The sequence below is a fragment of the Paraplanobispora takensis genome, assembly GCF_016863195.1.
Taxonomy (GTDB): Bacteria; Actinomycetota; Actinomycetes; order Streptosporangiales; family Streptosporangiaceae; genus Planobispora; species Planobispora takensis.
On the sequence record NZ_BOOK01000047.1, the window covers coordinates 57,672 to 101,640 of the forward strand.

Below are 43,969 nucleotides of genomic sequence, written 5' to 3' on the forward strand. Positions count from 1 at the left end.
GTCAGCCCGGCGGCCCGCTCCAGCTCGACCTCGATCGGCGGCACGGGCCGGGCCGCGGCGTGCGCGCGTTCGCGTGCCCGCTGCCATGGCAGGTCGCGGAAGGCCTCGTCCGGTCCGGAATCGCCCACGGCAGTATTGGAGATCATGCCGACACCGTGCCACCCGCCACCCGGTTTCGTCCACGAGCCGCCGCTCCCCGCGCGCCGCCTGGTATTTTCCCGATCATGACGGCTGGACCGATACCGGAGCGCCTGCTCTGGGCCGTGGAGACCCTGCAGGTGGGTCCCGCCGACCGGGTGCTGGAGATCGGGTGCGGTCGCGGCGTCGCGGCCGAGCTGGTCTGCGAGCGGCTGACCGACGGCACGATCATCGCCGTCGACCGCTCGGACAAGGCGATCGACGCCGCGCGGCGGCGCAACGCGGCGAACGTGGCCGCGGGCAGGGCGGTGTTCCGCGTCGCGGCCCTGGAGAGCAGCGACTTCGAGGACGACTCCTTCGAAAAGATCTTCGCCGTCAACGTCAACCTCTTCTGGACGCGCTCCCCGGCCGCGGAGATCGGACTCCTGAGGCGCTGGCTGGCGCCGGGAGGCGGGCTGTACCTGTTCTACGAGCCGCCGGACGCCGGACGGGCCGGGGAGATCGCGGCCAAGGTGGACTCCGCGGTCTCCGCGCACGGTCTGGCCACCACCGTGCTGACCCGCCGCACCTCGGCGCCGGCGCCTCTGGTGTGCGTCATGGCCACCCCATACTGAGGGGACCGGGCCGGATCACCGGCTGACCGCCCTGCCGTACAGCCGGACGGCCAGGGGCGCGAAGACGGCCAGCAGCAGGAGCGACCAGAGCAGCGCCGCCGGGACCGCGTGCTGCAGGGGCCAGGCGTCGGGAGCGGGCATGGCCGCCGAGGTGTTGCCGAAGAGCTCGCGGGCGGCCTGGATGACCACGGAGACCGGGTTCCACTCGGCGACGGTCTGCAACGGCTCCGGCAGGCGGGTGGTGTCGACGTAGGCGTTGGACAGGAAGACCAGCGGCATGGACAGGATGGTGACGATGTTGTTGAAGACCTCGGGCTTGCGCAGGGCCAGCGCGACCGTCGCGTTCACCCATGAGAACGCGTAGGCGAACAGCAGCAGGAGCAGGAAGCCCAGCACGGCCTCATGGGGCGCCGTGTGGATGCGCCAGCCGACGATCAGCCCCATCAGGGCCATCGTGACGATGCTGGTCACGTTCATGACGATGTCGCCGACGGTCTGGCCGACCAGCACCGCCGAGGGGGCCATGGGCAGCGTGCGGAACCGGTCGAAGATGCCTTTCTGCAGATCCTGGGTGAGGGTGTAACCGGTGATCTGCGCGCCCATCACGATCGACTGGACGAAGACCCCCGGGATCAGATACTCCGCGTACGACATGCCCGGCAGCTCGATCATGCTGCCGAAGACGTAGGCGAACAGCAGCACGAACACGATCGGCAGCGTGATCACACCGCCCAGCAGGTCCGGTGCCCGCCTGATCTTCAGTATGTTCCGCTTGGTGATCGTCGCGCCGTCGGCGAACGTCATCTGCAGGGCGTTCATCGGGCCTCCTCCTCGGCGGTGACGAGTTCACCGCTCCGGTGTCCGGTGAGGGTCAGGAACACCTCGTCCAGCGTCGGCCGGCGCAGCCCCGCGTCGCGTACGGTGACCCCCTCGGCGGCCAGGCGGCCCAGGGCCGCGGTGAGCGAGGCCGCGCCGTCGCCGACCGGGACCGTCAGCCGGAGCGCGGCGGCGTCGACGCGCATCTCCCCCGCGGCCAGGGGAGCCAGCGCGCGCCGTACGGCCTCCAGGCCGGCGGCGTCGGTCACGGCCACCTCGACGCGGTCGCCGCCGAGGTCGTCCTTGAGCTCGTCGGCGGTGCCGAGCGCGATCACGCGGCCGTGGTCGACGACCGCGATCGTGTCGGCGAGGCGGTCGGCCTCCTCCAGATACTGCGTGGTGAGCAGCACGGTGGTGCCGCCGGCGACGAGTCCGGCGATGACGTCCCACAGGCTCGCGCGGGCCCGGGGGTCGAGGCCGGTGGTGGGCTCGTCGAGGAACAGCACCGGCGGGTCGGCGACCAGCGCTCCGGCCAGGTCGAGGCGGCGTCGCATGCCGCCCGAGTAGCCCCGCACCGGGCGGTCGGCGGCCCCGGTCAGGTCGAAGCGCTCCAGCAGCTCGCGGGCGCGCCGCCTGCTGCTCCGGGTGCCGAGATGGTAGAGGCGGCCCACCATCTCCAGGTTCTCGGCGCCGGTGAGGTGGTCGTCGACGGCGGCGTACTGGCCGCAGGCGCCGATGTGGGCGCGCAGCCGGGGGGCCTCGGCGACGACGTCGAATCCGGCGACCGTGGCCCGGCCGGCGTCCGGCTTGAGCAGGGTGGTCAGGATCCGCGCGGTCGTGGTCTTGCCTGCTCCGTTGGGGCCGAGCAGGCCGAACACGGTGCCCTCGGGGACGGACAGGTCCATCCCGTCGAGGGCGACCACGTCGCCGTACCTCTTGACCAGCCCTTCGGCTGTGATGGCGGGGGGCATGCGTACCTCTTCTCGTTCTGTTCCCGGGCATGACGGGATGGCGGGCGGTCGCCTGCCGACCGTCCGGCGTGCTTTTCCGAGCAGATGGAGTTAGATGTCGAGGTCCTCGACGACGGGACGCGCGGCGAGATCGGCGATCAGGTCGTAGAGCTCGTCCGGGATCCTGCCGCGCAGTTCCTCGAAGGTCTCGACGACCTCAAGCGTGGCCTCGCCCTGGACGAAGCCCCAGGTGGAGTCGGCCAGGCCCAGATAGGTCCGCAGCGCCTCGCGGGAGAAGAGGTTCTCCAGCCAGTTGCCGGGTCCCGAGCTCACGCCGTCCGGCCAGTCGGGCGAGCGGTCCACGTGCAGGACGTACTTGCCCTTGCGGGAGCGGTACACCCGGAACATCTCCACCCGGCTGCCCACCGTGCGTCCCCACTCGCCGAGCAGCACCCCGGAGAAGCGCTGCTTGCGGACCGCGCTGCCCTGGCCGACCTTCACGACGATCTCGTCGTAACCCTCCTGACGGCCTTCCTCCATCTCGACGTAGCGCCGCAGCGCGATGCTGATCGCCGCCGACAACTTGCCCCCGGCCAGATCCTGGGCCCGCTGGAACAGCGGCAGGTCCTCGTCGGAGACGTAGATCGTTTTGTTGGGCATCCTTCACTCTCATCTCGTATACGTATAAAGGTACGTATACGAGAGAAGAAGTGCAATGCCCTGCCCGCGGGGTGAGCGGAACGACGCGGCCGCCCGGTCCGAGGTGGACCGGGCGGCCGCCGTACAGTGCGCGCGCTACGCCAGGGAGTACTCCCCCTCCTTGACGGCCGGAGCGTGCTTGGCCAGGCTCTCGCCCTCGATGTCGAGGTTGGGCAGGGCCCGGTCCAGCGGACGGGGCAGCCACCAGGCGGCGCGGCCGAGCAGGGACATGACCGCGGGCACCAGGGTCATGCGGACGATGAAGGCGTCGACGAACACGCCGACCGCCAGGGCGAACCCGATGGACTTGATGATGGGGTCGTCCATGAGCACGAACCCGCCGAAGACCGCGATCATGATCAGGGCGGCGGCCGTTACGACGCGGGCGTTGTGGCCCAGGCCGTTGACGGTGGCCTGCTGGGCGGTGTCGCCGTGGACGTAGTCCTCGCGCATGCGCGAGACCAGGAACACCTGGTAGTCCATGGCCAGGCCGAACAGGATGCCGATGAGCAGGACCGGCAGGAAGCTGATCAGCGGGCCGGGGGTGTCGATGCCGAACAGGTCGGCCAGGTGGCCCTGTTGGAAGACCGCGACGGTGATGCCGAAGGTGGCGCCGACGGTGAGCAGGAACCCGGCCGCGGCCTTGATGGGCACCAGGACGGAGCGGAAGACCAGCATGAGCAGCAGGACCGACAGGCCGACCACGAGCAGCAGATAGACCGGCAGCGCGTCGGCGAGCTTCTCGGAGATGTCGATGCCCATCGCGGTGACGCCGGTGAGGGCGACGTCGGCGCCGTCGACGGCGGCGACCTTGTCGCGGATGGCGTGGACGGCCTCCTCGGTGGCGGCGTCGGTGGGCCCGGCGGTGGGGATGATCGGCAGCAGCGCCACGGTGCCGTCCGCGTTCGGCTGCGGCGGGGCGACGGCGAGCACGCCCTCGGTTCCGGTGATCAGCTTGGCGGCCTCGGCGGCCGCGGCGGTGGTGGCCTCCTTGGTGTCGGCGGTGACGACGGCGATCAGGCGGCCGTTGAAGCCGGGGCCGAATCCCTCGCTGATCAGGTCGTAGGCCCGGCGGGCCGGGGAGTCCTCGGCCGCGGTGCCGGCGTCGGGCAGGGCCAGGCGCATGTCCTGCACGGGCAGTGCGAGCGCCCCCAGGCCCAGGATGCCGGCCAGCAGGATCGGCAGGCGCAGGCGGGTGACCAGGCGGCCCCACCGGAACCCGAAGGCCTCCCGCGGCGCGCGGCGGGACGACGCGGCCTGCCCGTCGCGGTGCTTGCGGGGCAGGATGCGCTCTCCGGCGAAGCCGAGGACGGCCGGCAGCAGGGTCAGCGCGACGGCCACGGCGACGGTGACGGTGGCCGCGGCGGCCAGGCCCATGGCGGTCAGGAACGGGATGCCCACCACCGACAGGCCGGCCAGGGCGATGACCACGGTGACGCCGGCGAACACCACGGCCGAGCCGGCGGTGCCGGTCGCGCGGCCGGCCGCCTCCCGGGCGTCCATGCCCTCGGCCAGGAACTGGCGGTAGCGGGAGGTGATGAACAGCGAGTAGTCGATGCCCACGGCCAGGCCGAGCATCAGCGCCAGGGTCGGGGCGGCGCTGTTGAGCTCCACCACGCCGGTCAGGGCGAACAGCCCGGCCATGCCCGCGCCCACGCCGACCAGCGCGTTCACCAGCGTCATACCGGCGGCGACCAGGGAGCCGAAGGTGACGACCAGAACCACCGCGGCCACCAGCACGCCCAGCGCCTCGGACGAGCCGACCTCCGGCCCGCCACCGGTGACCGCTTCGCCGCCGGGCTCGACGCGCAGGCCCGCCAGGCCGTCGCCGACCTTCGCGTACGCCTCGCGCTGGGCGTCGGTCAGATCGGTGACCTTGGCGGAGAACTGCACCTGGACCAGGGCGTAACGGCCGTCGGGGGAGACCGACCGGGCGGCGAACGGGTCGACGGCGGCCAGCACGCCGGGCACGGCGGCCGCCTGCTCCACCACGGGCTTGACCTGGTCGGGGGTCAGCCTCCCCTCACCGGCCGAGGCGATCACGATGGTGCCGGTCGCCCCGCCGGCCTGCGGGAACTGCTCCTGCAGAACGGTCATCGCCCGCTGGGACTCGGTCCCCGGCATCCTGAACTCACTGCTGGTGGAGCCGCTGAACATCGCGGCGGCACCGCCGAGCAGGGCCAGGAGCAGCAGCCAGACGGCCACCACCCGGCCGCGCCGGTGGAAGGAGAACCGGCCGAGCCGGTAGAGCAAAGTCGCCACTGGATACACCTTCAGGAGAAAACGGCAATGGGTCGTGCGAGTCCGTGCCCGGGGCGGGAGGGACGGCGGCGCGCCGTACGGATCCGTGTCCGGGCCGGGAGGAACGGCGATCGAGCCGTGCGGGTCCGGTGCCCGGGTCAGGGAACCGAGGGCGGGTGGCCCAGGGCGTCGTAGCCGACGTCGATGAGATGACCGGCCGCGTCGGCGGGCAGATGCTCGCCCAGCGCGGTGCGGGCCACCGCCAGTGCGCCGATCGCACCGGCGACCCGCACCACCCGGCCCAGGTCCGTGTCGGGATCGAGGCCGAACGTCTCGATGATGACCTCGGCCACCGGCTGGAGCGGGACGCTCTCGCCGCCCGCGGGGTCGCGCAGCAGCGTCGAGAGCAGCAGCGCGATGAAGCCCGGCCGGCGCAGCGCCAGGTGCGTCAGCCCGGTCAGCGCGGCGCGGTCGCGCCCCGGCCCGGGAGCCCGGCCGGCCGCCTCGCCGAGGGCGTCCCGCAACTCGGCCAGGCACCGGCCGACGACCTCGTCCTGCAGCGCCTCCTTGGACGGGAAGTGCCGCAGCAGGCCGCTCTTGGAGTAGCCCACCGCGTCGGCGACACGCTGGATCGAGGTCTCAGCGAAGCCGTGACGGGCGAACAACATGGCGGCGCAGTCGATGATCTCCTCATCGATCTGCTGCCGGGTCTGACGAGGCATAAGACCAGAATAGACGCTATGCGACCAAATCGGTCACAATGCGACCGTGATGGTTCCCACACCGTGAAATTCTCAGGTCAGCCGTTTCGGGAGGATCGCTCAGGCGCCGGCCGTCCAGTCCTGACGGGCCGCCCACTCGCGCAGGGCGGTGACGCCGACGGTGACGACCGACGGGTCGGGAGCCGGAGGCGGGGGCGTTCCCGGGGGCGGCGGCGTGTAGGCCCCGGCGATCCCCCGGGCGGCCTCCTCCCCCAGATGAGGGGCCAGCATCTCCCGGTAGGCGTCGGGCTCCACGGTGTTCCACCGCACCGGACGGCCCAGGGCCGCGGCGAGCTCGGCGGCGACCTCGTCTCCGGTCAGCGCCCGGGGACCGGAGACGATCCGCAGCGCGGGAGGAGCCGGCGAGGCGATCGCGGCGGCGACGGCGGCCCCCAGGTCGTCCAGTGCGACCCACGGCACCGGCAGGTCCGGCGGGAGCGGGTAGGCGACCCGCCCGGCGCGCACCAGCGGGGCGGACCAGGGGGCGATGAGGTTCTCCATGTACGTGCGCGCGGGTGCGACCACCGTGGCGGCCTCGACGCTGCCGGGCAGTTCGGCCGCCACCAGCACGCGGGCGTCGACGAACGGCACCCCGACGGGCGCCGGGGGCAGCCCGCCGCCGGGATTGAGGACCGCCCGCCCCACCCTCGCCTTCCGGAGCCCGGCCAGCACCGCCTCGGCCTGCCGCAGGGCCGGGCCGGCGGCGAAGACGAGCGGAAGCTGGACGACCACGACGTCGGCGCCTGCGTAGGCGGCGGCCAGCGAGCCGGGGTCGAGCAGGTCCGCCGGGACCGGCTCGGCGTCCGGATGCAGCCGGGAGAGGGAGGCGGGGCGGGCAGGGGTGACGGGGCGGACGACACCCCGCACACGGTGTCCCGCGGCGAGCAGGGCGCGGACGATCGCGGCACCCTGGGTGCCGGTCGCGCCGTGGACGACCACGGTCGATGAGCTGTTCATGGCGGCCACGTTAGTTTCAATAATGAAGCAGTACCTAGCACGTAATATTGTTTCACTATGGAAACCAATGGCAGCGAGCAGCTCGGACGTCTCAACTCGGCGTCGTCCCCGGGATGCGGCGTGGAGCGCACGCTGAAGGTCCTCGACGGGAAGTGGACGACGCTGATCGTCCGGGAGCTGCTGTCCGGCCCCAAGCGCTTCGGCGACCTGCGCGCCGCCATGGGCTCCCCCAGCGCCAAGACTCTCACCGACCGCCTGCGGGCCCTGGAGCACCAGCGGATCCTGACCCGCACCGTCTACGCCGAGGTGCCGCCCCGCGTCGTCTATCAGCTCACCGAGGAGGGCGAGAGCCTCAGCGACGTCCTGGACGCCATGCTCCGCTGGGGCGAGGCGCACCCCCTCACCGAGGATTGATCGCCGAGAACCGACCCCGCAGGACCGGTCGCCTCAGCCTCCGGACGGGCCCACCGGCCGGTACGGCAGCCGCCCCATGCCGGGCACGAACCGCCCGACGCGGGCGGCGTACTCCCCGTAGACGGCGCCGTGCACGGTGCGCAGATAGGGCTCCTCCACCGCGCGCACCTGCATCTGGATGGAGACCACCAGGACGGCCAGGCCGGCGAGGGCGACCGGGTTGGGCGCCATCAGCGTCAGCCCGAGGCTCGTAGTGATCATCGCGGTGAAGATCGGATTGCGGGCCACGGCGAACGGGCCGCCGGTGACCAGGTCGGTGCGCTCGCCGGCGTCCACACCGATCCGCCAGGAGGTGCCCATGGCCAGCTGCGCGGCCAGGGTGGTCACGGTGCCGAGGACAGCGACCAGCAGCCCGGCGGCCCGGACGAGCGGGTGATCGAGCGTGGACAGGGGCGCCAGGCCGGCCAGGCCGGCGATCGGCCCGGCCAGGCCGAGGACGAGGGCGGCGACGAAGGCGAGCTTGGCCCACCAGGCCGGTGAGCCGGCCGGGCCGGCGTCCAGACGCAGGCCGCTGTCACCGGTCCGGCGCCATTGGACGAGGGTGCGCCAGCCGAAGGCCAGCATCAGAGCGGTCAGGTACATCACGAGAGCGGCGACGGTCATGCATCCATAAAGTACAGAGAACCCTGAATTCAGGCAATCCTGAACTCAATGTCCTTGTGACGAACGGCCGGCGACGCCGTCACAGGTCGCGGACCACCCTGGCCGGGGTGCCCACGGCGACGACGTTCCCGGGGATGTCCTTGGTGACGACGGAACCGGCGCCGATGACGCTGTTGGCGCCGATGGTGACCCCGGCCAGCACGATGGCGCCGCCGCCGAGCCAGACGTTGTCCCCGATCACGATCGGCGCGGCGGCCTCCAGCTTGGCGCGCCGCTGCTCGGGATCGAGCGGGTGGGTGGGGGTGAGCAGCTGCACGTGCGGGCCGATCTGCACGTCGGCGCCGATGGTGATGGGGGCCACGTCCAGGGCGGTCAGCCCGTAGTTGGCGAACGTGCCCGGACCGACGGTGATGTAGGAGCCGTAGTCGACGTACAGCGGCGGCCGGATGTGGGCGTCGGGGGCGATCGAGCCCAGCAGGTCCTGCAGGACGAGCCGGGCGGCCGCGTAGTCGGCGGGGTACAGCTCGCCGTACCGGTGGGACAGCAGGGCGGCGCGTTCGAGGGCGGCCGCCAGCTCGGGATCGTCGGCGATGTACAGATCACCGGCCAGCATGCGCTCACGGTTGGTACGGGTGTCCCCGGCGAAGAAGTCGGTCACGGGGACGAGCCTAGGCGCGGGGCGGGCCGCCACCGGGAAGGCCGGGCCGTACCCCGGCCGGTGCCCGCCCCCGATGCGCGGCCTCGCCCATCCTCTCACGCGTCTCGCCGGTGCGGAACCGGGCCGGTCACGTATCCCTCCGGTGCGGCGCCGGGCCGATCACGCGTCCCGCCGGTTCAGCGCCCGGACGGCCAGGCCGAGAGCCGGCGCGGCGTATCCGCAGAGCACGGCCAGGCCGGCCCACGGCGCCAGCGGGTAGTAGCCGCTCGCCGGCGCGTAGTCCCCGAGCACCTGCGGGTACCGCGGGATGCTCTGCAGCGCCGAGAAGGCCGCGGCCGGGGTCAGCCGCAGCAGCCACTGCGCCGCGCCCGCGGGCAGGGCGGCGGTGGCCGCGAGGACGTAGGGGACGACGATCAGCACGACGGCGGCGGTCACGGCCGCGACGCCGCGCCGGAACAGCACGCCCAGGGCCAGGGCGAGGACGGCGGTGGCGGCGAACAGCGCCGCGCAGCCGGCGACGACGCGCAGTTCGGTGAGCGTGCTCACCGGCAGGACGGGCGTGCCGCCCCCGCGCAGGATCCGCGGGCCCAGCGGAACCAGGATCCCGGCGGCGGCGAGCCCGGCGGCGAAGGCGGCCGCACCGGCCACGACGGCCTTGGCCGCCGGCACCCGGCCGCGCCGCGGACTGGCCAGCAGGGTGGTGCGGATCATCCCCCGCCGGTACTCGGCGGTGGCGAACGTCGCCGCCACGACGATCACGATGATCAGCCCGATCACCGCGCCGGTGAGGGGGGTCTCGATCCTGGCGCCCTCGGTGAGGGGCGCGATGTCGCCCACCCCGGTCACGGTGAACGTGCCGCCGGACTCGACGAGCCCGCCCGGATGGTGGGGGGCGCCGTCGGGCCCGACGGTGACCCCGACGTCGTGACGGTTCCAGCCGCCGGTCACCGCACCCTCCAGGGCGACCCGGTCGAAGACGGCGGTGACCTCGGCGAAGCGCTCCGCCGAGGGGGAGCCGAACCCGTCCGACACCGTCAGGTGGCCCGGGGAGGCGGCGAACATCCCGATCCGCACCGTGTCCGGGAGCCGGGCCGGGCGGGCCGTGCCGACCGCCGTCCACTTCACGCCGTCGGCGGACTCGTAGCCGGTCAGCGTGTCACCGGTGCGGGTCAGCCGCAGCCAGCGGGGGGACTCCCGGGACACCCCGCCCGGGCGGCCGGCCGTGTCGTGGGTGAAGTCGTGCTGCATCCGCACCCCGTGCTCACCGGTGACCATCACCGCCGCGTACGGCGACCCCTGCTCGCCGCCCGCCTTGACGACGACCCCGGCCTTGGCCCACGGCACGACGCCCGGAACGACGTTCCGCACCCCGGGGGTCTCGTCGGGCAGCCGGATCTGCCCGGTCATGGAGGTCACCCGGACGGTGACGGAGCCGTCGCCGGTCAGCTGCCGGTACACGAAGTAGAACTTGTCGTCCACCGCCTCGCCGCCGGGACCCGTCGGGGGGACGGGGCAGGGGATCTCGGTCACGCCGTTGCCGCAGACGCTGCGGTTGCCCGACGCCAGGAGCAGACCGAGCAGTACGGTGACCAGCGCCGCGGCCCCCGTGCCGAGCACCCAGCCGCGGACGGTGCGGAACTTGGTCCACTCCGCGCGCAGCAGCCGCACGAAGCCGCCGCGGCCGGTCCGCAGGGGTGAACGGTACGGCGTGGCGGTGCCGGTGCTCATCGCGCCCCCTCCCGCCCCGCGGCGGCTCCCCCGGCCGCCTCCGCCGGGACCCCCGCACCGGATTCCGCGCCGCCGCCCGGCTCCGCGGTGTCCCTCGTGAGATCCATCCAGGCCTCCTCAAGCGTCGCCCGGTAAGCCCTCACCTCGGAGAACGGCACCGCGTCCGCGGTGAGGAGCGCCCTGACGCGCTCGGCCGTCATCCCGGACACGACGAGCGTGTCGCGGCCGGTGACGGCCACGGCGGCCCCGGCGCCGGCCAGCGCCGTCATCGCCTCCGGACGCGCCGTGGTGCGCACCGCGACCCGGCCGCCGGAGGCGGCCTCGATCAGCTCGGCCACGCCGATGTCGGCGACTACCCTGCCGCGGCCGGCCACCACGAGATGGTCGGCGGTGTCCTGCAGTCCGCCCATCAGGCGGCCGGAGACCAGGACGGCGCGGCCCTCGGCGGCCAGCGACCGCAGCAGGCCGCGCAGCCACCCGGCGCCCCCGGGGTCGAGACCGTCGAACGGCTCGTCGAACATGAGCACCGGCGGATCGCCGAGCAGCGCCGCGGCGACCCCGAGCCGCTGCCGCAGGTCGGGGGAGTATCCGCCCGCCCTGCGCCGGGCCGCCTCTCCCAATCCGGCCAGCTCCGCCACCTCGTCGACCCGCCCGGCGGTCAGACCGTGGGAGCGGGCCAGCCACAGCAGGTGGTCACGGCCGGTGCGGCCGGGCTGCAGCGCGCCGGCCTCCAGCGACGCCCCGACGTGCCCGAGGGGGTCGCGCAGGCTCCGGTACGGCCGGCCGCCCACCAGCGCGCTTCCCCCGTCGGCCGCGTCCAGGCCGAGGATCACCCGCATCGTGGTGGACTTGCCCGCGCCGCCGGGACCGACGAGGCCGGTGACCCGCCCCGGCGTCACGGTGAACGACATCCCGTCCAGGGCCACGACCCGGCCGAACCGCTTGCGCAGCCCGGCGACTTCGATGGTTGCTTCCATGCCACCGCACCCTAGGCAGCCGCCCAGGCCCCGGTCGTCACGGAACGGAGCGGTCTTCACCGTCGCCGGTGTGAGGGACGGCCCGTCCCTCACACGAGGGATGCCGGAATCCTCCGCCGCGGGAACAATGATCCCCGTGGAGCGAGCACATGACCGTCGGCGCGGATGGACCGCCTGGGCCGACCGTGGCCGGCGGATCGCCGCGACCCCGCACGCTCCCGTCGCGGCCGCCGCCCTGCTGGCGTCGCTGGCGGTGGCCGAGTCGATCGCGCACCTCACGGGCGCGCTCCCGGCCTATCCCCTGGTCGGTGAGACGGTGAGCGTGCCGGCGGGCGAAGCGGTCACAGGTCCCGGGCACGCGCCGGCGACCGAGGTGACCCCGCGTTTTGGGGATGCGTCAGGGGGCGAAGCGGGCATGGGTTCCGGGGACGTACCGGCGGATGAGGCGATCGCCCGCCTCGGCGGCCCGCCGCCCGTCCCGAACCCCGGCACCCCGTCCCTCCTGGTGGCGTCCGGTCTGCTCGGTCTGGCCACCACGCTGCCCGTCGCGATCGTGCGGGCGCAGCCGGCCGTGGCCGCCGTCGCCGTCTCCGCGGCGGGCCTGCTGTCCCTGTCGGCCTTCCACACGCTGACCGCGGCGGGCGTGGCCGCGCAGCTGATCTGCTGCTACCGGCTGGGCCGTACCGGCTCGCAGCCGCTGGCCGTCCTGCTGACGGTGCCGTTCGTCCTGGTGGCCGTGGCCGGTACGGCCCTCGGCGGGACAGGCGTCCTCACCATGCTGGCGGCCTGCCTGTCCCCGGCCGCGGCCCTGGCCGGGATCGCGCGGCGGGCGCACACCCGGGCGGCGGACGACGACGCCGCCCGCCGGGTCGTCGCCGACACCCTCCTGGAGCACACCGCGCGCGGCGAGCGGGCGCGCATCGCCCGGGAGCTGCACGACGTCGTCGCCCACCACATCTCCATGGTCGCGGTGCAGGCGGAGACGGCCCGGCTGACCACCCCGGGGATGCCGGCCACCGGAGCGGAGCGGCTGTCGGCCATCGGCGACACCGCCCGGGCGGCGCTGACCGAGATGCGGAGCCTGCTGGGCGTGCTGCGCGAGGACACCGGAGCGGAGACCCCGGACCGGCGGCCCCAGCCGGGCCTGAGTCCGGGCGAGCTCAACGAGCTGATCGACGAGGCGCGTGACGCGTCCGGAACGGGCCTGCGCCTCATCCTGACCGGCCCGCCGGTCCCGCTCGGCCCCGGCGTCGAACTCGCGGCCTACCGCATCGTCCAGGAGGCCCTCACCAACGCCCGGCGGCACGCGCCGGGCGCCGCCGTCGATGTGGAGCTGCACTACACCGGCGACGGCCTGCGCCTGACCGTCCGCGACAACGGCCCCGGCCCGGCCACGGCGGCGCCGTACGAAGAGCACGGCCTCCCCGCGGTGCCGTACGGCGGGCACGAGCCGCCCGCGGTGCCGTACGGCGGGCACGGGCTGTCCGGCATGCGCGAGCGCGCCGCGGCCGTCGGCGGTGAGCTGCGCGCCGGCCCGGCGGCCGGCGGCGGCTTCCTCGTCGAGGCCCGCCTGCCGGCCCGGGACGGAGAGCCCGGATGAGCTCACCGTCTCCGGCGGTCCGGATCGTCGTCGCCGACGACCACCTGGTGGTCCGCACCGGATTCGCCGCGCTGCTCGACACCCAGCCGGACTTCACCGTCGTGGGGACCGCCTGCGACGGAACCGAGGCGGTGCGGGTGTGCCGCGAGCTGTCCCCCGACGTCGTCCTGATGGACGTGCGCATGCCGGGGGTGGACGGCATCGAGGCCACCAGGCGGCTGGCCGGCCCGGCGGGCGCGGGGCCGCGCGTGCTCATCCTGACGACCTTCGACCTGGACGAGTACGTCTACGACGCGCTTCGCGCCGGGGCCAGCGGGTTCCTGCTCAAGGACGTCACCGCCGAGCGGCTCTTCGACGCGGTGCGCGTCATCGCCGCCGGTGAGGCCCTTCTGGCTCCGGCGGTCACCCGGCGCCTCATCGGCGAGTTCACCCGCCTGCACCCCCATCCCGCCGCCTCGGCCGCGACCGCGCTCGCCGCCCTCACGCCCCGCGAGACGCAGGTCCTGCGGCTGGTCGCCGAGGGCCTGTCCAACCCGGAGATCGCGCGGCGGCTGACGGTCACCGAGGAGACGGTGAAGACCCACGTGAGCCGCGTCCTGAACAAGCTCGGCCTGCGCGACCGGACCCAGGCCGTCATAGCCGCCTACGAGACCGGTCTGGTCGTCCCCCGCTCCCACGGACCGCAACGTCCCGTCTGAGCAAGAGGCGCGATTCACACGTCCCATGAAAGACTTCCACAAAAAGGGACGAATGGACGCCGTGCATGGTCGATGACTTCCCGCCGCCCCCTGCCCCGAAGCGCCCGCGCAGCCGGTGGTGGGTGATCGCAGGTGCCCTGGCGGTCGTGGCATCGGTCGGTCTGTCACTGTTCTTCGTGGTGAATGAGGCCGGCACCGTACCGACCAGAGCACTGGAACCGTCACCTCCCCCGCCCCTGCCCACGGCTTCCGTGCCGGCGGAGGCCTCACGGCGGGGACTTCGCCGCGGCCCTCGACCAGGACGCGGTCGGATACGCCCTGACCTCGTCCGAGATCGCGTCTGACGCCCAGGCCGGAACCCTGCTCACCAAGGCGGTCAGCACCCGGAGATGCGACAAGGAGTGAAGTACGGCCCGCCGCCCTAGCGACAGATGACGTACACCGCGCCTGCGAGCAGTTCCTCGGCCTCGCCGGCGTCGATCTGCGCGTGCTCGTCGGAGAACAGCCGCATCGTGTACTCCCGGAGAGAGTACGGCGAGTCGCCCATCCCATTGATGATCTTGTCGCAGACCATGCGGCCGCGCCGGATCGCCAGCTCCTCATCGGCCGCCAGGCCCGGATCCATCGCCCTCAGCGCGGCCAGGTAGGCGGGCCCGGAAGGGGCGTAGGTCGGTGGTAACGGGGCCCGCGCCGTACCGGTGCGCGCGGGCCACGCGACCGCCGGATCCAGCCCGGCGGCGACCGCCGGCGGGAGGTCCGCGGCGCCCTTCATGCTGATGTGCCCGGTCGTCAGGCCGTCGACCACCAGGACCGCGACGCCGAGCAGGACGGCCCCGCAGACCATCGCCGACACCGCGATCGCGATCCGCCGCACGCCGGAGAGCCGCCGCTGCGGGCTCTCGGGGGGCCGCTGGGAGGACGGGCGCATAACCGGCGATCTTACGCGGGTGATCCAGGAGGCCGGAGAGGGCCCGCTGCCCGGGATCCGGCCGGTTCGCCGGATTCCCTCAGTTTCCCGCCTCGCCGGTCGATGGAGAAGGGACTCGAAGACCGTGGAAGAAATGGATCGTCTCATGCGCACCCGCCCTCATCAGGTCGCGGCCCCGGTGGCCGCCGCCCGGCCGGCGACCGGCTGCCAGGGCTGATCGGCTGCCGGATCAGACGGCGAGGAGAGAACCCGATGAACCCGTCCGCGCTCAAGACTGCAGCCCGCCAGGCCGCCGGTTCCCGTGCCTGGCTGGGCTTCCTGCTGCTGGGAGGCGTCCTGACGGTGGTCGCCACCTCCCTCACCAACCGATGGCTGAGCGCCGAGGTGCTGTGCTGGGTGCTGGGACAGGGCGCCTCGGCGCTGGCCGTCTTCGTCGGCACCCGCCGCCACGGCCTGGCCCGCTCGCGCCCGTGGCGGCTGATGCGCGCCGCCGTCGTGCTGGCCTGGGTCGCCACCACGCTGGGCTGGGGCATCGGCGGGGTGTGGCTGGGCAACGCCGAACTGCTGGAGCTGTACCGGATCGGCACCCTGTCCGCCTACGTCCTGTCCCTGACCGCGTTGATCTCGCTGAGCCTGCAGACCGACGGCTCGCGCTGGGCGGGCCTGCTGGACGGCGGCATCATCAGCATCGGGGCGGCCATGCCGCTGTGGACCTTCCTGATCGCCCCGGCCATCGCCCGCAGCGGCCACCTGAGCGCCACGCTGGTCTTCGCACTGGTGCCGCCGGTCATCGACCTGTTCGCCTTCGGCGTCATCGCCCGCCTGACCCTCGACAGCAACCGCGCCCCGTGGCTGGGCCTGATGAGCTTCTCCTACCTGGCGCTGTTCGTCGCCGACGGCGCCTACCTGCTCGACCGGGTCGCCGGCCGGCCCGCCGACGCGCTGACCACGGCCGGGTGGCTGGGCTGGTTCGTACTGCTCGGGACCGCGGTGCTGCACCCCAGCCTGGCCGGAGCCGGCTCGCTGCGGCCCGCGGCCGCACCCGGCCGCACCCGCATCCGGATCTTCCTGGCGGTGGCGCTGCTCAGCCCGGCCGCCTCCATCGTGGGCGGGTCGCGGCCCGGCGCCGGCCCCGCCTCCGACCCGGTGGTCACGACCGGCTTCGCGCCCGCCGACCTGGTGGTCACGGTGCTGACCCTGGCACTGGCGGTCCTGCTGGTCCTGCGCCTGAGCGCGGTGGCCGGCATCGCCGAGACCCAGGCCGTCGACCTGCGCCAGGCCCTGCGCCGGCAGGAGGTCCTGCAGCGCAGCCTGACCCACCGCGCCAGCCACGACCCGCTGACCGGGCTGGGCAACCGCGCCCTGCTCATCCAGGCCCTGCAGTCCTCCCTCACCACCCCCGCCGCCTCCGCCTCCGCCCTGCTGCTGCTGGATCTGGACGGCTTCAAGGACGTCAACGACACCTACGGCCACCCCGTCGGCGACGAACTGCTCACCATCGTCTCCCGCCGCCTGCGCGCCCTGACCCACCGCGGCCAGACGCTGGCCCGCCTGGGCGGTGACGAGTTCGCCCTGCTGCTGCCCGGCACCGACCAGCAGCAGGCGCTGGCCGTCGCCGAGCGGATCCTGGCCGCCGTGCGCGCGCCGTACCACATCGACGGCCGCGAGCTGTACATGACCACCAGCATCGGCGTGCTGGCCGAGACCGCCACCACCGCCACCGACGCGCTGCGCGATGCCGACCTGGCCCTGTACGCGGCCAAGGCCGCGGGCAAGAACCAGGTCGCGGTCTTCGACTACACCCTGCGCGCCGCGCGGCTGCACCACGCCGAGATCGCCGCCGGTCTGCGCCAGGCTCTGGCCGCCGAGGAGCTCACCCTGGCCTACCAGCCCGTCGTCAACCTGACCACGGGCGCCGTCTACGCCGTCGAGGCGCTGTTGCGCTGGACCCCCTCCGGCGGCCGGCGCGTCCCGCCGGATGTGTTCATCCCCGTCGCCGAGGACACCGGCCTGATCGTCGAGATCGGCCGATGGGCGCTGGAGCAGGCCTGCGCCCAGGCCAAGCAGTGGCACCGGCGCTACGGCATCGCCGTGACCGTCAACGTCTCCGGCCGTCAGCTGCGCGAGCGCAGCTTCAGGGACACGGTCCTGGAGATCCTGACCCGGCACGCGCTGCCGCGCAACGCGCTGACCCTGGAGGTGACCGAGAGCATGCTGCTGGCCACCAGTCCGGCCGAGACCCAGCGCATCGTGGCCGTCCTGGCCGACCTGCGCGCCCACGGGGTGCGCATCGCCCTGGACGACTTCGGCACCGGTTACTCCTCGCTGGCCTATCTGCGCACCCTGCCGGTCGACATCCTCAAGATCGACCGCTCCTTCACCACCCCGCTCACCGGCGCCGACCACCGCCAGGCGCGGGCGTTCACCAAGGCGATCGTGGAGCTGGCGGCCGGGCTGGACCTGGCCACCGTGGTGGAGGGCGTCGAGTCCCGCGAGCAGGCCGGGATCCTGCAGCAGATGGGCTGCCCGCTGGCCCAGGGGTACCTGTTCTCCCCGCCGATCTCCCCGGCGGAGGTGGACGACCTGCTCCAGGTCAGCCCGTGGCAGCATGCCGTCTGAGCGAGCGCGCCGCCCGACCGGCCGCGTCACCTGAACGGCCGCGTCACCTGAACGGCTGCTTCAGCGGCCCGGTGATCGCCGGGACGGCGGCGCTCCGGTTCGCGATCCGCGGCCCCGGGGTTTCGTTTTCCGGATGACGGCGAACACATGATCTTCGTTGTGGCAGCTGATCGGAGGACGGTCCGGGGCGATGCTGGAGACCCGGGGCGGAACCCTGGACTCGATGCGCGCCGAAGGCGGCCCGTCCTCCGCCGGACCGCATCGCCCCTGTCGTCCTGCCGGAGGGGGTCCTCGATGGGAGCCGGCGACGGCGACGCACGAGCGCTGATGCCCGGTGCCGGCCCCCCGGATGTCAGGATCGCCAAGCCCTCGGCGAAACTCGCGCAGGTGCGCGACACGGCGCAGGAGCTGGCCCGCCAGGCGAGGGCCATCAGGGCCGACGGCCGGCGTAACGCCGCGATCGCCCAGGAGGTCTGCCGCAGCCTGGCCGAGCAACGCGAGCGGCTGAGGATCGTCTTCGCGGCGATCGACGAGCAACGCCGGACCCGCCTGCGCCCGCCCGAATGACGGCGGGCGCAGGCGGACCACCTGCGCGTCCGCCGGCGAGTCAGGCGGACGGCGTATCGGTGAGCCGGGAAGCTCCTCGGCCCATATTTCCCATATGTCTCACGATTGGTAACGGGCGGATATATCGGTCTTTTCGGGCGGAATGCTGGGAGGCGTGCCGCCTCTCCCCGATCCGCAGCCGCTTCCCGCCGGTCCCTCACCGGGCTCCCTGCGCACGCGTCGCACCCTGGCCGCCACCGCCGCGGTCGTCTCGATCCTGCCGGCCGGCGCCGGACTGGCCGGGCTCGTCGCCGATCTGTCGGCGGTCACGCCCGGAGCACCGAGCCTCCCGGACAAGAGCGTCAGCGCGGCCGGCCTGGTGATCGGCCTGATCGGCCTGGCGACCGGCTCCGCGGCCCTGCTCCGGATACGCGCGCAGCTACGGAGATCCGAGCACGTGAACACGTTGATCGACCGAGCCGAGCTCGCCCACTCGACGGGAGCGGCCGGGAACCCGGCCGCCGCCCGCGACGAGCTGGCGGCTCTCGTGCCGCTCGCCGAGCGGACCATGGGCACCGACCATCCGAGCACGCTGGCCATCCGGCGCAGCCTCGCCTACTGGACGGGAGCGGTCGGCGACCCGGTCACCGCCCGCGCTCAGGTGAGCGCCCTCGTCCGGGTGATGAGACGGGCTCTGGGCGCCGAACACCCCGAGACACTGGCCGCCCGCCACCACCTCGCCTCCTTGACCGAACTGCTGGGAAACGTGGTCGCCGCCCGTCACCAGTACGCCGCCCTGCTACCGATGTTCGAGCGGATCCTGGGCCCCCGAGATCCGGACACGCTGCTCGTCCGAGCCGAGCTCGCCCACTTGACGGAACAGGTCGGGGACGCGGCCGAGGCCCGTGACTTGCTGGCCGCCGCTCTCCCGGCGCACGAGCGGGCACTGGGCGCCGAACACCCCGAGACGCTGGCTCTGCACGACAGCCTCGCCCGCATGATCGGGAAGGCCGGGGACGCGGCCGGGGCACGTGACCGATACGCCGCCCTGCTGCCGGCGTTCGAGCGGGCGCTGGGCGCCGAACACCATGACACGCTGGCCGTCCGCGGCTACATCGCCTACTGGACCCGGGAGGCCGGGAATCCGGTCGCCGCCCGTGACCAGTACGCCGCTCTGCTGCCGATACGCGAACGAGTCCTGGGCCCCGAACACCCGGACACACTGATCAACCGGGCCGAGCTCGCCCACTCGACGGGAGAGGCCGGAGACCGGGCCACCGCCCGCGACCAGCTGGCCGCCCTGCTGCCGATACGCGAGCGGGTCATCGGCCCCGAGCATCCGTACACCCTGGCCACTCGGGGCAACCTCGCCCACTGGACGGCGGAGGCCGGGGACCCGGTCGCCGCCCTCGACCAGATGGCCGCCCTGCTGCCCGTACAAGAGCGGGCGCATGGCAGCGAGCACCCGAACACCCTCGTCCTGCGGCACGATCTCGCCTACTGGACGGGAAAGACCGGAGACCCGGTCGCCGCCCTCGACCAGCTGACCGCACTTGTGCCGGTGTACGAGCGGACTCTGGGAACCGGCCATCCGAACGTGCTGTCCCTGAACGAGAGCGTCGCTCACATGACGGGGAAGACGGGAAACCCGGCCGAGGCCCGGGACCGGCTGACCGCCCTCCTACCGGTGTTCGAGCGAGCGCACGGCAGCGAGCACCCGAACACCCTGGCCGCCCGGCACAACTTCGCCCACTGGACGGGAGAGGCCGGGGATCCGCTCGCCGCTCGCGACCAGTACGCCGCTCTGCTGCCGATACGCGAACGAGTCCTGGGCCCCGAACACCCGGACACGCTGGACACCCGCGCCGAACTCATCCGGTGGTCGGAGGCGGCCCGGCGAGACACCGGAGACGGCGAATGACGTACGCATGTGCCGGTGAGCCCCCCGCCGCCATTCGGAAGCCGTCCGGCCGAGGGCTTCGCGATGAGGCCCTCGACCGGCCTGGGGCGGACCGGACCCCTGGGCGGGGTCCGGTCGATCGGTCAGAAGTACCGGCCGCAGGGGTACTGGCCGCCTTCGTAGCTCCAGCAGAGCTCCACCGTGAAGGGGCGCCCGTCCTCGTAATGGACCTGGTACAGGCCGGCGTCTCCGAACTCGTCCTGGTACGACCACCACGGGGGCGCCGCGTGGGCGGGAGCGGCGGCGGTGGCGCCGATCAGGGCGGCGGCGACCGCGCCGAACAGCACGGTCGCGATCCGCTTGCCGGTCTTGGAAAGTCGTGACATCGATGACTCCAATCTCGTTCTTTCGAACCGGGGCATAGTCCACCGCCGCGGTCTTGGAGATCGGTTGGAGCTGACTGAAGATCGTTCCAAGCGGTCGTGCCCATCCGGTCGCCTGCGGGCGCGGCAACCCGAGATGCTCGGCAACAGTGAGGGGCGACTGCGGACGAAAGGGGGCGAACATCTGGCGGGTCACGAAGATCGCGAAGTACGGTGACGGTGCTCAGGGCCGACCGCGGCCCCGATGCCGTAATCGTTCGCCTTGCTCGATCCTGCCGACGTCACCAAGCCACGAGGTGCCCGCCCATGATCGAAGACGCCTACCCGCTGGCCACGCTGCAGGCGGGGATGCTGTTCCACAGCGAGCTCGACGCCTCCACCTACCACGACCTGACCACGCTGACCGTGCGCGGCCGCTTCGACCGGAAGGCCATGGAGGCGACGCTGTCCGACCTCGCCGCGCGCCACCCGATCCTGCGCACCGGCTTCGACCTCACCGGCTTCAGCGAACCGCTGCAGCTCGTGCACGACGCCGCCACGATCCCGCTGGAGGTCGTCGCGTCGGGTGAGGGCCCGGCGACCTGGCGCGAGGCCGAGAAGCGCCGCCCCTTCGACTGGAGCCGGCCGCCGCTGCTGCGGGTCTGCGTGCACCTGCTGGAACCGGCCAGGTTCGCGCTGAGCGTGAGCTTCCACCACGCGATCCTGGACGGCTGGAGCCTGGCCTCCCTCATCACCGAACTGCTCGAACGCTACTCCGCCCGCCTCCGCGGCCTCACCGTGCCCGTGCGGCCGCCCTCGGCCGCCTTCCGCGACCTGATCGCGCTCGAGCGCACCGTCCTGGCCTCGCAGGAGGCGCGTGCCTTCTGGGAGCGGCAGGTCGCCGACGCCCCGGACAGCCGCCTGCCGCGCCTGCCCGGCTATCCGCTCGACGGCGTGACCGACGTGCGGGGCCACGCCACCCCGCTCGACCGGGAGCTCACGGCGCGGCTGGAGCGGGTGGCGCGCGAGGAGCAGGTGCCCCTGCGCACCGTGCTGCTGGCCGTACACCTGCGGGTGGTGTCGCTGCTCACCGGCCGCGCCGACGTCCTGAGCGGGATGCTCGTGCACGGCCGCCCGGAGAGCGAGGGCGCGGAGGAGGCGCTCGGCCTGTTCCTCAACACCGTTCCGGTACGGCACAGCCTCACCGCTCCCACCTGGCGCGAGATGATCAAGGAGGTGTTCGCCGCCGAAGTCGCGTTGCTTCCGCACCGGCGCTTCCCGCTGTTCGAGGTCCAGCGGCTGGCCGGCCGCGCGCCCCTGCTGGACGTCACCTTCGACTACCGCGACTTCCACGTGTACGACAGGCTCCGCGCCGCGGATGAGCCGGCGGACGGTCGCGCGGACGATCCGGGTGCCGGTCAGGTGGCGCTGGAGGGACAGGACCACTTCGAGCAGACCGACATCCCGATGACCGTGGGCTTCTCACGCGAGGCGTCGGGCGCCATGGTGCTGGTCCTGTCGTATGACCGCACCCAGTTCTCCGGCGTCCAGGCCGACGACATCGCCGGGCACTACCTGCGCGCGCTGGCGCACCTGGCCGCCGATCCGGGCGCCGATCCGCGGCCGGCCGACGACTTCCTCGGCGGCGACGCGGAGCTGATCGACGGCTGGAACGCCACCGCGCGCCGCTACGAGCCGGTGACCGTACACGAGCTGGTGCTGGCCCAGGCGCGGCGTACGCCCGAGGCTCCCGCGGTCGTCTTCGAGGGACGGTGGCGCACCTACGGCGAGCTCGCGTCACGGGCGTTACGGCTGGCGCGGGTCCTGCGCGAGGCGGGCGTCGGCCAGGACCGGGTGGTGGGCGTGTTCCTGGAGCGCGGCCACGATCTGCCCACCGGCCTGCTGGGTGTGCTGGCCGCCGGGGGCGCCTATCTCCCGCTCGAGGTCGACCATCCGCCCGAGCGGTTGCGGCTGATGATGCAGGACGCCGGCGCCGTACACGTGGTCACCTCGGCCGACCTGGCCGACCGGCTGCCGGACGGCTCGGCGGCGATCCTGGTCGACCAGGACGGGCCCGCCTTGAGCGACTTGCCGGATATTTCGCCTGATGCGCTCGCCTACGTCTTCTTCACCTCCGGGACCACCGGACGCCCGAAGGGGGTGGGCGTCTCGCACCGTGCTGTGGTCAACCGGCTGCTGTGGGGGCAGGAGACCTTCGTCTTCGGCCCGGAGGACCGCGTCCTGCAGAAGACGCCGTACGGCTTCGACATCTCGGTGTCGGAGCTGTTCCCGCCGCTGATCGCCGGGGCCGGGCTGGTGATGGCGCGGCCGGGCGGCCACCTGGAGCCGGACTATCTGGCCGAGCTCATCACCGCCGAGCAGGTCACCTACGTGCACTTCGTCGCCTCGATGCTGGCGGCTTTCCTGGAGCTGGGTGATCGGCTGCCGCCGCTGCCGCGCGTCGTCAACGGCGGCGAGGCGCTGCCGCCGGACGTGGCCGCCCGGTTCCGCGGTGGTGAGCTGCTCAACCTGTACGGGCCGACCGAGGCGACGGTGGAGGTGTCCTGGCACCGGTGCGTACCGGGTGAGCCCACGGTCCCGATCGGGGTGCCGATCGCCAACAGCCGTCTGGAGGTGCTGGACGCCTCCCTGCAGCGGGTCCCGATCGGCGTGGTGGGCGAGCTGTACATCGCGGGTGTCCAGCTCGCCCGCGGGTATCTCGGGCAGCCGGGGCTGACGGCCGACCGGTTCGTCCCCGACCCCTACGGCTCCGGCGGACGCCTGTACCGGACCGGCGACCTGGCCCGCTGGCGCCCGGACGGCGAGGTGGAATACCTGGGGCGCAGCGACTTCCAGGTGAAGATCCGCGGCATGCGGGTGGAGCTCGGCGAGATCGAGGCGGCGCTGCTGGCCCTTGAGGAGGTCAAGGCCGCCGTGGTGGTGGCCAGGCCGGGCGCGGGCGGGCCGCGGCTGGCCGCCTACGTGGTGAGCGATGAAGAGATCGACTGGCGGGCGCGGCTGGCCGCGGTGCTGCCCGGCTACATGGTGCCCTCGGACTTCGTCCGCCTGGAGGCGCTGCCGGTCTCGCGCAACGGCAAGCTGGATCGCGCCGCGCTCCCCGAGCCCGCCTCCTCCCGGACCGCCTCCTACGTCCCGCCGCGCGACCCGGTGGAGGCGCACCTGGCTCATCTGTGGGAGGAGGCGCTGGAGCTGACGGCGGTCGGCGTGCACGACGACTTCTTCGAGCTCGGCGGGCATTCGCTGATCGCGTTGCGGCTGGCGATGCGGATCCGCAAGGAGTTCGACCGGGAGCTGCCGGTGGCCGCGTTCCTGTCGGCGCCGACCGTGGCCAGGCTGGCCGACGTGCTGCGGCAGCCGGCCGACATGGGCAGCGCGAGCCGGATCGTGCCGCTGCAGCCCGACGGGGACCGTACGCCGATCTTCTTCTTCCACGCGCTGGGCGGGCAGGTCTTCCGTTACCACCCGCTGGCCCGCCGGCTCGGCGCCGACCAGCCGGTGTACGGCGTGGAGGCGCGGGGGCTGGCGCCCGGCGAGGAGCCGCACCGCTCCTTCGCCGAGATGATCGAGGACTACCTGGGCCACCTGCGGGCGGTACGGCCGCACGGGCCCTATGTGCTGGGCGGGTTCTGCATCGGCGGCAACATCGCCATCGAGGTCGCCCGCCGCCTGCGCGCCGAGGGTGAACAGGTGCCGCTGGTCGTGCTCATGTACTCCGACGCCGACGAGCCGGTCATCGCCGCCACCCTGGACGACGAGCGGGCGCTGCTGTTCCACGCGCTGGCCGGTGGGCCGCTGGAGGTGGACTGGGAGGAGCTCGGCGCGATGGAGCCGCAGCAGCGGCTGCTGGCGGTGATGGGCGCGGCGGCGGCCGCCGACCGGCTGCCGCCGGACACGGCCGATGTGGAGCAGGCGCGTCGCTATCTGGAGGTGTTCCGGGCCAACGCCCACGCGGTCGGGCGGTTCGAGCACGAGCCCTACGACGGGCCCGTGGCGCTGTTCGGTCCCTCGGGGTCCGCCCTGGGCTGGCAGGAGATCGTCAAGGGCCCGCTGGAGATCGCGCCGATCCCCGAGGAACGCGTAGTGATCCTGTACGAGCCCCTGGTCGGGGAGACGGCCACCACCATAAGGAAGTGGATGGACCACGGCGTCGACGTCGGCGGTTTCGGGACGCCTCAGTCGAGGACCGGGAGCGGGGGGACGGAGGCGAGACCGAGATAGCCGCCGGCGGCGGCCAGAGCCGTACGGAGGTCATCGGTGACCTGCCGGGCGGCGGACGCCTCAGAGACCTCAGGAGAGTGGCCGAAGCCGATCCAGACCTCGGCCGTGGTGCGGCCACGGGAGATCCGCTCGTCATAGGTGCCCGGCACGAGCTCCCCGAAGACGAGCAGCTCCTGCAGTCCGGCCGGACGCCACCAGGCGAGCCAGTCCGGGTCCTGGTCGACGGCCCGGACGAGGCGTTCGGCCGCATCGGCGTAGGCGCTGTCGTCCGGCAGGCCCTGGTCGGTGATGCTCCAGAACACCTGGAGCCATTGCCGCCCGGGGCGGGAGAAGTCCGCGACGAACGGGGCCGCCGGTTCCTGCGGTTCCCTGTGAAGCGCCTTGCGGTAGGGCTCCAGATACTCCAGGAACACCGGCCGGTCCGCGGCCCAGGCCTCGCCGAGATGGTTGCCGCCGGAGCGGGTGGCCATATCGAACGCGGCGGCGGCCAGCCGATGCAGGTCATCGGAGACGGTGAAGGGATTGCGGTCCAGCCAGTGATGGGCGGCCTCGTCGGGGGCGATTCCCGAGATGCGGGCCGCGATCAGGCAGGCGACCGCCAGAGCGGCCTCCGCCTGGCCCTCCTCGTCGTAGTCCTTGCTGTCGCGGACGAACTCATCGAGCATCCCGGTCATCGCCGTCGCGATGTCATCGCTTTGCTCCAGGTCCGCGACGGCGTCGGCGGCCTCGTCACTGTCGAAGGAGCCTTCGAAGAAGGGCGTCCGGTCATCCATGCCGTGACTCCTTCCCACGGAGGTGAGCGGGGTATGCGCAGGTCACCGGTTGACGGACTGGACTCTCCAGCGTTATCCGGCCGGGACGCCGGTCTACGGCTCTCGGCGGGATGTCGCAGGAAGGCTCCAGCGCAGATCGTCCGGGGTGGGCGTGGTGCGCCAGCGGGCACGCAGGACGCCGTCGCCGTCGGGCAGAACCGCGGTGAGCAGGGGGTGGTATTCGTCCGCGGCGCAGGGCAGCACCATCGCGGCCCGCGCGCACCGCGTCCAGATCGGGGCACAGATCCGGCCACACGCTCAGCTGAGCACGCGGGGCGAGTCGCGCACGCACGGCATCAAGACTGGCGTGGGTGAGGCGGTGCCATCGGGTGGCGTTCTGCACACGGGCGCCTCCCGTCCGAAGGAGACGAAGCCGGCGATCTCCGGTTCACGGATCTCCAGCACATCCACGCCGGCCTCTTCGGCGAACCTGGGTGATGTGGCGCCCGGAGGAGTACCCCTTCGGCGGCCCGGAGTGGTCCTGACCTGGTCAGCCGTCGAAGTGCCTCCGGCCGATGCCAAGGTCGCCGGGCGGGCGCAGCACGCTGCGATGCGTCCGGACCGGGTGCGAGGCGGAGATCACAGTTCCCCTCTCATTTGGCGGCACGGCAGAAATAGAAAGGTTGAGGTGACTCGGCGTGACAGGCCTCATTCAATGAGGCGGCCTTCAGAGGACGAGCACCGGCCCATCTCGCCACCGTTGCCCAAAAAGCCGGATAAGTCCCGAATGCCTTCTCTAAGATCACCTTCATGAAGAAAACAATCATGGCTCTTGTGACGGCAGCGACCGTCGCGGCGCTTGTCCCCCTCGCACCGGGCACGGCCCTGGCCGAACCGGTCCCCTCCGGCTGCCGCAGCGGTTTCTATTACCAGAACTACAAGACGTGGGCCAGCTGCGCCAGTGGCCCGGGGTACGTGCGGGCCATAGCCACGTGTCCCACCAGCTCGGGCTCCACGAAGGTGTACGGCCCGTGGGTCTGGGTCCAGTCGGGCATCGCGGGACAGTCGGTCGCCACCTGCCCGAACCACAGCCGCAAGGCCCTCGCCCACAGCTGGGGAATCAAGAAGTACTAACGCGTCGTCGTGAGATGCGGGCACCGGCGGAACCCGGCCCGCCCGAACTGCGCAGTGCCCGCATCGGCGGTTGATGACATGCCAGTCGACGGCACCCCGGCCGGGCGCTTTTCCATAGGCGAAAATCAATGGCCCGCCAATGGTCCGGCGACTCGGCGCTCCGGCACGATTATCGGGTGAGTGCCGGCGACGAAGAGGTCGGTGGCGGGTCTCGGGATCCGCTCGCTCGGGTGCACCGGTTCACGGACAACGTCCTGGTGCGTCGGCCCCTTGAGACCGCCATCGTTTTCGAGAGCAGACCTGCGGCCGGCGCCCATGTGGGTGTCCTGAGCGTCGCGGAAGAGGCGGACCGGGCGCCGCTGGCAATACCGGTCTGGTACCTGTACGAGTCCGGCGGCGACATCGCCTTCATCACCGCCCGCGACAGCCGCAAGATGGAGCTGGTCCGCAAGGCGGGCCGGGTGAGCCTGGTCGCACAGGACGGGCAGCCGCCCTACCGGTACGCCTCTGTGGAGGGCCCGGTCGTGGCGGTCCAGGACCCGGCACGGCCGGAGGATCGCAGAACGCTGGCCGAACGCTATCTGGGCCCCGAGGGCGCCGCGCAGTACCTGGAGGCCACGAAGGAGGTCGCCGACACCATGGTCATGGTCCGCGTGCGCCCGGAGCGCTGGTACACCCGGGACTACACCGAGCGGTGAGCGGTCCGCGCCCGGCCGACCGATCCGTACGGGCCGGGCGAAGACCGCGGCGGAGAACACTCAACGCGCACCTGATCACCGCCCGGGATCCCTTCACGCCCGACCCCGTGATCGATCCCACCGCCTGCCTGGCGGTCCGGTACGGGCTACGCCGTACGGCGCCCATGCTTTCTCTCCGATGCCCGTCCGGCGCACACCGGCGACTCCACGAAATCCGGGGAACATCCCTCAGCGTGCCGCCAGGAGCAGGCCGGCGCTTCGCCGGGCACGCCGCGCCGCCTGCCGGTCCCGATCCAGGTGCGCGGCCACCACCGCGCCGTCGATGAGCTGAAGCAGCGCAGCGGCCAGCGGCTCGTCCCGGCCGACGGCGCCCACGTGCGGGAACAAGTCCGCCAGCCAGCGCCGATGGTAGGCGATGACATTCTGGATCCCCTCATGGTGCGGGTATTCGGCGGCCGCGTTGATGAACGGGCAACCCCGGTAGCCGGGCGCGGACAACTGTTCGTCGAAGACATCGAAGACCGCCAGCGCCCGCTCCCGGGGATCGTCGGCACGCCGGTCCACCTCGGCTTGCACATGAGCGCGCCACTGGTCGGTGCGCCGCCGAAGGTAGGCCTCGACCAGCTCTTCCTTGGTGCGGAAGTGCACGTACATCGTTGATTTGGAGACCTTGCTCTCGGCGATCACCCGGTCGATGCCCACCGCGCGGATGCCTTCGGCGTAGAAGAGCGCATCGGCCGTGTCCAGCAGTCGTTCCCGGACCGGCGGCACCCCTGTCTTCCTCATGCCCCCAGTATCGAACGAACAGTTCTGTTTGACGAATCGGAGGATCACGATTTACGGTTCCAGTAATCGAACGAACAGTTCTGTTCGATACTGAGAGAGGTGACTTGTGATGGCCCGCGTGAACCTGATCGACCCGGCCACCGCGACCGGAGCGCCCGCCGAGTTGCTGCAGGCGACCAAGCAGACGATGGGCGTGGTTCCCAATATGGCCAAGGCCCTGGCCAACAGCCCTGCCGCACTGCGGGGCTTCCTCGGGTTGTTCGGCGCGCTGAAGGAAGGCGTGCTGCGCGCCGCGGACCAGGAGCGGATCGCGCTCGCGGTGGCCGAACTGAACGGCTGCTCCTACTGCCTGTCGGCGCACACCATGGTGTCGCGCAACGTGGCCAGGCTTCCGGAGGAGGAGATCGAAGCCGCCCGGCGCGGCGAAAGCGACGATCCGAAGTCCGCGGCGATCCTGCGCCTGGCCGTGGCCATCGCCAAGGACCGGGGACACCTCAGCCAGGACGACTTCGAAGGGGCCCGGCAAGCGGGCCTGACCGATGAGGAGATCGTCGAGACCGTGGCGAACGTCGCCCGCAACGTCTTCACCAACTACGTCAACGAGACCCTCGCCGTCGACGTGGAATGGCCGCTCGTCCTGCCCCACGCCCGCGCCACCGCCTGACCCGCCGCGTCCCGGGGCGGCGGGCACCGCCTGCCGCCCCGGGACGCGCGATGCGCACGGAGCGTTCGCCCCCTGGAACGGCCGATCCCGCGAGGTCGGTCCGCAGAGCCCTGCACGGCACCCACGCGTGAGAGCGGCGAGACCGGCGAGCGCGGGAAGCAGCAGACGGCCACTGACGACAACCGGCTCCGGCCCGCTTTCGATGACGGGGTGACATTGAGTGAGTCAACCGGCCTGCGCAGCCCCACCGAGATGCCTGTGCCGCAAGTGCCCTATCAACATCACTGGAAGATCCTCCAGCGCAGCCCGGCCACGCCGGCGCAGCCGCCGCCTGCCATGCTGACGCCATGCGGCACAAACAGATCCTGGACGAACTCGCCGTCCCCACGCTGGTCCAGGCGATGGATGAGGATCTGGCCGGCTGGGTGGGCCGGCGGCTGCGGGAGATCGGCGGAACACCGGCCGAGGTCCGGCGCCGGGCGGTGACCTTCCTGCGGCCCGCCGATGTCGTCTCCATCGAACTCGACGCAGCCTTCCACGCGGCCTTCGTCCTGCAGCTGCACGACGACAAGGGCGGCCAGTGCCCCGTCATCGAGTTCTACGCCGGGCGTTTCCCGCTTCCGCCGACGGCGCGGCAGCTGGCCGGCCGTCCGGCTGCCGGCGGCGTGCGGTTTCGCCACGCCCGCTTCAGCGTGTGGGGCCTGACCCACCTGCCGGATCCGGCCCGCCAGGTCAGGCTGGTGGCCCGCGGGCATCCCGACAAGCCGCTGAGTGCTCCGTCCCGGCCGGGTGAGGGGCGATACACGGTGACCGACCCCATCTCCTTGCAGCAGAGCATGATGACGCTGTTCGCCGATACCGGCGAATGAGCCTCGCCACCCACGGCTCCACCGATGACAGCCGGACGCGCGACAGGGGGCAGCTGATCTTGTGGTCCCCGCTCATGGTCCGCGCGACCGACAACCGAAACCCGATGGACCTGTGCATCTCGATGCGCAGAGGCCGGTCGGCGTCGGCACGGCCGTCTCGTGGCCGGTTGGAAAACTGGAAGCATGCTCACCCCTCGCCCGGTCGTCGAGGCGTTCGTCCAGGGCATGGGTGTTTCGGAAACGCCGGTGGATTTGCCCGCCCTTGCGGTGGATGTGGACCTACAGTCCGAGTGACGGCGGGCGATGGCCCGCTCACCGCAGCGGGGCGGACCGGCAGGCAGGAGGGGTCGGGCGATGAGCACCGAGCCGGTGGTCGTGGCCGGGCAGGCGATTCCGTATGCGAGCGCGTCCGCGGCCGCCTACGGCGGTGCGGTGCTGGCCCGCACTCAGGAGCAGGTCGCCGATGCGACCCGCTGTCGCTCAAGTCGCTGCAGGCGGATCCCTTCCCCGCCCTGCAAGAGCAGATCGGCCAGACCGTCACCGGCCCCGTCACCAAGGTGACTCCCCTGGGCGTCTTCATCTGCGTCGAAGACACCCGTCACGGCTTCGGGGGCCTGCCGCCCACCGCGGAACTTCCCGATCTCACCGTGGAGACCGGCGACGTTCTCGCCATGGAGATCGTTGAGGCGGACCTCACCCGCCGCCGCATCGAACTCGCCCTCGCCCTCGCCCTCGCCCTCGCCCTCGCCCTCGCCCTCGCCAAGGACCCGTATGCCCATGGTGGTGACCGATGACCGCAGACAACGAGGGATGGTCGTTCGCCTCAGCGAGAGAGCCGGCCAGGTTCGCAGCCGCCGAACACCGCCGGTCTCCAGAAGCAGAGCACGCGCTCGGAGCCGACCAGGCCACCTTGTGCGGCATCCCGGAAGCCCAGCTCGACATCCATCGGCACCTCTTCAGAACCGACGACCCCCGAGCTTGTCCACGGTGCCGCCAGAGGGCCGCGGCAGCGCCCTCCGTCGCCTGCGCCCAAGAACGCCTGCACGACAAGGTCCTGACGGCCGCACCCGGCGCCTTACGGACCTGGCTGCTCAACGTGCTGCGCGACGGCGCCGAGATCGGCATCTGGATCAGCGGACCAGCAGACAGAATCGCCATCCATGCGCACGCCGACCGCATCACCGACGGAGCGGAGACCGTGAAAAACCTGCTCGCCACTCATGACCGCATCGGCATCGCCCGGGTTGTCCAACCCTTCGGCGAGTTCATCGTCCTGTTGCCGGAGCACACCGGCCCGATCATCGCCTGGACCACCCGGTAACCCACCGACCTGCCAAGAGGCAGACCTCCCCGTGTACAGGTGTGCCGAGCGACGTACCCGCCGGATGGGCACTGGCCCTGGCCGTCGCGGACTCCTTGCTCCGGTACACGGGGGTGAGGGGCGGGCTGTCATCGCCATATCCACCAACAGGTCGATATCGATAGATTTGCTGTGCTCGATCCCACGATCGCGAGGTAGGCATGTCGGACGAACGAAGCGCGCGCGCAGCAAGACGAGGAATGCGGCCGTACGGGTGGATGCTCGTGCTGGCCGGCATGGTTCTTCTCGCCGACCAGGCCTCCAAGTTGTGGGCGATCTCGGCGCTGACCGACCGAGAACCCGTCTCGGTGATCCCGGGGGTGATTCAGCTGCGGCTGTTGTTCAACCCGGGTGCCGCCTTCTCGATCGGCGAGGGGGCGACGTGGGTGTTCACCCTGGCGGCGGCTGTGGCCGTGGCCGGCATCGCGTACGTCGGGCGGCGGCTGCGCTCGACGGCCTGGACCGTGGCGTTGGGTGCGCTGCTGGGCGGCGCCACCTCTCACCTGCTGGACCGTCTGTTCCGGCCGCCCGGCTTCGCCCGGGGCCACGTCGTCGACTTCATCGACTACGGCGGACTGTTCGTCGGCAATCTCGCTGACATCGCCCTCGTCGGAAGCTGCGCCTTCGTGATGCTGCTCAGCGCACGGGGCATCTCCCTCGACGGCGCACCGGACACGGGCACCGATGCCCCCGCCCCCTCCGGGAGCACTGCGAGCAGCGCCTGACCCGACGGCCTGGTCGAGAACACGAAGAGCGGCCATCGTCACGCCTGACAGCATCTCCCGCACCGGCCAGGGACAGGGGTGCCACACATCGACAGGGAGATCGCGGCAACAACTCCCCCGGCCGCTTCATGAGCGACCCCTCCGCGACCCCTCCTCGCCTGCAGTCACGGCGCTGCCTGCGCGCCTTACATACCGAATGGAACCCAGCAGGACATCGGCAGCCCCATCGCTCCGCGCGCCGTGGCCAACCCCGAGCAAATCACCGGCGCCCTCGACGTCTGCAGCTACGCGAGCCGCCGTCAGGGACCACGGTTTGGGGCCTTCTACGGCTGCACGCACTACGCGATGATGCACCCGGCTCCGCCGGGCCGACTGCCAGCTGCCCGAGTCGGGGTGGGGCAAGATCATCCTGGAAGCCTCCACCCCCGAGGTCGGTAAGGACTACACCGACAACGGCGCGCTCCACAACGACCGCTCGCTTAAGGGGCGCTCGAAGAAGACCGTACGGCCGATCCCCATCCCGCCCGAGCAGCTCGCCCCCCGCTGATGGGTCGGCCGTACGACCTGCGCCATGCCGGGGTCACCTGGCGCCTGTCTGCGGGCATTCCGGCCGCCCAGATTGCCGAGTGGGCCGGCCACAGCGTCGAGGTCTTGCAGCGCATCTACCACCGCTGCATGTCCGGCTACGACGAAGTGTGGATCGACCGGATGGACCGCGCCCGGGAAGAGAAATGATCGCTGCTCCTGGTGAGGGCTGACAGACCTGCCGACTCTCACCAGAGACGGCCCTCCGTCTCACCGGCAGTCTGGACGAGCTGAGCCATGGCCCCCGCCGGTAGCGCGGGGTTGGCTGCTGCCGAGAATGCGACTTGGTCATCGGAGTCGCGGAGGAGCGCCAGTATCCGGGGAACGGGCAGGCGCGGATCCCGGGCCATGGCCATCCGGACCCTCCGTTCCTCGTCATGGCTCAGCCTCTCGATGACGTCTGCGGAAGCCTGTGGATCCAGCACGACCAGGCGCCGTTCGCGTGAGTGCGGTGAGTCAGCGAAACGGGCCAGGCCCGCCCCTGGAAAGCGGGGACGGCCGGTCAGTTCGCCTTCCGAGTATCCGGCGTCATCCATGACCACCCGCAGCAGCAGGGCGGCGGGGGCGTCCGGGTGATGTTCAGCTAAGAGGAGCCGGACCGCCGGATCGTCATCGTGGGCGAGCCGCTCGACCAGGTCCGGCCCGAGGTCCGGGTTGCAGGCGACGCTGCGGCGCAGCACCACATGGGCCGATCGCGCATAGTGGACCATCGCGGAGGCGTCGGTGAACCGGTCCCGGATCCACGACAGCGGGACGTGCACCTGATACAGCTCGGGGTCATACGCGATGGCCGAACGCTTGGCTTCGGTGAGTTCCGGGCGGAGCGAGATCATCAAGCGCACCCGCGGATCCGGATCGGCGGACAACTCTTCCACCAGGTCGCGATCCAGATGCGGGTTCCCGGCGGCCAGGTGACGATGCCCGGGGTCATCGCTGCGGGCGTAGCTTTCGGCCATCGCCCTGGGTAACGGCGCCTCCCCCACGATCTGCGCCGCATCGTCACCTGCGAGGATCGCATCGAGCAGTTCCGGCCGCTCCCGGTAGGCCCTCAACCAGGCTGCTCGCCGTACCGACGGATCCACATCATCAAGGAGGGCTGCTTTGGCATGTTCGGGAAGCCGGTCCCAGCCGGGGCACATCGTTCTCCGTACTTCGGGCTCTGGATCTGCCGCCAGCACGGTCAGAACGGGAGCGGGAGTCTGCCAGTTCCGAGCCAGCTCACACCGGACCTCGATACACGGGTCATGGGTCAGGAGGCCGTAGGCGGCATCGGTCAACGGCGTGGTCCGGCGTTGGAAGCGGCGCCACTCTGGGCCCGCGGCCAGGGCCCGGCGCACGCGGAGAACAGGATCCCGTGCAAGCTTCGACCGAGTCTCCGCCGAGACGTGTGGGTTGACTGCGAAGCACTCCCTGACCGTGGCGTCGCGGTGACCGATGAAGGCTTCCACCACCTGCTCCGGCAAGTGAGAGCGCCACGCCAGGTATGGCAGCGCGTCGGCCATCGCTGTGGGTTGGAGCATGCGGAGCATGAGGCTTGTCGGCAGCGCAGGGTTGGCGGCCAGGCCCGACAGGATGTTCACCGTTCCCCTCCCGTTTTATCCTCATCCGCCCTGAGTTCGAACATCGCTGAACACCTTCGACACTCCAAGCCGTCGTTGGCGCTGTGCCGCCTGCGCGTGTTGTAGAAGTCCGCGATCCAGGTCGCGATCCGCACCCGAGCCTCGGCCCGGCTGCGGAACCGGTGCCGGTAAACGAACTCGACCTTCAGCGTGCTGTTGAACGCCTCGGCGGCCGCGTTGTCGAGCACGCAGCCGACCCGGCCCATCGACTGCACCACCCCGCTGCGCCGACAGGCGCTCTGGTAGGCGGCCGCACTGTATTCCGAGCCGCGGTCCGAATGAAAGATCACCCCGTCCACGCTTCCGCCCCGGGTGGCGACCGCCATCTGCAAGGAGGCGACCGTCAACGCGGCATCATGGTGCTCACTCATCGCATAGCCGAGCAGCCGGCGGGAGAACAGATCCTCCACCGTGGCCAGATACAGCGTGCCCTCGTCGGTGCCGATCTCGGTGACATCACCGCACCACAGCACATCGGGCGCGATCGCGGTGAACTGGCGATGCACCAGGTCCGGCGCAGCCGGCCGCGTGCCCGGCCGAGTCAGCGAGCGCGGCTTGCGGCGCACCCGGGCCACCAGGCCGAGGGTGGCCATCCGTGCCGCGACCGTGTTCTCGGAGACCCTCCATCCCTCTTCCCACAGGTCACGTGTGATGCGCGCGGAGCCATAGGTGCCGCCGGAGGCGGTGAAGTGCTTCTCGATCGCCGCATCCAGGTCGGCGCGCCGCCGCTGGCGCGGCGTCGGGGCACGGTCCTTCCACTTGTAGAACCAGGACTGCGAGACTCCCAGCGCCCGGCAGGAGGTGACGTGGCTGATGCCGTACTCGGTCTTCTGGGAGCGGATGAAGGCCGCCACGCTTATCGGCCCATCACCTCTCGAACCCACAAGACCACCGAGCGCTTGAGCACATCACGCTCATCTTCCAGCTCGGCGCGTTCCTTGTCCCAGGCCGTCTTCTTCTGCGCGAGCTCGCGCTCCAGCTCGGCCTTTTCAGCCCGCAGCCGGGCCAGTTCCTCCTGCGCCGACTCCGGCGCCGTGGCCCCATCGCCGGTCGCGTGCCGGGCGGTGAGCCGGTCCATGTGCATGCAGTTGTGCAGGGTGTAGGGGTTGATCCCCAGGTCCCGCGCGACCTGCGCGACGGGCTTGCCGGTCTCCTTGACGACGCGCACCGCGCCCGCCCGAAACTCCGGATCAAACCGGCGCCTCTTGCTTGCCACGACCCAACCTTCTCTCAGGTTCGGGTCTCCACGCTATGAGGGGAAGTCCAAGGTGGACTGGAGGCTTCGGATCCACCGGATGATGCAAGGACGGGTGTGTCCAGTCAGTGGTACATCTCGATCTTGTTTGATTATCGGGTGGTCGGAGTCAGGCGGCCGTCGAAGGTGACGGCGAAGGCGTTCAGCGCGGCCTTCCAGCGGGTGACCCAGCGTTTGCGGCCCTCGCCGGTCGGGTCCAGGCTCATGATCGCCATGTAGACGCACTTGAGCGCGGCCTGCTCGCCTGCGGAAGTGCCCACAGGCCTTGACCGCTCGCCGGATGCGGGCACCCGCCGACTCGATGGCGTTGGTCGAACAGATCACCCGGCGGATCTCGGCATCGGCCAGCAGGTCGTCGACGAACCGGGCGATGCGGCGCCATTGCCCGGCCCGGCCGGGCAGCTGCCGCAGGCAGGTGAACGCCCACGGCGCGCCGGTGAGCTGGGGTGCCGGACGGCTGCGTCCGGCGGGCAGATCAGGTGCGCAGGGTGGCAGACGGGGTGCGGCCACAGGTGGTGCGGTAGGCGGCGGCGAAGCGGCCCGGGGAGGCAAAGCCCTAGCGGTGGGCGATGGCCGCCACGGTGGTGCCGGCGCTGGGGTCGACGGCCTGCAGCTCGCGGTGAGCGCGCTCGAGTCGCACCCGGGCCAGGTAGCCGGTGGGGGTGGTGTCGTGGTGGCGGCGAAAAGCGTACTGGATGGCCCGGGCGCTGGTGCCGACGGCCTCGGCGATGTGCTCCTGTTTGTGGGCCGGCACCGTATGGGCTCTGACTCGGCCTGGGACTCGGGAAGCTGCGCTACTGCGCCTGCGCTGGCGGCGAGCTCGGCGCGGCGCAGGCCGGTGGAGTACAGCACGGCCAGCAGTGCGCCGTCGCGCAAGCCGGGGAGCCGGATCCGGCCCTTGCCGCGTCGGTGTCGTCGTCGCAGGCAGCACCGGGCGCTGACCGACACCTCGACCGATGTGTGGCGAATGCTCAAGGTATGGATGGACCTGAGGCGGTCAGTGCACCGGGCGGTGTTGGCTTTGCGTGCGGTGTAGATCACCACGACCAGCGCGGCCAGGCCGGTGGTGATGGCCAGGATGTTGCCGCGAACGGCCACCACCGCGGCCGCCCGGTCCTTGGCCGTCAGCTTGTTGGGGTCGGTCGGCGGTGCCGCTGAGAGGTCGAGGGCGGCGTGATCGTAGGCAGCACGTCCGCTGAGCCGTACGCCGTCCACGTGTTCCAGCACCTACAGAGTGCCCGGGCCCAGCATCCAGGCCAGCGCGGGTCAGGCGCTGCGGGCGTGCGCTGCCTGATCCGGCGAGGGGAAGCGCGCCCACTCCGAAGGCTCATGTCCGCGCGGTGCAGCACAACCGGCTGTCAACCTCTCGGCTGCGGGCCTACGGTAGAGCCTGACGTGCTCACCTCACCGCCGACCGGGGCTGTGCCGGCTGGCTGGCCGGGCGCATGGAAGGAGCCTGTCGTCCCGGGCCAGGCAGGAAAGTGCGACGGCGTGCAGGGCCGCCGGATGCAGACCGGCGGGGGGACGGCAGGTCAACGGATGGGTGGAGGTGTGCCGGCCACGGGAGCGGTTCCTGATGCCGGGACGTAGGTACAGATGGCCCAATGACATCCTGGCCGCACGATTTTTGGGTGAGGCCTCGGAGATACCAAATACCGATGCGGGAGAGCCTGTGGACCTGAAGTTGGAGCACCGTTTCGAGGGTGGTCTCACCATCGTTGAGGTCGCGGGTGAGGTCGATGTCTACACCGCGCCCAAGTTGCGTGAGCTTCTCATCGGCCTCGTCGGTGAGGGGCACTTCCACCTCCTGCTCAACATGGAGAAGGTGGACTTCCTGGACTCCACTGCTCTGGGCGTCCTGGTCGGCGGGCTCAAGCGGGTCCGGGCGCACGACGGCTCCCTGGAGCTGGTGTGCACCCAGGAGCGCATCCTGAAGATCTTCAAGATCACCGGGCTGAGTAAGGTTTTCGGCATCTACACCTCGACCGCCGAAGCCCTGGCGGCGCACCGCCTTTCCGCCGAGAAGCAGGGCGAAAGGCCTCTGGACGTACCGATCCGGATTTACCTGACGGACGAAGAAGGACATCGCACCATAGAAGAGGGCGTGGAAGGTCTCGCCGCGAGCTTCCGCATAGATGTGTTCGATCGCCTTCCTCCCGTCACCGGGTCATGGTTCAGAGAGCTCCGGGGACGTTTCCACAAGAGTGACGCCGTTCCCACGGTTGATGAAGCGCTTGCCAAAATCACCCGGGCCATCGAGATGCAGGCCCTATTGAAACCTCAGGCGGAAGTCGATGCCGCGCAAGGGGATGCGGTGGCGAAAATGATAACCGCCCTGGAGAAGACCTCGAAAGCCGTCATACAGATCGGCTCGGTCATGTTGGTGAAATTCGACGACTCGATCGTCGTACGGAATCTCACCCAGCTCGAGCTGGCCCACTGGGAGCAAAACCCTGTCTTGTTTCGCGATCCGGCGGCGGCACTGGAGGAGCTTCAACGGGCCACGGCCAATGATCAGGTCTGCCGGTGTGGTTCGGGGCTGGCCCGGCAGCTGTGCCATCCTGGCAGGGTAGACCCCGACGATCGGAGCTTGACCGGCCCGCAGGGGGATGCCCAGCGCGACGCACCGGAGTAACTCGATCACCTGCGTGGAGTAGAACACGTGTCCGGTGGAGCCGCCGGAAGTGTGACCAGGCCGGGGCGTGCTCGATGGCGTTGACCGCCGGTATGAGCAGCCGAGCCGGAACCCGGCGGATCTTCACCAGCGACAGCCGCACGAGCCTCGGTCTGCCGACGCCTCCAGGAGTATCAGGTGGTCTTTCCCCTCGCCGACGGCCTCACCGCCGGCGGACAGGGCGGCGCGCGTGAGGGGCAAGAACGCCGGCGCGAGCATGGCCATGGTGACGTGCCGGTGCCACGGGGTTCACTTGCGGACCTCAGAGGCAGGCAGGACGTCGTTGGTCGGACAACGGTCGTCGAATCCGCCGATGGAGGTGTTCCCGGAGGGCGAAGGATCCCCCGTACACGGCGCGTCGAAAGGCTCCGCCTCGATCACGGCGGTGCCGGGCGGAAGGCGGGAGCCTGTCGTTGGGCGGGCGACGACTCACCAGGGGCCGTGACGCGGCGCCGTACCAGCAGGCCGAAGGCGACGACCAGCAGCCCGGCCACGCCCGCGACTACGAACGGCGCGGCGGGACGCCACGCGTCGTAGAGGTAACCGCCCAGGCCGGAGACGACCAGGATGCCGAGCGCCCCGCAGAGGGTCTGCACACCGTAGGCCGAGCCGCGCACGGCGGCGGGTGCCTGCTGGGCCAGAAGCGGCCCCGCGGTGGTGATCACGGCGATCTCGCCCAGACCGATGAGCACGGCGACGGCCATCATGCCGGAGCCGAGCGGGTCGGCGACCAGTACGGTGGACAGGTAGGCGATGGCGGCCAGGCCCTGGGCGAGGATCACCACGTCCTGGCGGCGCATCCGGTCGCCGAGCCAGCCGACGAGGGGGGCGCCGAGCATGGCAACGGTCTGGGCGATGCCGACCACGGTCCCGGCGCGGGCAAGCGCTTCGGCGCCGGACAGAGCGCCCTCGGCGAGCGCGTGCTCGCTCACCCACAACGACAGGAACCCGGCGACCACGGCCAGGTCGGCGCGGGCGACGAACGCCGCCGCATACGACAGGGCGACGCCGGGGTCGCGGGCGAGGGCGACACCTTCGGCGATCAGCCGCGCCAGCGGGATCCGCGCGGCGGCGGGGGCAGCTCGCGCCTTCGACAGGGTGAACCACATCAGCGCGCCGACCGCCAGCACGGCTGCGGCGATGGCCAGGAACGACAGGCGGGCGGCGGTGACCGGGGCGGTGCCGCCGCTTTCCAGGATCTGGGGCAGCCGCACCAGGGCGAGTACCGCCACCATGGCGCCGAGCCCGCTGAACAGCCCCACCAATCCATAGGAGCGGCCGCGGGAGCCGTCGCGGACGTAGTCGGCGGCGATCGTGGAGAGCATCCCGGTAAGGGCGGCGACGCCGAGGGCGAAGACGACCCGGAGCGCGACGAGCACGGCGGTGGAGTCGGCGAAGGGGAACAGCGCGGTGCCGAGCGCGCACAGGGCGAAACCCGCCACCGCGATGGGGCGCCTGCCGTACCGGTCGGCGAGCGCCCCGTACCAGGCCAGACTGGCGATCATGGTGATCTCCGCGGCGACACCAAGCAGGCCGACGGCCTTTCCCTGGTCGTGTGCGGGAACGCCGAGGACTCCGCTCAGGATGTAGGGCTGCGCGGCCGGGAGGAAGGAGATCACCATGGTCGAGGCGAACGCCATGAACAGACAAGCCCGCATGTTGCCCCGGGTGACGCCGTCGGCGAGGCGCAGACCGATGAGGCGGCGCGAGGGGGAGACGACCATGGCGTGATCTTGTCAGCTGTTCGGCCGCTTCTCCACCGGTTCGGTGACTATGCTCACGGTATTTCCGCCAATACCGTGATCATGGAGCGGCCCGTGACCGACCAGACGCCTGCCGGCATCCAGACACATCTCCCCAACGCCGCCCGCATGTACGACTACTACCTGGGCGGCAAGGACAACTTCCCCGCCGACCGCGAGGCCGCGGAAAAAGCGCTGTCGTTCGTTCCGGAGATCCGCCACAGCGTCCGGGCCAACCGCGCCTTCCTCGGCCGCGCCGTGGACTTCCTCACCCGTCAGGGCATCCGCCAGTTCATCGACATCGGCGCCGGACTGCCCACGCAGAGCAACGTCCACCAGGTCGCCGCCCCCGACGCCCGCGTCGTCTACGTCGACAACGACACCACGGTCCTGGTGCACGGCCGGGCGATACTCGGCAAGCACGAGAATGCATCCATCGTTGAGGGCGACGCGCGCCGCCCCCGCGAGATCCTGGACCATCCCGACGTCCGGGCGGCGATCGACTTCGGCCGGCCGGTCGCGGTCTTGCTGCTGGCGATCCTGCACTTCATCACCGACGAGGAGGGGCCGCAGCGCATCGTCGCCGAACTACGGCGGGCACTGCCGCCCGGCAGCTACCTGGCCCTGTCGCACGTCGCGATCGACGCCCGCCCGGAGGCCGCCGAGGGCGTCACGGACGTCTACCGGCGGGCGTCCTCCCCGTTCGTGGCGCGGACCGGCGCGGAGATCGCCCGCCTGCTCGACGGCATCTCCCTGGTCGAGCCTGGCCTGGTGAACCTGCCGGAGTGGCGGCCGGAGCCAGGCACGGTGGTCCCCTACCGGGACATCGGCGACTACTTCCTCGGTGCGGTCGGGTATGTCAGCGGGTAACCGCCCGCCCCCACCCGGGGCAGACCTTGCGCGGGCCGCCTCAGGCGGGCGAGGAGTGCGCAGGCCGCGTATTGCGCTGCCGGCTGATGCCAAGGCAGGCGATTACATGCGTTCCACACGGGGCTAGAAAGACCTGAAAGTGGTACGTGGACTCGACGCTGTTGGTGTAGCCGAGCAGAACACGATCAAGGTCGCAGGTGGCGAGCCGAGCGCAGAATCGGCAAAGCCGATGGAGGGGATATTCCTGCGGCGGCTCAACCGCTTTCAACGCCGGTAGATGCCGACGAGGCCGACCGCCAAGACGGGCTTGGGCCAGACCTGGAGATGTCCTCCGGGCAGAAGCGCACGACGACATGCCGCACTCGTTTCCCTTGTGCTCTCATCGAGGAGTCCGGCCAGGGTGGTGCGGTCTATGTCGGTCATCGCCGTCGTCACTCCCATCGCCTGGTCAGCTGGGGTTCTATTCGCTGGGGGAATAGTCAAGACCTGTGGATCGGGGTGCCATGCGACTCATTGGTCGCCTCTTGATTCCTGGCTGGTTGCTTCGGCGGTTCGTTCGATGAGTAGGGGCTCAGCAGAACTTTTCGATCCTAGGATTGGGGCCATGAGCAGGACCGACCGCGCCAGCCGGGTCATCGCGGCATCACCGGCGACTGTCTACGGCGCCCTCCTCGACCGGGAGTCGCTGGAGGCCTGGCTGCCGCCGGCCGGCATGCGCGGGCGGATCGAGCGGTGGGATCCCCGGCCTGGCGGCGGGTTCCGGATGGTCCTCACCTACCTCGACTCCGTGGGCTTGATCCGGTTTGACAGACATCCGAGATCAGGGGCTCGTCCCCGGAAGGATGTCCATGATGGAGCACATGGGGAAGAAGAAACCGCGTCCTCGCCGCTCGTTCACGCGTGAGTTCAAGGCGGAGATCGTCGAGCTGTGTCAGCGCGGGGACCGTTCGATCGGCCAGGTGGCCAAGGACTTCGATCTGACCGAGACCGCGGTACGCGAGTGGATCCGCCAGGCCGAGGTCGACACCGGTCGACGGGACGGGCTGACCAGCGACGAACGCGAGGAGCTGGCCGCGCTGCGGCGAGAAAACCGCCGCCTGCGCGAGGACGTCGACATCCTCAAGCGGGCCACGGCTTTCTTCGCCAAGGAGACCCGGTGAAGGTGCATCCCTTCATCGAGGCGGAAAAGCAGGGCGGCCACAACGTCAAACGGGCGTGTGAGCTGCTGGAGGTCTCCCGATCCGCCTTCTATGCCCGCCGTCAGGCCATTGCCGGTCCCCGCGCGGTGCGCGATGCGCACCTGGCCGAGCGCATCGCCGAGGTCCATCGGCACTCGCGCGGCATCTACGGCGCTCCGCGCATCCACGCGCTCTTGCAGCGGGAAGGCACCGGCTGCGGCCGGCGCCGTGTGGCCCGGCTGATGCGCGCGGCCGGACTGCAGGGCCGCCACCGGCGCCGCCGACAGCAGACCACCGTCGCCGATCCGCAGGCCGCGCTGCGCCCCGACCTCATCGGCCGGGACTTTCGCCCGGATGCGGCCGCGCTCGATACCCGCTGGTGCGGCGACATTACTTACCTGCCCACCGAGGAGGGCTGGCTGTATCTGGCCATGGTCATCGACATCGCCTCCCGTCGGGTGGTGGGCTGGGCCACTGCTGATCATCTGCGCACCGAACTGGTCGCCGACGCCTTGGAAGCGGCCTGCCGGCGGCGCCGCCCCGTCCGAGAAGTGATCTTCCACTCGGACCGCGGCTGTCAGTACACCAGCGGGGCGTTCGCCGAGCTGGCCGAGCGGCTCGGGGTCCGGCTGTCGGTCGGCCGGACCGGCCAATGCTGGGACAACGCCCTGGCCGAGTCGTTCTTCGCCACGCTGAAGGGTGAACTGCTCGGTGATCGCCCCTGGCCCAGCCGGGCTGCCGCCCGCAGCGCGGTCTTCGAGTTCATCGAGGGCTGGTACAACCTGCACCGGCTGCACAGCAGTCTGGGCTACGTTAGCCCTGCCGCCTACGAGGCCGCCTTCGCGGCCTGATCACCACACCGAAGGTGTCCGCCAAAGCGGAGCAAGCTCACCGCCGACAGCCCCGGCAAGACCTCAAAGTCGACGGATGTCGTCGACGTCGGCTTCGCCGACCTGGTGCCACCGGAGCGTGTGGTGCAGCGGGCGGTGTTCGAGGCCGACGATCCGTCGTACGCAGGCACCATGACTATGACCTGGCACCTGGTCGCCGTCGGTGACGGGACCGAGGTGACCGTCACCGCCACGGACGTGCCACCGGGCATCGACCAAGCAGACCACGAAGCCGGGATCACCTCCTCACTGGCCAACCTGGCCTCGTACGTCGAAACAGCCGACTGACTCAAGTCGGCTGCGCTAGATCGCTGATGTGAAATTCGGGAATCGGCTGCGGGCATGACGAAGGGCGTCCATGGTCGGTGTGTGAAGACAGACTTAGACGCCCTTCTGATCGCACTCTACGTCTATCTGGACGATCACGTGATGCCTTCGCGGGCACGGCCTCGCCGACGGGGCCGGCCCGCGGTGCTGACCCCGGCCGAGGCGGTGGTCGTGGCGGTGGCCCAGGTCCTGCTGCGCTGCGATCAGGAGCGCTACTGGCTGCGGATCGCAGCGGCCCGGATCGGTCACCTGTTCCCGCGGCTGCCCTCCCAGGCGGTCTACAACCGGCAGCTGCGCGATCTGGGCCCGCAGATGTCGGCGGCGGCCTTGTGGATCGCCCGCCACATCCCCACCTGGCACGAACCGCTGCGGCTGATGGACGGCACCCCGATCCGGTGCGGCGCCTCGCGGGTGACGGTCAACCGGTCCAGCCTGGGCGAGATCGCCGGATACGGCATGGACAAGTCCCACCACGCCTTCTACTGGGGCGCCAAGCTGATGCCGATCACCACCGCCGACGGCGCGGTGACCGCCTTCAGCCTGGCCTGCCCCAAGGACCTCGACGAACGCAAGCAAGCCCTGCATGGCTAGGACGGTTTCATTCGGCCCCACTTGATGATCTTCGACGGGGAGATGTGACGGCTTGAGTCGGCCCCACCCGGAGACGTTTAAGGACGCCGCGACCAGTTCGGTCTGTGGACTCGGGGACTGCCGTCCCCGAACCCCTGCCGGGCGAGAGCATCACCCGCCCAGCGGGCGCCGGGGTCAGCACCGCACGAGGCGGGCGACGCCCTCGCATCGGACCACGACGGTGGAGCTCATGAGGGCCTCCAGACGGTGGTCCCGGGGTGGGGCCACTTCAGGCCGACATCGAGTTCCCGAGATCAACAACGGTGTCCGGTGGGGCCAAGTCGGGCCGTCCGGGTGGGGCCAGTTCAAGCCGTCATAGCCACCCTGCACCTGCTGCACGTCCAACAGATCGCACCCGGGCCGTGCCCGATCGTGTGTGACAAGGGATTCGCCGGCGCCGGCATCGAGAAAGCCGCCGCCGAACCGGGTTACCCGTTGATCCGGCCGGCCCGCGAAGACGAGCCCGCACCCGCCCTGCCCTTTCCCGGCTGGCTACGCCAGCGCATCGAAGCGATCATCTGGACGCTGAAGAACCAGCTCGGCCTCGAACGCCACAACGCCCGCCACCCCGACGGCCTGTGGGCCCGCATCAGCCAGCGCATCCTCGCTCTCAATGTCGTCATCTGGCACAACTGGACCATCGGCGCACCCGTGAAACGATCCCTGATCGCCTACGACCACTAATACTCCAGTGACACTTCGT

The 43,969-nt window shown here is 71.2% G+C and carries 39 protein-coding genes and 6 pseudogenes (1 of these 45 running past the window's edge); 24 read left to right on the forward strand and 21 right to left on the reverse strand.

The genetic code is table 11. From position 1 onward, the window contains the following. Nucleotides 1–146 carry the 5' end (the start) of a molybdopterin molybdotransferase MoeA gene (locus Pta02_RS30545; protein ID WP_203878443.1) on the reverse strand. 1,066 nt of this gene lie to the left of the window's left edge, so only the first 146 of its 1,212 coding nucleotides appear in the window; the start codon lies at nt 144–146; its stop codon lies beyond the left edge, outside the window. 78 nt (nt 147–224) lie between these two features. On the opposite strand from Pta02_RS30545, the gene Pta02_RS30550 reads away from it, so the two are divergent. Further along, entirely contained in the window at nt 225–752 is a 528-nt protein-coding gene (locus Pta02_RS30550) for a class I SAM-dependent methyltransferase (RefSeq protein WP_203878444.1), read from the forward strand. A 15-nt stretch (nt 753–767) separates the two neighbouring features. Here Pta02_RS30550 and Pta02_RS30555 read toward each other — a convergent pair whose 3' ends face one another. From Pta02_RS30555 to Pta02_RS30580, 6 genes are all read right to left on the reverse strand, one after another. After that, on the reverse strand, nt 768–1,571 hold the full coding sequence (locus Pta02_RS30555; RefSeq protein WP_203878445.1) for an ABC transporter permease: 804 nt from the start codon (nt 1,569–1,571) through the stop codon (nt 768–770). Beyond that, complete coding sequence (locus Pta02_RS30560) at nt 1,568–2,539, reverse strand: ATP-binding cassette domain-containing protein (RefSeq protein ID WP_203878446.1); 972 nt, start codon at nt 2,537–2,539, stop codon at nt 1,568–1,570. Before Pta02_RS30560 ends, Pta02_RS30555 begins: the two co-directional genes overlap by 4 nt. A gap of 90 nt (nt 2,540–2,629) precedes the next feature. After that, entirely contained in the window at nt 2,630–3,178 is a 549-nt protein-coding gene (locus Pta02_RS30565; RefSeq protein ID WP_203878447.1) for an EXLDI protein, read from the reverse strand. 135 nt (nt 3,179–3,313) lie between these two features. Then, nucleotides 3,314–5,479, reverse strand: coding sequence for an MMPL family transporter (locus Pta02_RS30570; protein ID WP_203878448.1), 2,166 nt, complete (start codon nt 5,477–5,479; stop codon nt 3,314–3,316). A gap of 137 nt (nt 5,480–5,616) precedes the next feature. Continuing rightward, a complete protein-coding gene (locus Pta02_RS30575; protein ID WP_203878449.1) occupies nt 5,617–6,180 on the reverse strand; it encodes a TetR/AcrR family transcriptional regulator in 564 nt (187 codons plus the stop codon). Nucleotides 6,181–6,279: 99 nt separating this feature from the next. Continuing rightward, nucleotides 6,280–7,176 (reverse strand): NmrA family NAD(P)-binding protein, encoded by an 897-nt coding sequence (locus tag Pta02_RS30580; RefSeq protein ID WP_203878450.1) that lies wholly within the window; start codon nt 7,174–7,176, stop codon nt 6,280–6,282. A 57-nt stretch (nt 7,177–7,233) separates the two neighbouring features. Between Pta02_RS30580 and Pta02_RS30585 the strand changes: the two genes are divergently transcribed. Next, the gene (locus tag Pta02_RS30585; RefSeq protein WP_203878451.1) at nt 7,234–7,590 is read left to right on the forward strand and encodes a winged helix-turn-helix transcriptional regulator; all 357 of its coding nucleotides are present in this window, start codon (nt 7,234–7,236) and stop codon (nt 7,588–7,590) included. 33 nt (nt 7,591–7,623) lie between these two features. On the opposite strand, the gene Pta02_RS30590 is transcribed toward Pta02_RS30585, so the two are convergent. The 4 genes from Pta02_RS30590 to Pta02_RS30605 form a co-directional block, all read right to left on the reverse strand. Continuing rightward, entirely contained in the window at nt 7,624–8,253 is a 630-nt protein-coding gene (locus Pta02_RS30590; protein WP_203878452.1) for a methyltransferase family protein, read from the reverse strand. A 79-nt stretch (nt 8,254–8,332) separates the two neighbouring features. After that, nucleotides 8,333–8,866, reverse strand: a complete 534-nt coding sequence (locus Pta02_RS30595) for a sugar O-acetyltransferase (RefSeq protein ID WP_203878481.1) — start codon at nt 8,864–8,866, stop codon at nt 8,333–8,335. A 204-nt stretch (nt 8,867–9,070) separates the two neighbouring features. Beyond that, on the reverse strand, nt 9,071–10,639 hold the full coding sequence (locus tag Pta02_RS30600; RefSeq protein ID WP_203878453.1) for a DUF1349 domain-containing protein: 1,569 nt from the start codon (nt 10,637–10,639) through the stop codon (nt 9,071–9,073). Further along, nucleotides 10,636–11,616, reverse strand: a complete 981-nt coding sequence (locus Pta02_RS30605; RefSeq protein WP_203878454.1) for an ATP-binding cassette domain-containing protein — start codon at nt 11,614–11,616, stop codon at nt 10,636–10,638. Before Pta02_RS30605 ends, Pta02_RS30600 begins: the two co-directional genes overlap by 4 nt. A gap of 136 nt (nt 11,617–11,752) precedes the next feature. On the opposite strand from Pta02_RS30605, the gene Pta02_RS30610 reads away from it, so the two are divergent. Together Pta02_RS30610 and Pta02_RS30615 are read left to right on the forward strand one after the other, a co-directional pair. Continuing rightward, nucleotides 11,753–13,216 carry a sensor histidine kinase gene (locus Pta02_RS30610; protein WP_203878455.1) on the forward strand — a complete coding sequence of 488 codons (1,464 nt, stop codon included), beginning with the start codon at nt 11,753–11,755 and terminating at the stop codon, nt 13,214–13,216. Further along, nucleotides 13,213–13,914 (forward strand): response regulator, encoded by a 702-nt coding sequence (locus tag Pta02_RS30615; protein WP_203878456.1) that lies wholly within the window; start codon nt 13,213–13,215, stop codon nt 13,912–13,914. Before Pta02_RS30610 ends, Pta02_RS30615 begins: the two co-directional genes overlap by 4 nt. Before the next feature lie 421 nt (nt 13,915–14,335). Here Pta02_RS30615 and Pta02_RS30620 read toward each other — a convergent pair whose 3' ends face one another. Continuing rightward, on the reverse strand, nt 14,336–14,842 hold the full coding sequence (locus tag Pta02_RS30620) for a hypothetical protein (protein WP_203878457.1): 507 nt from the start codon (nt 14,840–14,842) through the stop codon (nt 14,336–14,338). A gap of 252 nt (nt 14,843–15,094) precedes the next feature. On the opposite strand from Pta02_RS30620, the gene Pta02_RS30625 reads away from it, so the two are divergent. The 3 genes from Pta02_RS30625 (at nt 15,095) to Pta02_RS30635 (ending at nt 19,928) form a co-directional block, all read left to right on the forward strand. After that, entirely contained in the window at nt 15,095–17,461 is a 2,367-nt protein-coding gene (locus Pta02_RS30625) for a putative bifunctional diguanylate cyclase/phosphodiesterase (protein ID WP_203878458.1), read from the forward strand. 294 nt (nt 17,462–17,755) lie between these two features. After that, on the forward strand, nt 17,756–18,028 hold the full coding sequence (locus Pta02_RS30630; RefSeq protein ID WP_203878459.1) for a hypothetical protein: 273 nt from the start codon (nt 17,756–17,758) through the stop codon (nt 18,026–18,028). Between the two features lie 154 nt (nt 18,029–18,182). Beyond that, nucleotides 18,183–19,928, forward strand: coding sequence for a tetratricopeptide repeat protein (locus Pta02_RS30635; protein ID WP_203878460.1), 1,746 nt, complete (start codon nt 18,183–18,185; stop codon nt 19,926–19,928). 122 nt (nt 19,929–20,050) lie between these two features. Here Pta02_RS30635 and Pta02_RS30640 read toward each other — a convergent pair whose 3' ends face one another. Beyond that, nucleotides 20,051–20,293: a hypothetical protein gene (locus Pta02_RS30640; RefSeq protein ID WP_203878461.1), complete on the reverse strand. Its 243-nt coding sequence runs from the start codon at nt 20,291–20,293 to the stop codon at nt 20,051–20,053. Between the two features lie 303 nt (nt 20,294–20,596). Between Pta02_RS30640 and Pta02_RS30645 the strand changes: the two genes are divergently transcribed. Then, on the forward strand, nt 20,597–24,508 hold the full coding sequence (locus Pta02_RS30645) for a non-ribosomal peptide synthetase (RefSeq protein WP_203878462.1): 3,912 nt from the start codon (nt 20,597–20,599) through the stop codon (nt 24,506–24,508). Here Pta02_RS30645 and Pta02_RS30650 read toward each other — a convergent pair. Next, the gene (locus Pta02_RS30650) at nt 24,463–25,281 is read right to left on the reverse strand and encodes a DUF4259 domain-containing protein (RefSeq protein WP_203878463.1); all 819 of its coding nucleotides are present in this window, start codon (nt 25,279–25,281) and stop codon (nt 24,463–24,465) included. The genes Pta02_RS30645 and Pta02_RS30650 overlap by 46 nt on opposite strands. Before the next feature lie 804 nt (nt 25,282–26,085). On the opposite strand from Pta02_RS30650, the gene Pta02_RS30655 reads away from it, so the two are divergent. Together Pta02_RS30655 and Pta02_RS30660 are read left to right on the forward strand one after the other, a co-directional pair. Beyond that, nucleotides 26,086–26,394 (forward strand): hypothetical protein, encoded by a 309-nt coding sequence (locus Pta02_RS30655; protein ID WP_203878464.1) that lies wholly within the window; start codon nt 26,086–26,088, stop codon nt 26,392–26,394. Between the two features lie 230 nt (nt 26,395–26,624). After that, entirely contained in the window at nt 26,625–27,092 is a 468-nt protein-coding gene (locus Pta02_RS30660) for a pyridoxamine 5'-phosphate oxidase family protein (RefSeq protein ID WP_239131345.1), read from the forward strand. Nucleotides 27,093–27,320: 228 nt separating this feature from the next. Here the strand turns inward: Pta02_RS30660 and Pta02_RS30665 are convergent, their stop codons facing one another. Next, on the reverse strand, nt 27,321–27,878 hold the full coding sequence (locus Pta02_RS30665; protein WP_203878466.1) for a TetR/AcrR family transcriptional regulator: 558 nt from the start codon (nt 27,876–27,878) through the stop codon (nt 27,321–27,323). 109 nt (nt 27,879–27,987) lie between these two features. Between Pta02_RS30665 and Pta02_RS30670 the strand changes: the two genes are divergently transcribed. From Pta02_RS30670 to Pta02_RS30695, 6 genes are all read left to right on the forward strand, one after another. Beyond that, complete coding sequence (locus Pta02_RS30670) at nt 27,988–28,542, forward strand: carboxymuconolactone decarboxylase family protein (RefSeq protein WP_203878467.1); 555 nt, start codon at nt 27,988–27,990, stop codon at nt 28,540–28,542. A gap of 347 nt (nt 28,543–28,889) precedes the next feature. Continuing rightward, on the forward strand, nt 28,890–29,411 hold the full coding sequence (locus tag Pta02_RS30675) for a hypothetical protein (protein WP_203878468.1): 522 nt from the start codon (nt 28,890–28,892) through the stop codon (nt 29,409–29,411). A 557-nt stretch (nt 29,412–29,968) separates the two neighbouring features. Further along, nucleotides 29,969–30,205 carry a hypothetical protein gene (locus tag Pta02_RS30680; RefSeq protein WP_203878469.1) on the forward strand — a complete coding sequence of 79 codons (237 nt, stop codon included), beginning with the start codon at nt 29,969–29,971 and terminating at the stop codon, nt 30,203–30,205. Then, nucleotides 30,202–30,732 carry a hypothetical protein gene (locus tag Pta02_RS30685; RefSeq protein WP_203878470.1) on the forward strand — a complete coding sequence of 177 codons (531 nt, stop codon included), beginning with the start codon at nt 30,202–30,204 and terminating at the stop codon, nt 30,730–30,732. The genes Pta02_RS30680 and Pta02_RS30685 overlap by 4 nt, the downstream gene beginning before the upstream one ends. A 257-nt stretch (nt 30,733–30,989) precedes the next feature. Next, the gene (locus Pta02_RS30690; protein WP_239131346.1) at nt 30,990–31,496 is read left to right on the forward strand and encodes a signal peptidase II; all 507 of its coding nucleotides are present in this window, start codon (nt 30,990–30,992) and stop codon (nt 31,494–31,496) included. Nucleotides 31,497–32,042: 546 nt separating this feature from the next. Further along, nucleotides 32,043–32,231 carry a site-specific integrase gene (locus Pta02_RS30695; protein WP_203878471.1) on the forward strand — a complete coding sequence of 63 codons (189 nt, stop codon included), beginning with the start codon at nt 32,043–32,045 and terminating at the stop codon, nt 32,229–32,231. Nucleotides 32,232–32,269: 38 nt separating this feature from the next. On the opposite strand, the gene Pta02_RS30700 is transcribed toward Pta02_RS30695, so the two are convergent. The 5 genes and pseudogenes from Pta02_RS30700 to Pta02_RS30720 form a co-directional block, all read right to left on the reverse strand. Further along, the gene (locus tag Pta02_RS30700; protein WP_203878472.1) at nt 32,270–33,661 is read right to left on the reverse strand and encodes a hypothetical protein; all 1,392 of its coding nucleotides are present in this window, start codon (nt 33,659–33,661) and stop codon (nt 32,270–32,272) included. Then, nucleotides 33,658–34,554, reverse strand: a complete 897-nt coding sequence (locus tag Pta02_RS30705) for an IS3 family transposase (protein ID WP_203878473.1) — start codon at nt 34,552–34,554, stop codon at nt 33,658–33,660. Before Pta02_RS30705 ends, Pta02_RS30700 begins: the two co-directional genes overlap by 4 nt. 2 nt (nt 34,555–34,556) lie before the next feature. Beyond that, nucleotides 34,557–34,916 (reverse strand): transposase, encoded by a 360-nt coding sequence (locus Pta02_RS30710; RefSeq protein ID WP_203878474.1) that lies wholly within the window; start codon nt 34,914–34,916, stop codon nt 34,557–34,559. A 131-nt stretch (nt 34,917–35,047) separates the two neighbouring features. Then, a pseudogene (locus Pta02_RS30715) lies at nt 35,048–35,336 on the reverse strand (transposase); the annotation flags it as partial. A gap of 175 nt (nt 35,337–35,511) precedes the next feature. Next, nucleotides 35,512–35,709 (reverse strand): helix-turn-helix domain-containing protein, encoded by a 198-nt coding sequence (locus Pta02_RS30720; protein ID WP_203878476.1) that lies wholly within the window; start codon nt 35,707–35,709, stop codon nt 35,512–35,514. A gap of 918 nt (nt 35,710–36,627) precedes the next feature. On the opposite strand from Pta02_RS30720, the pseudogene Pta02_RS30725 reads away from it, so the two are divergent. Beyond that, nucleotides 36,628–36,954, forward strand: a pseudogene (locus Pta02_RS30725) (STAS domain-containing protein); the annotation flags it as partial. Nucleotides 36,955–38,006: 1,052 nt separating this feature from the next. On the opposite strand, the gene Pta02_RS30730 reads toward Pta02_RS30725, so the two are convergent. Next, nucleotides 38,007–39,353: an MFS transporter gene (locus Pta02_RS30730; RefSeq protein WP_203878477.1), complete on the reverse strand. Its 1,347-nt coding sequence runs from the start codon at nt 39,351–39,353 to the stop codon at nt 38,007–38,009. A gap of 93 nt (nt 39,354–39,446) precedes the next feature. Here Pta02_RS30730 and Pta02_RS30735 point away from each other — a divergent pair, with 93 nt between their 5' ends. From Pta02_RS30735 to Pta02_RS30760, 7 genes and pseudogenes are all read left to right on the forward strand, one after another. Then, nucleotides 39,447–40,241, forward strand: a complete 795-nt coding sequence (locus tag Pta02_RS30735; RefSeq protein ID WP_203878478.1) for an SAM-dependent methyltransferase — start codon at nt 39,447–39,449, stop codon at nt 40,239–40,241. 604 nt (nt 40,242–40,845) lie between these two features. Next, nucleotides 40,846–41,025, forward strand: a pseudogene (locus Pta02_RS42375) (SRPBCC domain-containing protein); the annotation flags it as partial. 76 nt (nt 41,026–41,101) lie between these two features. Then, a complete protein-coding gene (locus tag Pta02_RS42380) occupies nt 41,102–41,401 on the forward strand; it encodes a transposase (protein WP_373872426.1) in 300 nt (99 codons plus the stop codon). Beyond that, nucleotides 41,398–42,270: an IS3 family transposase gene (locus Pta02_RS30745; protein WP_373872425.1), complete on the forward strand. Its 873-nt coding sequence runs from the start codon at nt 41,398–41,400 to the stop codon at nt 42,268–42,270. The genes Pta02_RS42380 and Pta02_RS30745 overlap by 4 nt, the downstream gene beginning before the upstream one ends. Before the next feature lie 93 nt (nt 42,271–42,363). Beyond that, nucleotides 42,364–42,597 (forward strand): annotated as a pseudogene (locus tag Pta02_RS30750) (SRPBCC domain-containing protein); the annotation flags it as partial. 81 nt (nt 42,598–42,678) lie between these two features. Beyond that, nucleotides 42,679–43,221 (forward strand): annotated as a pseudogene (locus tag Pta02_RS30755) (transposase family protein); the annotation flags it as partial. Nucleotides 43,222–43,581: 360 nt separating this feature from the next. Then, nucleotides 43,582–43,950: pseudogene (locus tag Pta02_RS30760) on the forward strand (IS982 family transposase); the annotation flags it as partial. Nucleotides 43,951–43,969 lie beyond the last annotated feature (19 nt).

What these genes read in the sequence shown, in the direction of transcription:
- Pta02_RS30550 (WP_203878444.1), top strand. Translation starts at nt 225, where the DNA reads ATGACGGCTGGACCGATACCGGAGCGCCTGCTCTGGGCCGTGGAGACC.
- Pta02_RS30555 (WP_203878445.1), bottom strand. Translation starts at nt 1,571, where the DNA reads ATGAACGCCCTGCAGATGACGTTCGCCGACGGCGCGACGATCACCAAG.
- Pta02_RS30560 (WP_203878446.1), bottom strand. Translation starts at nt 2,539, where the DNA reads ATGCCCCCCGCCATCACAGCCGAAGGGCTGGTCAAGAGGTACGGCGAC.
- Pta02_RS30565 (WP_203878447.1), bottom strand. Translation starts at nt 3,178, where the DNA reads ATGCCCAACAAAACGATCTACGTCTCCGACGAGGACCTGCCGCTGTTC.
- Pta02_RS30575 (WP_203878449.1), bottom strand. Translation starts at nt 6,180, where the DNA reads ATGCCTCGTCAGACCCGGCAGCAGATCGATGAGGAGATCATCGACTGC.
- Pta02_RS30580 (WP_203878450.1), bottom strand. Translation starts at nt 7,176, where the DNA reads ATGAACAGCTCATCGACCGTGGTCGTCCACGGCGCGACCGGCACCCAG.
- Pta02_RS30585 (WP_203878451.1), top strand. Translation starts at nt 7,234, where the DNA reads ATGGAAACCAATGGCAGCGAGCAGCTCGGACGTCTCAACTCGGCGTCG.
- Pta02_RS30590 (WP_203878452.1), bottom strand. Translation starts at nt 8,253, where the DNA reads ATGACCGTCGCCGCTCTCGTGATGTACCTGACCGCTCTGATGCTGGCC.
- Pta02_RS30595 (WP_203878481.1), bottom strand. Translation starts at nt 8,866, where the DNA reads ATGCTGGCCGGTGATCTGTACATCGCCGACGATCCCGAGCTGGCGGCC.
- Pta02_RS30600 (WP_203878453.1), bottom strand. Translation starts at nt 10,639, where the DNA reads ATGAGCACCGGCACCGCCACGCCGTACCGTTCACCCCTGCGGACCGGC.
- Pta02_RS30605 (WP_203878454.1), bottom strand. Translation starts at nt 11,616, where the DNA reads ATGGAAGCAACCATCGAAGTCGCCGGGCTGCGCAAGCGGTTCGGCCGG.
- Pta02_RS30615 (WP_203878456.1), top strand. Translation starts at nt 13,213, where the DNA reads ATGAGCTCACCGTCTCCGGCGGTCCGGATCGTCGTCGCCGACGACCAC.
- Pta02_RS30620 (WP_203878457.1), bottom strand. Translation starts at nt 14,842, where the DNA reads ATGCGCCCGTCCTCCCAGCGGCCCCCCGAGAGCCCGCAGCGGCGGCTC.
- Pta02_RS30625 (WP_203878458.1), top strand. Translation starts at nt 15,095, where the DNA reads ATGAACCCGTCCGCGCTCAAGACTGCAGCCCGCCAGGCCGCCGGTTCC.
- Pta02_RS30630 (WP_203878459.1), top strand. Translation starts at nt 17,756, where the DNA reads ATGGGAGCCGGCGACGGCGACGCACGAGCGCTGATGCCCGGTGCCGGC.
- Pta02_RS30640 (WP_203878461.1), bottom strand. Translation starts at nt 20,293, where the DNA reads ATGTCACGACTTTCCAAGACCGGCAAGCGGATCGCGACCGTGCTGTTC.
- Pta02_RS30645 (WP_203878462.1), top strand. Translation starts at nt 20,597, where the DNA reads ATGATCGAAGACGCCTACCCGCTGGCCACGCTGCAGGCGGGGATGCTG.
- Pta02_RS30650 (WP_203878463.1), bottom strand. Translation starts at nt 25,281, where the DNA reads ATGGATGACCGGACGCCCTTCTTCGAAGGCTCCTTCGACAGTGACGAG.
- Pta02_RS30655 (WP_203878464.1), top strand. Translation starts at nt 26,086, where the DNA reads ATGGCTCTTGTGACGGCAGCGACCGTCGCGGCGCTTGTCCCCCTCGCA.
- Pta02_RS30665 (WP_203878466.1), bottom strand. Translation starts at nt 27,878, where the DNA reads ATGAGGAAGACAGGGGTGCCGCCGGTCCGGGAACGACTGCTGGACACG.
- Pta02_RS30670 (WP_203878467.1), top strand. Translation starts at nt 27,988, where the DNA reads ATGGCCCGCGTGAACCTGATCGACCCGGCCACCGCGACCGGAGCGCCC.
- Pta02_RS30675 (WP_203878468.1), top strand. Translation starts at nt 28,890, where the DNA reads ATGCGGCACAAACAGATCCTGGACGAACTCGCCGTCCCCACGCTGGTC.
- Pta02_RS30685 (WP_203878470.1), top strand. Translation starts at nt 30,202, where the DNA reads ATGACCGCAGACAACGAGGGATGGTCGTTCGCCTCAGCGAGAGAGCCG.
- Pta02_RS30690 (WP_239131346.1), top strand. Translation starts at nt 30,990, where the DNA reads ATGCTCGTGCTGGCCGGCATGGTTCTTCTCGCCGACCAGGCCTCCAAG.
- Pta02_RS30695 (WP_203878471.1), top strand. Translation starts at nt 32,043, where the DNA reads ATGGGTCGGCCGTACGACCTGCGCCATGCCGGGGTCACCTGGCGCCTG.
- Pta02_RS30730 (WP_203878477.1), bottom strand. Translation starts at nt 39,353, where the DNA reads ATGGTCGTCTCCCCCTCGCGCCGCCTCATCGGTCTGCGCCTCGCCGAC.
- Pta02_RS42380 (WP_373872426.1), top strand. Translation starts at nt 41,102, where the DNA reads ATGGGGAAGAAGAAACCGCGTCCTCGCCGCTCGTTCACGCGTGAGTTC.